This is a genomic window from Rosenbergiella metrosideri, assembly GCF_022602565.1.
Classification (GTDB): Bacteria; Pseudomonadota; Gammaproteobacteria; order Enterobacterales; family Enterobacteriaceae; genus Rosenbergiella; species Rosenbergiella metrosideri.
This window is the reverse complement of sequence record NZ_JALBCV010000015.1, coordinates 1-57671: the sequence shown is the minus strand read 5'-3', so window position 1 is coordinate 57671 and position 57671 is coordinate 1. Positions and strand designations below refer to the sequence as shown.

The following is a 57671-nucleotide window of genomic DNA, read 5'->3' as shown; positions in this document are numbered from 1 at the left end:
GTAAAACAGATACAGGGCAAAAAAGACCTCGGCTTTGCAGGCTTCCGTGTGTTTAAAGCACCTGAACTGGCACGTCGCGATATTGTTGCGTTTTTAGGTGCTAGCTATTTCCGTGCCGTGGATGACACTTTCCAATATGGTCTATCGGCACGTGGGGTTGCAATCAATACCTTAACGCAGCATGAAGAATTCCCCGATTTCACTGCATTCTGGTTCGAAACGCCAAAAGCCGATGCCACCACTTTCGTCGTCTATGCGTTACTGGAGGGTGCAAGCCTAACCGGTGCATACAAGTTCACCATCGCCTGCGAAGATCAACGCACCGTGATGAAGATCGAAAACAGCCTTTATGCCCGGAAGGACATTGAACAACTGGGTATCGCGCCAATGACCAGTATGTTCAGCTGCGGTACCAACGAACGCAGAATGTGTAACACCTATCACCCGCAAATTCACGATTCTGATCGCCTCGCGATGTGGACAGGTAAAGGCGAATGGATCTGCCGCCCACTGAATAATCCGCGCCAGCTGTCCTTTAATGACTTCACTGATGAGAACCCAAAAGGTTTCGGTTTATTACAACTCAACCACAACTTCAACGATTACCAAGATGTTATCGGCTGGTACGATAAGCGCCCAAGTCTATGGGTAGAGCCCGTAGGAAGCTGGGGTAAAGGCACGATTAATTTGATGGAAATTCCGACCACAGGTGAAACACTCGATAACGTTGTCTGCTTCTGGCAGCCCGCAACCGCGATTAAAGCAGGTAGCGAAGTTGATTTCGCCTACAACCTTTACTGGAGTGCCTTACCGCCGGTAGAGAGCAACTTATCTCGTGTCGTCTCTACCCGTACTGGTATGGGTGGATTCCCAGAAGGTTGGGCACCTGGCGAACACTTCCCTGAGACTTGGTGTCGTCGTTTTGCTGTCGACTTTACCGGTGCTGAATTGAAAGATGCTGCACCAAAAGGTATTGAACCGGTGATCACCGTCTCGTCAGGCACGTTTAAGCAAGTTGAAATTCTTTATGTCGAACCTACCAATACTTATCGTATCCTCTTTGATTGGTATCCGAACAACGACAGTACAACGCCGGTCAATATGCGGATGTTCCTACGCACCAAGGATCAGACGCTATCGGAAACTTGGTTATATCAATACTTCCCCCCTGCGGCTGACCAACGTAAATACGTTGATGACCGTAAGATGACGGCAGGTAATTAATCCCCCACCCCACCCCCCGAATCTCTGGCTCGGTGATTCGGGGTATCTTGCAAACCATTTCTGGCCCGCTACGTGTCCTTTGCTATCCACAAGAATTTGCTATAGTAAAAACAGGCAAGCTTTGAAATCGTCACCTATCATTACTCTATGATCGCTTAATTCTTAACATGAAAAAGGAAATCGCTATGCGTAAAGCTAGTTTATTAGTTATTGGGATGTTAGTGAGTGGTACCGCGATGGCGAATATGGCGGCTGGACAATCAGAAGGAACACAAATTAATGGCGTATGCTCTCATATCAAATTAAATAGCCACGCTATTTCGGAAACCGAAGCCAAAACTATGTTCGTCGGCAATGAAGTTCGTTTAGCCTATAACCATGTATTAAAGAAAAATCCGCAATTAGCACAAAATCCAACTAATGCAAATGTTGAGCAGTGCAAAAAATTAGTCGGCCAATCGCTCCATCATTTGAAAAGCACATCTCTGTAGGTGTATTAAAGATAACAGTCCGAATTTAGGGCTGTTATTTTTTATGTTTGAGCGCTATCACGATTATCGGTTATCTACCCGCACATCAAGGCACATGGATGTCCAACCCTGCTCGAGGGCCACTCTGCTGTAATATGTATCTCCCCTTCTCTCTATCAAAAACCCGCTCCTGCACTGGATGCCTTGCAGTAGGCGTTATTGAAAAGTCAGAAACTTCGCTTCGAATGGCGTGCTCAAGCGCATGACAGCGCTCATTTTTAATGCGCGATCCACGGCGGTCCAATTCTGCATGAATTTTCAACACCGAGCTACCATCGCTGTGGTAAGTACCTAAACCACGGCACAATTCATCATCTGTCCAAGTCGACAATTTTTCCTCAGCAATAGTGGAAGGTTCTGCACAAGCAGTGACCGCTATAATCCCCAGTGGTAAGAGTAATTTTATAAATTCCATCATTCATCCTTGAAAAAGCTGTTATGGGCATAACGGTAAGATAGGTTTTTGAACGCTTTGACGGCGAAAAACTTCAATGATGACTAGCAATATGCAGGGTGGGAGCTTGCACCTACTCAGCGTGACAGCTTTTCGGTGCAAAAGTGATTCTTTAAAACCTTACAACAGCGGTTGTGCCATCTGTACTAACGCAATCAGCGGTTGTGGGTAGAAGCCCGCCACAATAATCACTACGGCTGACAGGAGTACGACAATACCGCCAGCGGTGTAAGCCCAATTATTGTTGGTATCGCGACTGCGCTGCTCAGGCCCTTTTAAGAACAGGCTGACTGTTACCCGTAAGTAGTAATAGAGGCCGATAGCACTGCCCACAACGACCGCTGCCGTTAACCACCAGAGCTGAGCCTGCACACCGTTCGCTAACAGATAAAACTTACCGATAAAACCAAAGGTTGATGGGATCCCAGCTAAAGAGAGCATCGAGACCGCCATCACACTGGCCAGCACTGGGCGCTGCCAGAATAATCCGCGGTAAGAGTAGAGCGAGTCAGTATCGCTGCCGTTCGCCGGTGAAGACATTAAGCTGATCACCCCAAAAGCAATAAGGCTACTGAATAGATACCCGATCAGGTAAATTCCTGTCGCTTCTAAAGAAAGTTGATGAGAAGGCGTTGCAATCAAGGCAATTAATAGATAGCCGAGGTGGGCAATCGACGAGTAGCCCATCAACCGTTTGATATTGCTTTGCGAGATCGCCATCAAGTTACCCACCAGCATGGAGGCTAAGGCGATAACGATCAGCACCACTCGGATCGATTCATTATCAGCCACCGGAATGGATACAAATAAGCGAATCAATACCGCGAAAATCCCAATTTTACTGGCTGTCGCCAAGAATGCCGAGACCGGAGCGGGTGCACCTTGATACACATCCGGCGTCCACAAGTGGAAAGGGACTAAGGATAATTTGAAGCCAAGACCGATGATTAACAGACCAAAACCCGTGATCAAGAGTGATTGCTCGACCACCCCATCCGTCAGTGCCTTGGCTAAGGCTGGAAAACCAAGGCTGCCGCTTGCCGCGTAAATCAGTGCAATACCGAATAGCATAAATGACGAGGCTGCCGCAGACAGGATCATGTATTTTAGCGCCGCTTCCAACGACCGTTTTTGTTGGAAGGCATAACCGACCAAGCCGAACAGTGGCAGCGATAGCAGTTCTACGCCAATAAACAGAGAAGCAAAGTGATCCGCATAAGCCAAGACTATCCCACCGAGGCCTGCTATCAGGACTAATAGATAGAATTCATCTTTATGGTCCGTGTAGCGCTCTAACCAACGATAGGCAAAGGTACAGGTAGCCAAACTCGCTAAGATCACTAACCCACTGTAGAAGAAGGCATAATGGTCGGCTCTTAATAAGTCCGTTACCGTCGTAACAGGTTGACGCGCCGGGAACCAGATGGAAAATAGCGCAAGGTTAAGCCCAATCACCGTTAGCGTTGCGTTGAGAAAATGATTGCGACGCCAAGCAATGGATAGCATCACCACTACCACAGTTAATCCAACGATTAACATCGGTAGCAGTGAGATCAATTGTTGAGAAGTTATTGTCATGGCGGATTACTGCCTTGTCATTGTAAGTGAAGCGTTAAACCAGTGCTGAATGGCACCCATGGTTGACGAAGAGGTATCGAGGATTGGTTGAGGGAAGATCCCCAACAACACAACCAATACGACTAAGATCAGAATCATGGTGAATTCGCGTGCATTCATCGCCGCCAGCGGCGTCTCGGACTTAGGCGCGCCGTAATAGGCTCGCTGCATCATGATTAACGAATAAACCGAGGCGAAAACTAAGCCGAAGGTCGCAATCACAATAATCACTGGCACCACTTGGAAACTTCCGGTCAACATCATAAATTCACCGGCGAAGTTACCCGTTCCTGGCATCCCGAGATTTGCCACGGCAAAGAATAGTGACATCGCAGGGATCCATTTAATGCGTGCCCATAATCCCCCCATCTGACGCATATCACGGGTGTGCAAACGCTCATACAACTGGCCACAAAGAATGAACAGTGCCGCCGACGAAAGGCCGTGTGCAATCATCTGCACCACTGCACCTTGGTAGGCAAGCTGGCTACCGGTGAAGATGGCGATCACCACAAAGCCCATATGCGAAATTGAGCTATATGCAATCAGGCGCTTGATATCGGTCTGAGTGAAAGCCATCCACGCACCATAAAAGATGCCGATTAATCCGAGTCCCATCGCAATCGGCGCAAACTCTGCTGACGCTTGCGGGAACAGTGGCAGGCTAAAACGCAGTAACCCATAGGCAGCAGTTTTTAACAAAATACCCGCGAGGTCGACGGAACCGGCCGTCGGTGCTTGGCTGTGTGCATCCGGTAACCAGCCATGCAGCGGAACAATCGGCATTTTTACCGCAAAAGCAATAAAGAAGCCGAGCATCAGTAAATACTGGACGTTGTGCGACATCGGCGTATTCAGCAGTTGCTCATAGGCAAAGGTCCAAACGCCGGTGGCCGAGTAATGCGTGAACACTAACCCAAGGATCGCAATCAGCATCACAAGGCCCGATGCCTGGGTATAGATGAAGAATTTGGTCGCAGCCGAAATCCGTGTCTTACCGTCAGACGCTTTATGTCCCCATAACGCAATCAGGAAGTACATCGGCACCAGCATCAGTTCCCAGAAGAAGAAGAAGAGGAACATATCCAGAGAGAGGAATACGCCCATCACGCCGCCCAAAATCCACATCAGGTTGAGGTAGAAAAAGCCTTGGCGTTTTTGGATCTCTTGCCATGAACAGAGTACGGCCATCAAACCGAGTAGCGCGGTAAGCACCACCATCAACAGCGATAAACCATCAATCGCGAGGTGGAAAGTAATGCCAAAACGCGGGATCCACGTTGCGGTAAATGAAGACTGCCAGTGATCGACACCAGTAGTCTGAGTAAATGAAAACCCGCCTTGCGACCAAAGTTGCAAAGCAAGTGCTAGCGTTAGCCCCATTGTGACGAGCGCAATCCAGCGCGGTACTTTAACGCCTAAGCGTTCAGCCAACCAGCAGAGTAAGCCGCCAACGAAGGGGAGGATAATTAGCCAAGGTAGTAACACGGCGTAGAGTTCCCTTTTTTAGTGATTCTGAGTCATATTGCTCAAAAAATTTACGCTTGGAGGTCAAGGCGATACAGTATTCGCCCTTACCTACGCACCCTAGATCACCAGCAGTAACGCTAGCACAACCACAGCACCGATACCCATTGACGCCAAGTACCAACGCACATAACCATTCTCACCGACCACTAATCCACGATTAAATAAGCGGGAGAACACAGCAAACAGATTCATTAACGCGTTGAGAGGGTCGGATTTCAGTAACCAACCCACTGCTTTAAAGGTCTTCACAAACAGCAGGTCATAGAGCCAATCGAATCCCCATGCAGCAAACCACCAGGTTGAGAGGAAACGTCCTGGTCCACTGGCTGCCACAGCATTTACCAGACGGCGCTTGCCTAACCATAACGCTGCCGCAATCAGAATACCGATAATCGCAATACTACCCGACACCATTTCCAGCATTTCTTTGCCTTCAGAAGAGAAATGATTCTCTGGCAGAACGCCCGCTAAAGGTGGCGTAATCATTGCGCCGACGAAAGTGGATAAGATCAATAGCACCAAGAGCGGTAGGTGATGAGTAATCCCTTTACCCGCATGTGCCTTGATCTTCTCTTCGCCATGGAAAACGATAAAAATCATCCGGAAGGTGTAGATAGAGGTTAAGAAAGCTCCAACCAGACCGGCAATCAGTAATCCTTGATGGCCATTCGCCATGGCACCAAACAGGATTTCATCTTTACTGTAGAAACCTGCGGTAATAATCGGTAATGCTGACAGCGCCGCACCGCCCACCAAGAAGCAGATATAGACCAAGGGTATGGATTTACGTAAGCCACCCATTTTGAAAATATTCTGTTCATGATGGCAGGCCAAAATGACTGAGCCTGAGGAGAGGAAGAGCAATGCCTTAAAGAAGGCGTGTGTCATCAGGTGGAAAATGGCTGCATCCCACGCTTGCACACCCAGAGCCAGAAACATATAGCCGATCTGACTCATTGTTGAATAAGCTAATACCCGCTTGATATCGGTTTGCACCAGTGCCGCGAAACCTGCCAAGACGAGGGTGACTGCACCAACGATCCCGACTAAGTGCAGCACTTCCGGCGTTAGCAGGAATAGACCATGAGTACGGGCGATAAGATAAACCCCTGCCGTAACCATGGTTGCTGCATGGATTAACGCGGAAACAGGCGTTGGACCAGCCATGGCATCCGCTAACCAAGTTTGTAGCGGAAGTTGCGCCGATTTACCTACCGCTCCGCCTAATAACATTAAGGTTGCCCACTGCAACATATGATTGTCTGAAGCGAAATGTTGCGGTGCGAGCTCTACCACTTCACGGAAGTTCAGGGTTCCTAATTCGTTGTAAAGAATGAATAAGGCAAAGGCTAAGAACACATCCCCGACTCGCGTAATGATAAAGGCTTTCATCGCCGCTTTACCATTATCAGGATTGGTATAGTAGAAACCAATTAATAGATAGGAACATAGCCCTACCCCTTCCCAACCCAAGTACATCAGCATCAAGTTATCGGCGAGCACCAACACCACCATACTGGCGATAAACAGGTTGGTGTAAGCGAAGAAACGCGAATAGCCCTCTTCACCACGCATATACCACGAAGCAAACATATGGATGAAAAAGCCCACTCCGGTCACCACCGATAGCATGGTCATTGAGAGACCATCCAACGTAAAGCGCACAGGAATAGTAAAAGGTGGCACGCTCATCCAAGTCCACAGTGTTTGTTCAAACACTGCGCGTCCGTGAGCGAAGAAGTCCATTCCCACATACAGCGTGGTTAACGCTGCCAGACCAATTGAGCCGATTCCTACTGTCGCAGAGAGATTTTCACTCCAACGCCCGCGGGAGAACGCCAATAATACGAAGCCAATTAAGGGAAAAAGGACGGTTAAATAGAGTAAGTTCATCCGCGCATCTCGCTCACTGAGTCAATGTTGAGTGTCTGACGACGACGATGGAGTTGGAGTAATAAGGCTAGGCCAATACTTGCTTCCGCCGCAGCTAAACTGATGGCCAAGATATACATCACTTGCCCATCTGCTTGTCCCCAATAACTTCCTGCCACAACCAATGCTAAAGCTGCTGCATTAATCATGATCTCAAGTCCAATCAGCATAAACAGCAAATTGCGACGTAGGATAATGGAGGTAAACCCCATGACGAATAAAATCGCCGCAAGAATTAATCCATGTTGTAATGGGATCATGAACGGTTCTCCTTCTCATTATCTGCCCGATCATCTTCGCGGTTGGCGAGGACTTCACCCCGGCGCTCTTCGCGCCCCACGTGATACGCCACCACGACACCGGCCAGTAATAACATTGACGCTAATTCAACAGCTAAGACATACGGCCCGAATAGACTAATTCCCACTTCTTTCGCCGCAATGACTGTCCCATCGATGCCTTGATCGTTAATGGTCAGAATTGACCGAACGATAACGACTAATAGCAACAAGGCAATAGCGCCCGGCCCTATCCATAGAGAGGGTTTTAACCACTCACGCTCTTGTTGCACCGTACTCTTCCCTAAGTTGAGCATCATCACAACGAAGACAAACAGCACCATGATCGCCCCCGCATAGACAATGATTTCTAATGCACCGGCAAAGTAAGCCCCAAGGGAGAAGAACACACCAGCAATGGCTAACAGCGACACAATAAGGTAGAGCAACGCATGAATCGGGTTGCTATGTGTAATGACGCGTAGCGTTGCCAGAATGGCAATAATGCCGCAAAGATAAAACGCAAATTCCATGCCCGACTCCTTAGGGTAATAAGCCTTTAACATCGATAGGTTTGGCTTCGTTTTCTGCAGAGCCCTTCTCTTTCCCGTCAATCGCCATGCCTGCCATACGATAGAAGTTATATTCAGGATATTTACCGGGTCCTGAGATTAATAAATCTTCTTTTTCGTAAACAAGGTCTTGGCGTTTAAACTCTCCTAGCTCGAAATCAGGCGTCAATTGGATCGCTGTCGTAGGACAGGCTTCTTCGCAAAGGCCGCAGAAAATACAACGAGAAAAGTTAATCCGGAAAAACTCAGGATACCAACGACCATCATCCATCTCTGCTTTCTGTAGCGAAATGCAACCTACTGGACAGGCCACGGCGCATAAGTTACAGGCGACACAACGTTCTTCACCATCCGGATCACGCGTTAACACAATCCGTCCACGATAGCGTGGCGGTAAATAAACCGGCTCTTCCGGGTACATCTGTGTCTCACGCTTGGCGAAGGCATGCATCCCAATCATCCAAATGCTTCGGACTTGGGTTCCAAAACCCACCACTATATCTTTTATTTTCATGGTGTTATTCCTTACTGCGCGCTATAGAGAATGACGGCTGCGGTCGCCAGTAAATTCAATAACGTCAGTGGCAAACAAACTGTCCAACCAAAAGTCATTACCTGGTCATAACGTGGACGAGGCAGCGCCGCACGGATCAAGATAAACATCATCATAAAAAACGCTGTTTTCACGGCGAACCAGATAAACGGCGGTAACCAAGGCCCATGCCAGCCGCCGAAGAACAGGGTAACGATCAGCGCAGAAACGGTGGTGATCGCCACATACTCGCCGACGAAGAACAGGCCGAATTTCATTCCGGCATATTCGATGTGATAACCATCCGCCAGCTCTTGCTCGGCTTCGGGTTGGTCAAAAGGATGTCGGTGACAGACCGCCACGCCAGCAATACAGAAAGTCACGAACCCGAAGAATTGCGGGATGATATTCCATAAATGCGTCTGGCTGTTGACGATCTCCGTCATATTGAAAGAGCCAGCTTGTGCCACCACCCCCATCAGGGATAAGCCAAGGAACACTTCGTAACTCAGTGTCTGAGCTGACGCACGCATCGCACCCAGTAGCGAGTATTTGTTGTTACTTGACCAGCCCGCAAAGAGCACGGCATAGACGGCTAAACCTGCCATCATCAGGAAAAATAGCAGACCGATATTGAGATCCGTTACTTTCCAGGTTGGCGAGACAGGGACAATGACAAATGCCAGGAGTAAGGAAACGAAGGCTATCACTGGTGCCATAGTGAAAATTGCACGGTCAGTAAAAGGAGGAATCCAGTCTTCCTTAAAGAACATCTTGATCATATCTGCCGCGAGTTGGAGTGAGCCTCCCCAGCCGACACGGTTAGGCCCGTAACGGTTTTGGAATAAGCCGAGCAAACGACGCTCTGCAAAGCTCATAAATGCGCCACACGCCACCACGACCAGTAAAATCACCACAGATTTTACCACTTGCAGAATGACATCGATCACTTCAGGTGTGAACCAGCTCATGCTTGTGCCTCCTGCAACATCTCCACCTCTGCCCCACTTAAGTAAGGAGGGATACCCGGCATGCCCACCGGCAGTCCCACTAAACCTTGCGTTAAGGTGTCAGAGAGACGTAAAGGTAAGGTCAACCCAACCCCTGATGCTTGTAAAGTAACGAATTGACCCGCTTGCAGCCCAAGCTTCTGAGCATCTTCTGGATGTAATACGACTTCCACAGGTGCGGCACGTTGTGCAAAGACTTCGGAGCGCTGAGAAAGCTCTTCGCTACCGAATAGACGCCACAACGGTACAACACGCCAGTGCGCTTGCGGATGATAAGCCGCAGGGATCGTTGTAAACCACTCGCCACCGGTACCTTGGCCATCGAAGAGACGCACACCGGGATCACCGTGGCGCAGATGCCCACCCACTTCGTCTTGGAATTTATTCCAAGCTTGCGGCGAGTTCCAACCTGGCGACCAAGCAAACGGTATTTGTGAGCGCGGCGCTTGCGGCTGGTTGTTACCTTCCATTGAGAAGGCAAACATAGTGTCCTTATCTTGTGGCTGACGCGGTTCGTGCACACTGATGTTGGCACGCATCGCGGTACGACCACTCGAGCGGTGCGGCGAACGGGCGAGTTTCTGACCACGGATACGGAATGACGCATCCGGCGCGGCATCCTTGATGGCATTGAGGAAAGGTTTTTCCGCAATCACGGCATCAATGACATGGTCGAGCTGAGACCAATCGGTTTCCCGACGATTCACGGCACGCTCTAAGGCATGAAGCCAGCGCCAGCTCTCAAGTTGAGTCACCGTGGTGTCGTAATAGGCTGGGTCATAAACTTGGAAGAAGCGCTGCGCACGACCCTCTTGGTTGATCAAGGTACCATCCGCTTCGGCAAAGCTGGCCGCAGAGAGAATCACTGAAGCCTTAGCTAAGGTTGACGTGGCTTGGTGGTCAAGCACCACCACCTGATCAGCGCGACCTAAAGCTGCATCAACGACATCAGCCGGAAGGTGACGGTAGAGATCATTTTCCATCACGACCACCGCATCGGCTTCACCCTCGGTAAGCTTAGCCAATACCGACTCCAACGGTTGTCCGCCCAGCAATCCCAGTCCGATACTGTTGGCCTGCGGAGCCAGAAGCGTGATACCGACTTCGCAACCTTGCGCCTTCAGGGCTTGGGCGACATTTGCTGCGGCATGCAGCAGATCGTCACTTCCGGCATGAGTACCCGCGATAATCAGCGGTTTTTTAGCGCCACTGAGTGCTTGAACGATCACATCGACCTTAGCGGTGAGGCGGGTATCAAAATCGTTTACCGCAGGGGCAGAACCGTCAATCGCATGCGCAATGGCAAAGCCCAGTCGGGCTTGATCTTCGACGGGTGCACAGTAATTCCATGCCGCGATATCATCCAGACGTGTCGGCTGTGCCGTGGTCATAAAGAGAGGATGCTTTGCATGTTGTCCGATGTTAAGAATTGCAGCAATCTGCCAATCGGCGACTTTCTGCGCCGCGGCTAATTCGCGAGCTTTGCCTTTAACGGCTTGACGGACAGAGAGTGAGACACGGGCACCGACCTGTGTTAAATCTTCGCCTAATACCAACACCGCATCATAATTTTCAATTTCACGCAGCGACGGTGTATACAGGCCACGGTTCTGCAGGATATCGATGATTAATTCAACCCGACGCTGCTCGGTAGCGGGCATCCCGGTAGAAAAATTCTCCGCTCCCACCAGCTGTTGCAGTGCGAAATTACTCTCTACGCTTGCGCGACCCGAGCCGATTCCGACCACACGTTTTGCCTGACGAAGCAGATCGGCAGTCGCGGTGATCGCTTGTTCCGCATTCATCGTCACCCAATTATCGCCATGGCGAAGTTGTGGGTGACGAGGGCGATCTTCACGGTTGACATAACCATAACCAAAGCGGCCTCGGTCACAGAGGAAGTAGTGGTTTACGCTGCCATTGAAACGGTTTTCAATACGGCGCAGTTCACCATAACGCTCACCGGGGCTGGTATTACAACCGATACTGCATTGATGACAGATGCTTGGCGCATACTGCATATCCCATTTACGGTTATAGCGTTCAGAGTGCGTTTTATCGGTAAAGACTCCAGTCGGACAGACCTCAACGAGGTTACCAGAGAATTCACTCTCTAAGGTGCCTGATTCAGTACGACCAAAGTAGACATTATCATGTGCACCATAAACCCCAAGGTCAGTACCGCCAGCGTAATCTTTGTAGTAACGCACACAGCGATAGCATGCAATACAGCGGTTCATCTCATGAGAGATAAAAGGCCCTAAATCTTGGTTTTGGTGGGTTCGTTTGGTAAAACGGTAGCGACGGAAGTTATGGCCGGTCATGACGGTCATATCTTGGAGATGACAGTTTCCGCCTTCTTCACATACTGGGCAGTCATGCGGGTGATTGGTCATCAACCACTCCACCACACTTTCTCGGAACTCACGCGCTTCAGCATCATCAATCGAGATAAAGGTACCGTCGGCTGCAGGTGTCATACATGACATCACCAGACGCCCACGGGTATCTTCGGCATTTTGATACTGCTTTACCGCGCATTGACGACATGCACCGACGCTACCCAGTGCTGGGTGCCAGCAAAAATAGGGAATATCGAGGCCCATGGAGAGACAAGCTTGCAGCAAGTTCTCTGCACCGTCTACCTGATACTCTTTTCCGTCTACATGAATTGTAGCCATAGTCAACATGCTCAAGTAAGGCTCGGTTTGACGCGAGCGTTAAACATTAATACTTATTTTTGTGTGATCGCTAGCTTTAACGGGCGAGCGTTCTACCAACGGCTTTTTAATAAGTTCGGTTGAATCCCGCTGATACTGCGTGTGTTGCCAAAAACTTGCGGCGCTATGCCTGCTTCAAACTCTTCGCGGAAGTATTTAATTGCGCTCTGTAACGGTTCAACCGCACCCGGCGCATGGGCACAGAATGTTTTCCCCGGCCCCAGTTGGCGACAGAGTTGCTCTAAGGTTTCAATATCGCCCGGTTGACCTTTGCGCTGTTCCAACGCACGCAGTATCTTGACGCTCCAAGGTAAGCCGTCACGGCAAGGTGTACACCATCCACAAGATTCGCGGGCGAAGAACTCTTCCAGATTACGCACCAAGGAAACCATGTTAATTTCATGGTCGACGGCCATGGCTAGGGCGGTACCTAAGCGGCTCCCTGCTTTACCGATACTGGCGAATTCCATGGGCAAATCTAAGTGAGAGTCAGTTAAGAAGTCGGTCCCCGCTCCGCCAGGCTGCCAAGCTTTAAAGCGTAAACCGTCACGCATCCCGCCCGCATAGTCCTCTAAAATTTCCCGTGCGGTGATCCCAAAAGGCAGTTCCCACACCCCCGGGTTCTTAACTCGGCCAGAAAAGCCCATCATTTTGGTACCCGCATCGTCGCTTTGGGAGAGACCTTTGTACCACTCAACACCGTTCGCTAGGATGGCCGGAACATTCGATAGCGTTTCAACGTTGTTCACGCAGGTCGGTTTTCCCCATACACCTGCACTAGCAGGGAATGGTGGTTTCGACCGAGGGTTGGCGCGACGTCCTTCTAAAGAGTTAATTAAGGCTGTCTCTTCCCCGCAGATGTAACGTCCTGCACCGGTATGGACAAAAAGTTCAAAATTGAAGCCAGTCCCCAGAATATTCTCGCCGAGTAGGCCTGCTTGCTTCGCCTCTTCAATCGCACGACGTAAATTCTCAGCCGCCTCGACGTATTCTCCTCGTAAGAAGATATAGCCACGATACGCCTTGAGGGCGAAGGCGCTGATCAGCATACCTTCCACCAATTGATGGGGCATTTGCTCCATCAATAAACGGTCTTTGTAGGTGCCGGGTTCCATCTCATCTGCATTGCATAAGAGATAGCGGATGTTCATCGACTCATCTTTCGGCATCAGACTCCATTTCAAACCGGTGGAGAAGCCTGCACCGCCACGCCCTTTCAGGCCTGACTCTTTTACCTGTGCCACGATCTCATCGGGTGACATCCCGCCTAACGCTTTGCGCGCGCCAGCGTAACCATTTTTGGCGCAATACTCGTCGAACCAGACCGGTTGTTTATCGTCGCGCAGGCGCCAAGTCAGTGGATGCGTTTCCGCAGTGCGAACAATAGTTTTGAAAGTCATGAGTATTGCTCCAGCAGCTCGGCGATGGACTCAGGTGTTAGATGCACATGAGTGTGTTCGCCAACCATCATCGTCGGCCCCTTATCACAATTCCCTAAGCAGCATGTCGGTAACAAGGTGAAACGACCATCAGCCGTCGTTTGTCCCGGTTTGATCTGAAGAGTTTCCTCTAGTGCTGCTTGAATACCTTGATAACCCGTAATATGGCAAACCACGCTGTCGCAATAGCGAATCACATGGCGACCCACAGGCTGACGGTAAATCTGGCTATAAAAAGTGGCCACGCCTTCCACGTCACTGGCCGGAATACCCAGTACTTCAGCAATGGCGTCAATCGCACCATCAGGCACCCAGCCCCGTTGTTTTTGAACAATTTTTAGCGCTTCAATCGAGGCAGCACGCGGGTCTTCATAATGGTGCTTCTCATGCTCAATCGCCTGCTGTTCGACATCACTCAGCATAAAACTGGCTTGCGTGTTGATCGTTTTAATGGAAATAGTTTGATCGTGCATAATTAGCGGTCCACATCTGACATAACAAAATCAATACTGCCTAGATAGACGATAAGGTCTGATACCAAACTGCCATTGATCACTGAAGGGATCTGCTGCAGGTGAGGGAAACTAGGAGTACGAACCCGGGTGCGATAACTCATGGTCGAGCCATCACTGGTTAAGTAATAACTATTGATACCTTTTGTGGCTTCAATCATCTGAAATGATTCATTCGCAGGCATTACCGGCCCCCACGACACTTGCAAGAAGTGCGTAATTAAGGTCTCAATATGCTGTAATGTGCGCTCTTTCGGCGGTGGTGTAGTCAGTGGATGATCGGCTTTGAATGGCCCTTCTGGCATATTCTTCAAGCACTGTTCTAAAATACGCAGCGATTGCCACATCTCCTGCATCTTTAATTGCACGCGACTATAAGCATCACTGATACCATCCCCGACCGGGATCTCGAAGTCAAAGTTTTGGTAACCAGAATAAGGACGCCATTTACGCACATCAAAGTCTAGTCCCGTTGCACGCAGGCCTGCACCAGTGGTTCCCCACCGTAATGCTTCTTCTTGATTATAGGCCGCAACGCCTTTCGAACGGCCAACTAACACGGAGTTACGTAGCGCGGCTTTGTCATATTCTTTCAGACGCTTAGGCATCCAATCTAAGAAATCGCGCAGCAGACGTTCCCAGCCTTTCGGTAAATCATGGGCTACACCACCAATACGGAACCATGCGGGATGCATCCTAAAACCGGTAATCGCTTCGACCAAGTCGTAAATTTTCTGACGGTCAGTAAAGGCGAAAAAGACGGGCGTCATCGCACCGACGTCTTGAATAAAGGTAGAGATATAAAGCAAGTGGCTATTGATACGGAAGAGTTCAGAAAGCATCACGCGGATCACGTCGACTTTCTCAGGTACCGTAATACCCGCTAATTTTTCCACCGCGAGAACATAAGGCATCTCGTTAACACAACCACCTAAATACTCAATCCGGTCAGTATAGGGGATGTAACTGTGCCAAGATTGACGCTCACCCATCTTCTCGGCCCCACGGTGGTGGTAACCAATATCCGGTACACAATCGATGATTTCTTCGCCGTCGAGTTGTAGGATGATACGAAATGCACCGTGCGCGGAGGGGTGGTTCGGTCCCAAGTTAAGGAACATGAAGTCCTCATTGGCGGTGCCGCGTTTCATTCCCCATTTCTCAGGGTCGAAGGTTAACGCTTCCATTTCCATATCCTCTTTTGCTTTTGTCAGCGTAAAAGGATCGAATTCAGTCGCACGCGCCGGATAGTCTTTACGTAATGGGTGTCCGGTCCATGTATCGGGCATCATGATACGCGTCAAATGCGGATGCCCTTCGAAGGTAATACCGAACATTTCCCAGGTTTCGCGCTCGTACCAATTAGCGTTTGGGAAAATATTGGTCAAAGTCGGTAAGTTGAGATCACGCTCAAGCAATGCCACTTTCAGCATGATATCGCGATTACGATCGATCGAAATAAAATGATAAAACACTGAAAAGTCTGCTTCAGGCAACCCTTGACGATGTGTTCTTAACCGCTCATCAACGCCATGCAGATCATACAGCATGACATAAGGTTTCGGCAGTTGACGCAGGAAACTGATAATTTCGAGCAGTTGCTCGCGGCGTACCCAGACCACAGGGATCCCAGTTCGCGTGGGTTGGACCGTAAAAGCATCAGGTCCAAAACGATTACGCAGCTCACCGACCACTGGATCATCAAGGTGATCTTGTGTCTGCCAAGCAGCGGGGTTTTGCTGTTGCGTGTTGATATGTGTCATACGTTGTTCACCATTCCGGCCAGTAGTGGCACGACAAAGAAGGCTCCCCTTAGGCGAGAGAATTATTGTTTTCGTTCCTAACGCCGCCTAATGGTTTTCGGGTCAAATTTCGTCTGGGGTACGTAGCGTTGTAACGGCGATACGCTCACCGCGTTTACGCTCACGTTCCGATTGCATATTGGCGCGATAAACGCCCTGATCCCCAACCACCCAAGAAAGTGGGCGACGCTCTTTGCCAATCGATTCTTGCAATAGCAATAAGGCCTGCATGTAAGCTTCAGGACGAGGAGGACAACCTGGAATATAAACATCGACGGGGAGGAATTTATCGACGCCCTGCACGACCGAATAGATATCGTACATGCCGCCAGAGTTCGCACAGGCCCCCATCGAGATAACCCATTTCGGCTCTAACATTTGGTCGTAGAGACGTTGGATAACCGGTGCCATTTTGGTGAAAGGTGTACCCGCGATAACCATGAAGTCAGCCTGACGGGGTGACGCACGCATAACTTCGGCACCGAAACGGGCGACGTCGTGGACCGCAGTGAACGAGGTGGTCATTTCAACATAGCAACAAGAGAGGCCGAAGTTATAGGGCCATAAGGAGTTCTTACGTCCCCAGTTCACCATATCATGCAGCGCATGCTCCAATTTGCCCATGTAAACGCTTCTATGGACATGCTGTTCAAGAGGATCGCTAACAATTTCCTGTTTTTGTAAAGGATAGCGATCGTTCTCACCATTGCTATTGGGATCGACGCGGGTGAGTGTGTAATCCATCTTAATGCCTCTCTATGACTTTTGAGGAGAATTGCCGCGTCCGTTCTCTGATTTGACGACAATACGACGACGTGCTGGCGCCCAATCAAGCGCACCCGTTCTGACGAGATAAACGAGTCCAGCTAACAAAATAAGAATAAAGATTGTTGCCTCAGCAAAGCCAATCCACCCACTTTCGCGGACAGAGGTAGCCCAGGCGTAGAGGAATAGTGCTTCCACGTCGAAGATGACGAAGAACATCGCGACAAGATAAAATTTGGCAGAGAGGCGAAGATGTGTGGAGCCGACAGGCTCAATACCTGATTCGAATGGGGTGTCTTTATGCCGGCCTTTAGCGCGTCCACCCAGTAACCATCCGCCGGTTAACATGAATGCACAAAGTCCGAAAGCGACGACGACAAAAACGACAAAAGCCCAATGATGAGCGATTACTTCAGTAGTGGTTGACATACTCATGCTTACTCTTCAAGTGTGGGTGACAGTTTGCAAAACTGCGCAAGGAGTGACCACAAAAGTTTACGGAAGGTGTAACACCTTTTAGTAATGTCTGTTAAATAAAAAATTAACAGTATTTTTATTGGTTTTTTTTACTCCTTTTAATAACCTTTTGTCAACCTGGGAGAATAAATATAAATATTTTTTAACAATTGACAAACACGAAATGTAAAGTCTTAACATTAGATCTCTGTCACAAATTCCCGAGAAATCTCAAATAAGTGTGGCAGGTTTATAAGAATTTTGACGCACAATAAGTAAGGTTTTTTTGATCTGACTCATAAATTCGCTGAGTTATGGCTAAAACGGCGATTTACTCTCAATTCAGTCTGTGGAGTAAAACGCCGATGAAGCTCGGAATCCTTGTGGGTAAAGCCTCTTCTTAGCGAACGCCTTTATGCATAAGAGACGTGAAACACCGAGGTTATTCCTAGGTCTTCAGTTAACGGCTTCCACCTCTTCACACATATCGGTCTCTGCGATAGCGACTTCTGCTAAGCGATGAACCGTATCGGGTGTTGGGGCTAAAACGTTGAAAAGTGATTGTACGAACGCCTTTTCTGTTTTAGGTAGGCGGCACAAAAGATACCGAGTATCGGGTAATAAAGGTAAGCCTTCAGCCGTGCCCAATACGCGTAGCTCTGGCTTTAGCATTTCAGCGGGTCTAGCAGTAGCCCCTAAACCAGACTTCACCGCGACATCGATAGCCGCTTTGGAATTTGCAACATAAGCTATACGCCAAGGAACTTGGTGCTCGTCGAGTGCATTAATGGCGATCTCTCTAAATAACTCCCCTTCATTCTGGATAACTAAGGGAATCGCTTCGCCTGAAGTGATTGCGAAATCGGCTGCACAAAACCATAACGTCGGTGACGTACGTAATAATTGTTGTTCGAAACGGGGATCGCCCTGTGTGGTTAACGCGACATCAATTTCTTGCTGATCCAGCAATGACAGTATGGTTTCTGTTTTATTTACGCGAACTTCAACTTCCAGAGACGGATAGAGTGCAGTGATACGGTTAAGCATAAAAGGGAGTAAACTCTCTGACGTATCTTCAGTCGCCCCGACAATGAGTTTTTCCTGCTCATCGCTGTATTTTAATGAGGCACAGGCTTCATCGTTAAAGCGAAGGATCTTCCTGGCATAACCTAGTAATTGAATGCCATGCTCTGTCAGCAGTTTATTACGACCATGACGGGCGAAAAGCTCTCGGCCGACGATTTGCTCTAATCGCTGCATCTGTTGGCTCACGGCAGATTGCGTACGACATACCGCAGCAGCGGCCGCGGCGAAAGTATTTAAATCGGCTACCGCAACAAAAGTGCGCAGCAGATCCAGATCGAGATTGACCGATATATTGTTATGGGTTGTCATAATTATTCACTTTTAATTTTATTTTTAATACTTACTGGTGTTGTTTATTACTGGTCAAGAGAGACGATATTTTAAAATGACTCAATAACCTCAATGCGCTTTAACAGCCCAAAGCTTATCCTTGCTGTTTTTGAGTCGCGCTAATTACTCATTGTTATTGGCCATTAGGAATAATAAATTATCTATAGTGGACAAAAAAATTAAGTTAATACCCCTTCTACGATAAGTTTTAATTTGTTAATTCGACTTAATCATTTCTAGGCATAAATTGGAATTATTTTTCGACAAAACTGAACATTCTTTGACTTAGTTCATATTATCTAGCCCCAACCCCTAGCTCTCACTACTCGTAACGATAGTTATAAGAAATCATCTAACGATTAATTTTTTTACCCTAAATTATTAATAATTAATAAAACAAAAACCTTTAAGACAAATTAATAATTAACCCTACAAATCTGAGCCATTTCTTTTGATCACTCAATTAAAAACATAATTAATAGTCACGCCAAAAATTCTTATAAAGATTTACCTCTTGTTTACGCTACGTAAGAAAGTGTTCTGAAACTGAAGATCCTCGAAAATAGAGATAATGCTGCAAGGTGGCTTTCCTGGCATAAAGGTACGGTTATAACAGCATATTATGTTAATATTTTCAAATATTAAGCATAAAACACCAGATTAGTAGATTTCCCGTCTGTAATCAACGCTGACTTCATTGAGACGCTTCATTTAACTGTCTGACCAGAGTACATTTACAAGAAATAGTAGTGTCATTTCCTATTCCTAAAGCCGAGATGAAGCGCATGAGCATAAAAATAGAAAAATCCGCAAAATTAGAGAATGTTTGTTACGATATTCGTGGTCCAGTACTAAAAGAAGCAAAACGGCTTGAAGAAGAAGGTAATAAAGTACTTAAGTTAAACATTGGTAACCCCGCGCCATTTGGTTTTGAGGCACCGGATGAAATTTTAGTCGATGTCATCAAACACCTCCCCACTTCGCAAGGATATTCTGACTCAAAAGGCCTCTACTCGGCTCGTAAAGCAATTATGCAACACTACCAAGCATTGGGTATGCGTGATATTACGGTCGAAGATATTTATATCGGTAATGGGGTTTCCGAGCTTATCGTACAGTCTATGCAGGCGCTCCTGAATACGGGCGATGAAATGCTGGTTCCTGCACCAGACTACCCGCTGTGGACGGCGGCCGTTTCACTGTCCAGTGGTAAAGCGGTGCACTATCTTTGTGATGAGAGCAGTGATTGGTTCCCCGATCTTGACGATATTCGGGCAAAAATTACCCCCCGCACTCGCGGTATTGTTATCATTAACCCAAATAACCCAACTGGTGCGGTCTATAGCAAAGAATTGCTAATTGAAGTGGTGAAGATCGCACGCGAGCACAATCTCATCATTTTTGCTGACGAAATCTACGATAAGATTCTTTATGATGCTGCTCAACACCATTCGATCGCCGCTTTAGCGCCAGATCTATTAACCGTTACCTTCAATGGTCTTTCTAAAACCTATCGGGTCGCCGGTTTTCGCCAAGGTTGGATGGTACTCAATGGACCGAAGAAACATGCGAAAGGTTATATCGAAGGCTTGGAGATGCTTGCCTCAATGCGACTCTGCGCGAACGTGCCAGCACAGCATGCCATCCAAACCGCTTTGGGGGGGTACCAGAGTATCAGTGAATTTATCGTTCCTGATGGTCGCCTCTATCAACAACGCGAGCGCGCGTGGGAATTAGTTAACCAAATCCCTGGGGTTAGCTGTGTGAAACCTCAGGGCGCCTTATACATGTTCCCGAAAATAGATATCAAGAAGTTCAATATCTACGATGACCAAAAAATGGTCCTCGATTTCCTTCTACAGGAAAAAGTGCTGCTGGTACAAGGCACTGCCTTTAACTGGCCATGGCCTGACCATGTACGTATCGTCACCTTACCAAGGGTAGATGATTTGGAAATGGCGATTAATAAATTTGGTCGCTTTCTCAGTCACTACCATCAATAATCAATATTCACCCAGGCGCCGCAAGGCGTCTTTTTATTCGGTTTGTAAAGAGGATAATATGGCGATCCAAAGTACGTTTATGGCATGGATAACTCGCATGCCACTGATCAAACGCTGGGCCTTGATGCACTGTGTACAGAAAGAGAACGTAGCAGAGCACAGCCACCAAGTCGCGGTCATTGCCCATTTACTCACGGTTATCGGCAATAAACGCTATGGGAATACGCTTAACCCCGACCGTGCAGCGGTTGTCGCCCTGTACCATGAAGTGTCAGAAACAAAACTTCAAGATATCAACTCCCGGACTAAATACCATAATCCAGAATTTACTCAAGCCTTTAAACATCTCGAAAAAATCGCCGAACAAGAGTGTTTAACTACCCTCCCCGATGACCTTCGTGACGCTTTCTCTGGGCTGATTATTCAAGATAACGTCGACAGCGAATATAAAAAAATCGTCAAAGCTGCCGATATATTAGCGGCCTATATCAAGACGTTAAATGAGCTACGCTTCAATAATGATGAATTTATCCACGTAAAAGAAGGGCTTGAGGAGAGACTCAACCATCTTCGCCGAACCATGCCAGAGGTGAATGACTTTATGGAGATTTTCGCGGAGAGTTGCACCACAACACTTGATCGTATCTCAGAGAACTATCAGTAGCGTTAGTAAGACATCGAGCCACTCGATGTCTTCGCTCAGTCCGCTATAGACTCAAAGTCTGAAACCTTGAGTCGTTGGTGTAATAACAAGATCGGTTAAACTCTTCACCGGGTACGTCGCCTTTAAGTGAGCGGCCTCGACGGGAGCATTCACTGCGACGACAGCGCATTTTGCCGCCAAGCCAGCTTCGATTCCTGCCACAGCATCTTCCACCACCACACAGCGCTCTGGTGCCAACCCTAGCTGTTCAGCCCCTAACAAGTAGGGATCCGGATGCGGTTTGCCTTTCGCAACCTGTTCAGCAGTAATAAACACTGCCGGACGGGGGAGCGCCAAAACCTCGAAACGCACTGTCGCGACAGGCAGGCTGCCGGAGGTGACAATTGCCCAAGGAATTTTCTGCTCAGTCAAATAAGTCAGTAACGCTTTCGCACCCGGCAGCGGGACAATCCCGTCCACCGTCGTCGACTCAAGATGTTCCAGCCACAAAAACTCTTCACGCAGAGTCGCTTCGTCCGCTTGCGGGAGAAAATGACGTAAAGAGGTCATAGCTTGCTTACCGTGAATAAACGCTAGAATTTCTGAGGCAGGAATGGCATGGCGTTCTCCCCATTTCGACCATACCGTTTCCACCACGGTTAAGGAGTCAACTAACGTGCCATCCAAGTCAAAAAGGAATCCTTGATACATAATTACTTCCCTTGTCGCTACAGTTCATCCAAAAAGGCTTTATCCAACTGTTTGAAAGCCTTCATTAATAATTCTGCAAGATGCTGATAGGTCACCTCGCCTTGAGGTAGGTTGATGGCTTGACCAGAGGTTTGTAGCTTTTCACGAATAGTGTGGAACCACTCTAACGTTCCGCCAGCTAACGGTTTACGCGCCCTTTTGCCCAGCCACCAAAGACCTTGCACAGGTAAACTACAGGCAAACACCGCCGTCGCAATGGCGGGGCCAATTTGTGCATGGAACGCGAGTTGCCAGCATAGAATGAAGACTGCTATAGGTGGCATAAAACGAATACCAAACTGTGTGGCTCGACACACTCTATTTTCAGGAAAAATGGCAGAGAGACTCTTCTCCTGTGGCCAACTTTTCATATACTTTTTGCCAAGACGCAGCGTAGCAAACAGCCCTGGTCGATGCGTATCGTTCATTATTTTTGCCTCAAAAGCCGAAGAGTTTAAAAAGTTTTAAATCCCGATTAATTGGGAGTACCATTCACACCACACTCTCTGCGTGCATAAATGGGTCAAGGATACCACCCCGATCGTCAATCGATGAGAAAGATGACACAAACTTACACTGATTACTCTGAACAATCCTATAAATCGCTAGAGTGTTGCCTCAGAACATAGTTATTCCTATTGACCAGTGTATATTAGCATAACGATAGCGCCCCCTTTTCAGAGGATTTTTGGGGGCTTACATATAACATTTTCAGGTGCGTTTATGTCGAATAACTTAGTTCTGGTTCTAAATTGTGGCAGTTCTTCTCTGAAGTTTGCCATTCTTGATCCCGCTACTGGCGCAGAATACCTTTCCGGTTTAGCCGAATGTTTTTCGTTGCCAGAAGCCCGTATAAAATGGAAATATGCGGGAGCGAAACAAGAGTCGTCACTGGGTGCAGGTGCCGCCCACAGTGAGGCATTGGGCTTTATCGTTAATCGTATTCTCGTCGACGCACCTGAGCTTTCTGAAAAAATTCGTGCTATCGGTCACCGCATTGTCCATGGTGGCGAGCATCTGACTCAATCGGTAATAATTACCGATCAAATCATCAGCGCCATTGAACAAGCGACCTGTTTCGCGCCGCTGCATAATCCTGCCCATCTAATTGGAATTCACGAGGCGTTTAAAAACTTCCCTCATCTAACGACCAAAAACGTGGCCGTTTTTGACACCGCTTTTCACCAGACTATGCCGGAGGAAGCCTATCTTTATGCGCTGCCTTATGCGCTCTATGAGCAACACGGTATTCGTCGATACGGTGCCCACGGTACAAGCCATTTCTATGTCTCTCGTCAAGCGGCTAAGCTCCTCGAAAAATCAGTAGACGATCTGAATGTTATCACTTGCCACCTCGGTAACGGTGGGTCGGTCGCCGCTATCCGCCAAGGTAAATGTGTTGATACCTCAATGGGTCTCACGCCGTTGGAAGGATTAGTAATGGGTACCCGCAGTGGCGATATTGATCCTGCTATCATTTTCTATCTTCACGATAATTTAGGAATGGACGTCGCACAGATTAATCAGATGCTGACCAAAGAGTCAGGATTACTGGGGCTGACGGGTGTGACGAGTGATTGCCGCTTTGTCGAGGATAATTTCGCCGACAAACCTGAGGCCAAACGTGCTTTAGATGTCTTCTGCCATCGTCTAGCAAAATATATCGGCGCCTACTCCTCGCTGATGGACGGTAGACTCGATGCGGTAATTTTCACGGGAGGAATTGGCGAAAACTCAGCTAAAATTCGTGAACAAACGGTGCAGAAGCTTGCACTCTTAAATCTCGCTATCGATGAGACAAAAAACTTAGCTGCTCGCTTTGGCGAGACTGGAGCGATTCAACGTGACGGTAGCTGCCCAATCTTAGTGATTCCAACTAATGAAGAATGGGTCATTGCACAAGACGCAGCAACACTTACGGCTTAACAGATTTACTATTAGTTTCAAGAATTGTAGAGGGGGGTTAATTTGTCTCGTACTATTATGCTAGTGCCACTGAGCACAGGTGTGGGTCTGACTAGCGTGAGCTTAGGGGTGATCCGTGCGATGGAACGCAAAGGCATGCGTATTAGCGTGTTCAAGCCCATCGCCCAAGCGCGTGATTCCGATAAGTCGCTGGACCATACTACGGAAATTATCAACGCAACATCCTCGATTCCAGCCGTGGCACCTTTAGCCTTAAGCTATGTTGAGAATTTACTGAGTAATAATCAGCAAGATATCCTAATGGAAGAGATTATTGCTCACTACCATAATAATACCGCGAATGCGGAAGTGGTATTAGTTGAGGGATTAGTCCCAACGCGCAAGCGTCAATTTGCGCAAACCCTTAACTATAAAATTGCCAAAACCCTCAATGCTGAAATTATCTTTGTCGTTTCGCCTGGCACCGACACGCCCACTCAGTTGAAAGAGAGAGTTGAGCTACAACTCAATAGCTTCGGTGGTCGTAAGAATAAAAATATCGCTGGGCTGATCATTAATAAGATCAATGCCCCAACTGATGAAGAAGGCCGTACCAGACCCGACCTGTCGGAAATGTTCGATGATACCAATGAAGCCACCGTGGCCAATTTCACCTTCGAACAGTTTAGTCAACCCTCCCCTCTTCCGGTACTTGGGGCGATCCCTTGGAATTTCGATCTGATTGCTACGCGTGCCATTGATATGTGTCGACATCTTAAGGCTGAGATTATTAACGAGGGTGATATCACCACTCGCCGGATTCAATCAGTGACCTTTTGCGCACGTAGCCTACCGAATATGCTTAAATTATTCCGTCCAGGCTCTTTGTTGGTGACCTCAGCTGACCGCCCCGATGTACTCGTGGCAGCGTGTCTAGCAGCAATGAACGGCGTTGAAATCGGTGCGATTTTATTAACAGGCGGTTACCAGATTGATCCAGCGGTACAGGAACTCTGTTCGCGGGCATTCCAAACTGGCCTTCCCGTTTTCTTGGTGAAAACCAATACGTGGCAAACCTCACTAACGCTACAAAGTTTCAACTCAGAAATTCCGGTAGATGATACTCAGCGTATTGAGAAGGTGCAGGAGTTTATTGCCGGTTATATTGATAAACCGTGGATTGACTCCCTTGGATCGGTCGCCGAACGTAGCCGTCTCCTCTCGCCACCTGCATTCCGTTATCAATTAACCGAGCTGGCCCGTCAAGCTGCTAAACGTATTGTGTTACCGGAAGGCGACGAACCCCGAACCTTACGTGCCGCCGCAATTTGTGCAGAACGTAAAATTGCCCAATGCGTATTACTCGGGGATCCCGCAGAAATTCGACGCGTTGCCTCCGTACAAGGGATCGTACTAGGGAATGGTGTCAGCATTGTGGATCCGCAGGCAGTCAGAGAAGACTATGTCTCTCGACTGGTCGAGCTACGTAAAAACAAAGGTATGACGGAAGTTGTGGCCCGTGAACAGCTGGAAGATAACGTTGTACTCGGTACCCTGATGTTGGAAAAAGGTGAAGTAGATGGATTGGTCTCTGGCGCAGTCCATACTACTGCCAATACTATTCGCCCACCGCTACAGTTAATCAAAACCGCGCCTAACAGCAGCATCGTCTCTTCCGTGTTCTTTATGTTATTACCTGAACAAGTGCTGGTATATGGAGACTGTGCGATCAATCCGGACCCGAACGCTGAACAATTAGCGGAAATTGCTATTCAGTCGGCAGACTCCGCTGCAGCGTTCGGTATTGAACCACGTGTCGCGATGATCTCTTACTCAACGGGAAATTCTGGCAGCGGTAGCGATGTTGATAAAGTGCGAGAAGCGACGCGTCTTGCGCAAGAGAAGCGCCCTGACCTGTTCATTGATGGGCCATTGCAATACGATGCCGCAATTATGGAAGATGTGGCGAAGTCTAAAGCACCGAATTCACGGGTGGCGGGCCGCGCGACAGTGTTTATCTTCCCTGACCTCAATACCGGTAACACGACTTATAAAGCCGTACAGCGTTCGGCGGAATTGATTTCCATTGGACCCATGCTGCAAGGTATGCGCAAGCCAGTGAATGACCTGTCGCGGGGGGCATTGGTCGACGATATCGTCTATACCATTGCACTCACTGCAATTCAGTCTCAGCAAGCTGAAAACAGAGGCTAACCGATAAGCCACCTGCGACCTTGGTAACAGGTGGCGATTCAGTGTGTATGCCTTAACGGTTTTCGCCGTTACGGGCTAACCACAACGCTAAGGCTTTTAGCGAATCATCGGTAAATTCATCGCAACGAGCGGTGATCTCTTCGGGTGTCATCCAAAACACTTCTGTCACTTCACCATCTTGTAACGCAAAAGGGCCATGGCAGACGCAGCTAAACAAGCTTCCCCACACCCGACATCCCTCATCTTCAAAATAAAACTTCCCATGTTCCGCGAGAGGCACATCCGCGATACCTAACTCTTCCTCTGCTTCGCGGCGCGCTGAAGCAAGAAGCTCTTCCCCCGATTGCACCACCCCACCGGCTGTCGCATCGAGCTTCCCCGGGGCAAAATCCTTATTTTCTGCGCGACGTTGGACCAAAATACGGCCAGTGCCTTGTGTCACAACGATATAGGTTGCGCGATGACGTAGAGATTCCGCGCGCATTTGTTGACGAGCAGCCGTCGCGACAACTTCATCATTCTCATCAACAATATCAACCCATTCAATCTGACCTACAGGCATTTGTTCAACCATGGTTAACCCTTTTTAACGCGAGTCGCTACTCGACGCTATGTGCTTTGATTTACCCTAAGAGTAATAAGTAAAATTTAATTTCGCAATCTCTAGCATTATGAAGAAATGCTTTTCATTTTATTTTAAGTTATTACTGAGAAATTGTTGCAAACGTGGCGACTGAGGACAGTTAAAAATTTCCTCAGGGGAACCCTGCTCTTCAATCTTGCCTTGATGGAGGAAAATTACCTGCGAGGAAACCTCTTTGGCAAACGCCATCTCGTGGGTCACCATAATCATGGTTTTGCCTTCTTTAGCCAGCTGCAGCATAATCCGCAACACTTCTCCCACTAACTCAGGATCTAAGGCCGAGGTCGGTTCATCGAACAATAGAATCTCAGGATCCATGGCTAATGCCCGAGCAATAGCTACCCGCTGTTGCTGTCCCCCCGATAAGTGGACGGGATATTTTTTCCAATTCACCGGATCGATCCCTACTTTACGTAACGTATATTCCGCCTTCTCTTGCGCCTCGGCTTTGGCTATACCAAGGACTTTGCACGGGGCTTCCATGACATTCTGCAGCACGGTCATATGGCTCCACAGATTGAAGTGTTGGAATACCATGCATAATTTGCTACGTAATAACTTCAGTTGTTGTTTATCCGAAACCTGTAACTGTTGTGTACGATCAGCGGCGAGCGCGATCTGCCGTTGATTGAGCCAAATATCGCCCTTATTCGGCGACTCAAGGAAGTTTAGGCAACGTAGAAAGGTGCTTTTCCCTGATCCAGACGCGCCGATAATCGCAATGACATCACCCTCATTGGCGGTAAGGCTGATGCCTTTTAATACTTCATGCTGACCATAAGATTTATGTAGCTGTTCAATTCTTAATTTTTCGGTGGACACCATACGTAAACCCTTAGCGTGAACTGATATGCGGTAACCAGCGCTTCTCTAGCTGGCGAAATGCCATAATCAAAACGCAGGAGATAAAAAGATAAAGGACTGCGGCAATACCGAAGGCCGTAAAAGGTTGGTAGGTGTCAGCGTTAATATCCCGAGCCACTTTTAAGATATCCGGAACTGTCGCGGTGAATGCCAACGAGGTCGAGTGTAATAATAAAATGACTTCATTACTGTATGCCGGTAATGCAGTGCGAAATGCTGAGGGAAGAATAATTGAACGCCATAAGGTCAAGCCACGAAAACCGTAAGCTTGGGCGGCCTCAATCTCCCCAGCGGGAACGGCCCTTATCGCTCCTGCAAGGATTTCAGTGGTATAGGCTGCAGTGTTCAGCGTTAACGCCAGCAGCGTACAATGTAACCCGCTACGGAAAAATTCATTCAGCAAGTGATGATCTTTAACCACCTGTAAGGTATAGATCCCAGTGTAGATAATTAATAGTTGGACATACAAAGGTGTGCCCCGAAACACAAAGGTAAACAGCGCAATCGGCAGCGACAGCCAGCGACGGGATGAGATGCGGCCAATCGATAAGAATAAAGCGAGTATCCCCCCCACTACCATCGAAAAGACCAGTAGCCACAGTGTCATAGCTAACCCACTGAGTTGGTAACCATTGGTCCAAAGCAGCGACTGCCAATATTGTTGAAGGATTGCATTCATAATGTCACCTTCTTCACGCCAACAGCATAGAATCGCATCAATCCAGCTAGGATAAGTTGTGAAACTAAGGTGAAAAGTAGATATATCGCCCCCGCCACCAATGCGAAAAAGAGAGGTTGCCAGGTACTTTTTCCGGCAAGTTGCGTCGCTTTGACCAACTCTTCTAAGCCTAAAATCGACACCAACGCCGTGGCTTTTAAGATCACTTGCCAGTTATTCCCGATTGCCGGCAATGCAAAGCGCATCATCAAGGGAAAGGTAATGCGGGCAAAACATTGCCAAGGTGTCATCCCATAGGCAACCGCGGCCTCACGTTGTCCGTGGGGGACTGATAATGCTGCACCACGGAAAGTTTCCGTAAAATATGCCCCATAAATAAACCCCAAGGTCAGAATTCCGGCTGGCAGTGGGGCTATATCGATATGGGCGATACCCAAACCATGAGTCACTTGGTTCAGCGCAATTTGTAAACCATAAAAGATCAGTAACATTAGTACTAAATCAGGAATACCCCGCACGATCGTGGTATAGGTGGCACCGATAGCCTGTAACCAAGGATAACGGGAGAGACGCGCCGCGGCGCCAGCCAACCCAATAATCACTGCTAAAATTAGAGCACTGAGCGCAAGCTCGATTGTCATCCACGTTCCTTGTAGAATCACCTGTCCGTAACCTTCTAACATCTACGACTCCTCTTAACTTACGAATACAGAGCGCCGCGCCAGATGACGCTCTGTCACTGTCGGACTTACTCGTCGTAAATATTGAAATCGAAATACTTTTTCGCCAATTTGTCGTAGGTTCCATCTTTGTGCATTGAAGCGATGGCTTTATTGATGGCTTGGGTTACTTCCGTATCCCCTTTGCGTAGACCAATTCCTGTTCCAATCCCGAAAATAGCCTTATCTTTAACGGCAGGCCCCGCAAAACTATAACCTTTGCCTTCCGCCGATTTTAGGAAGCCTTCGCTAGCTTGGACTTCGTCCTGAAACGCTGCATCTAAGCGCCCTGAGGCTAAATCTTGATAAACTTGATCTTGTGCTTGGTAAGGTACGATGGTGACGCCTGCACCACGCCAGTATTTATCAGCATAGTTTTCTTGAGTGGTCCCCTGCTCGACTCCGATAGTTTTCCCTTTTAATGAGGCCACGGTCGGTTGTAAAGAAGAGCCTTTCACTGCGACTAAACGCGCATTGGATGCGTATAATTTATCAGAAAAATCAATCTGTTGTAGGCGTTTCTCAGTAATTGATAAGGCTGAGATTATCGCATCAATTTTTTCAGCTTTTAAGGAAGGAATGAGGCCATCGAAATCCCCTGGTACAAATTCGCATTGCGCCGCAATGCGTTTACAAATTTCATTGACTAAATCAATGTCGAAGCCAACAAGTTTGCCATCAGGGCTTTTCGACTCAAAAGGTGGATAGCTCGGGTCAGTACCAAAGCGAAGATGCGTAGGCAGTGCAGAGAAAGCATGGCTAGAAAGGGTTAATCCTAAAAACAGCGAAGCAAATACCGTCAACTTTTTCATGTCTATCACCAGTGAGAGAGAATTCTCACTGGAAATGCACAAAACATGCCAAAGTTTAGTGGGATTTTATCGCGATTCGCGCGAAAATTAGCACGAATGTGGTGCAAAAAAACATGTGTGCACCATTAGTGACCTTGCCAACGGGTAAAGAGGTCTTCGGGTAGCTCGATATCGAACTGATCGATGATACGGTTAACGGTCTGATCGACAATATCGTTGATAGCGTTAGGACGATGGTAAAACGCCGGGACGGGCGGCATGATAATCGCCCCAAGTTCAGCCGCAGTGGTCATCATCCGTAAGTGTCCAAGATGTAAGGGCGTTTCACGCACCCCGAGTACTAGTTTACGGCCCTCTTTTAATACCACATCAGCGGCGCGGGTAAGCAAGGTGTCGCTGTAGCTGTGGACGATAGCGGAGAGGGTTTTAATCGAACAAGGCAGGATCACCATACCCAGCGTTTTGAATGATCCCGATGAGATGGATGCACCAATATCACGCACGTCATAGACTTCGTCTGCCATCGCTTGGACATCTCGCCAGCTGTAGTCAGTTTCTAAAGAGAGGGTCTGACGGGCAGCCATGCTCGCAACAAGGTGGGTTTCAACCTCGGGGACTGATTTTAATACCTCGAGCAACCGTACACCATACTGTGCTCCGCTTGCCCCAGAAAGGCCAACGATTAATCTTTTGGTCATAATGACGAGTATCCCACACACTGAGCGCTATTTTGCGAAGGCTTAGTATAGCAGAAAGCAAAACAGGGCGATATTCGCCCTGTTTACAAGAAGAAAAAGCGCTTAACCTTCGTTATGAAGTTCCAGCCCTTCCACCTCATTTTGCCGTGCTACGGCTTTCACATCATCTTTACGCAGGGATTGCAGGTAATCCAGATATTCTTGGTTAACATCTTGAGTGACGTAGACACCATTAAAGACGGAACACTCGAAGTCTGTAATATCCGGGTTCTCTTCTTTCACCGCCTCAATCAGATCATTCAGATCTTGGAAAATAAGGGCATCAGCCTTGATTAATTGGCAAATTTCATCCACTTCACGACCATGCGCAATCAGCTCAGTGACGCTTGGCATATCGATGCCATACACGTTAGGGAAGCGGATTTCGGGTGCGGCAGAAGCGAGGTAAACGCGTTTGGCGCCTGCTTCACGAGCCATCTCGATAATCTGCTCGGAGGTGGTTCCGCGAACGATTGAATCGTCGACTAACAGTACATTCTTATCACGGAACTCAGCACGGTTGGCGTTCAGTTTACGGCGGACGGCACTGCGGCGCAGCTGCTGTCCAGGCATAATAAAGGTCCGTCCAACATAACGGTTTTTCACAAATCCCTGACGATAAGGCTTATCTAAGATGCGCGCAATTTCCAGTGCAACATCTGTCGAGGTTTCAGGGATAGGAATGACGACGTCGATATCCAAGTCACGCCATTCACGGGCAATTTTTTCACCTAGCTTGGTACCCATGCGAATTCTTGCGTTATAGACAGAGATCTTATCGATAAAGGAGTCGGGACGAGCGAAATAGACGTACTCAAATAAGCAAGGATTATTCTTCGGCGCATCCGCACATTGACGTGTAAAGAGTTCACCCTGTTCAGTAATATAAACGGCTTCACCGGCCACAACGTCACGGATAAATTCAAAACCGAGTGTGTCTAAGGCAACACTCTCTGAGGCGACCATATATTCGTTACGGCCATCTGGCAATTGGCGCTTACCTAAAACTAAAGGACGGATACCATTAGGATCGCGAAAGGCAATCATGCCGTGACCAATGAGCATCGCCACGACAGCGTAAGCACCACGGATTTGGCGGTGCACACACTCGATAGCGGTAAAGATATTATCCGCTGTCAGGGGGTAATCTTGGAAACGATCGAGTTCTTGAGCGAAGACATTGAGCAGAACTTCCGAGTCAGACGTCGTGTTGATATGGCGACGCCCTTGTTCGAACAGACGGGTTCTCAGCTCATGGGCATTGGTTAAATTGCCGTTATGTGCCAGCGTAATACCGTACGGAGAGTTCACATAGAATGGCTGTGCTTCCGAGGCGCTTGAGCTACCTGCAGTAGGGTAACGAACGTGGCCAATACCCATTGTTCCTTGAAGACGTTGCATATGGCGCGCTTCAAACACGTCACTAACGAGTCCATTCGCTTTACGTAAGCGAAAGCAATTAAGCTGATCAATCGTACAGATGCCTGCTGCATCTTGTCCACGGTGTTGTAGCACCGATAACGCATCATAAATTGCTTGGTTTACAGGTAAAAATCCGCTGATACCGACAATCCCACACATGGTGTCATTTCCTCATAGCCGCTTGTCCCGACTCACTATCGGGGTAGAAAACTCGATGTGCTCTGTAGATAGTCAAAAAACCATCTGATGACGATACTGAACTGTGGAATCAACTGTGATTGTGTCCAATCGATACTTTTAGAGAACCCCGTAAAAGTGTCGAGAAAAAAGAGGATAGCCGCGACGATTAATCCACCGCGTAGCGCGCCGAAACAGACCCCTAATACACGATCGGTTCCTGACAGGCCGGTCTTATCCACTAAACTACCAATCACATAATTGACCAGAGCGCCCACAATTAGCGTAGTGATAAAGAGCACCGCAATGGCGATACCATTTCGGACCATGGGTTGTTCAAAACCCGAAAACCAATCCGCCAATAAAGGGTAGTAATGGCTCGCGACAAAAAATGCACAACCCCAGGTAATTAATGAGAGGGCTTCCCTCACAAATCCACGGATGAGACTCACTAATGAAGAGAGTCCAATGATGCCTAATATGGCGTAATCAATCCAATTCATCCGCGTAACCTATACCACTTCATGACAGTGTTTCCTCTATCGCGGCGCATTCTAACAGAAAAAGAAAACGTTTGCGTATGGTTTTCCTGCGCCAAGTTAAAAAAGGGCAATTCCTTATTTTTAGGAATTGCCCTGCCCTGTTCTTCCCCCTGTAAGGGGGTTATCTTGGGATAATCAATGCACCCGGTAAGGCATGACTACCCCAAATAATCCTGTTTTCGCCTTCAATTCAGCAACCTGTGACTGAAGATGGCTCTTCGACGTATCCGGCCCCACCAAAATACGGTTAATTTGCCCTTGGACCGGTGTAGCAGGAATGGAATAGGCTTTAAAGCCCGCACCTCGTAGCTGTTCAACTACTTCAGAAACTCGTGAGGCATTACGCAGCGCACCTAGCTGAATCACATATGCCTGACCGGTAGGCGTTGAGGCGCTATTCTGTGCTGCGGTTTGTTGACGTTGCTGCGCCTCAGCCTGCTGTTGCTGTGCGGCCAACTGTTGTTGCTTCACTTGCGCCTGACGTTGAGCTTCTTGCTGTTGGCGTGCTTGATCTTTTAGCCGTTGCGCTTCACGCTGTGCCAGCTGCTCTTGGTCGCGTTGCATCTGTAACTGCGTGGCATTTTCCCCTGCTTCATGAGGTTGTGTCGCCACACTACCGCGAGAAGCCTCTTGTGAGCTAGCCTCGGCCGGGATGTGCTGGGCTGCCTGCTGACGGATCGTTTTTGACGGGATTGACTGAGTGACGGGGGGAACCATCTCATCATTCAGTTGATCACCCGGTTTAGGCACTAAAGGGATAGCCGCGAACTCTTCATGGTAATGCTTTTTTTTACCATCCAGTAAGCCGGGTAAAATAATCACGCCGAGAGCCACCAGAATGATCGTTCCCGCCATCCGATTTTGAAATTTACTGGCCACGTTACTACTCCTTATTGCTCAATGTCATAACCGCCGCAACGGTATGAAAAGATCCACAAACTAAGACGACATCATCTGCATCCGCTTGCGATAACGCTGCCTGCCAGGCCGGCTCAACTCGCTCATAACACTCTGCCTCGGGCAATGATTGCTGTAGCCGCTGTGCCGAGGCCCCTCGTGGTCCGTCTAGGCTTGCGCAATACCACTGATCCACGGCTTCAGATAATATCGTAATTGTTCCCTCGATATCTTTATCGTGAAGCATACCCAGTACGCCGTGGACCTTTCCTTTGGGGGCGAGCTGTTCGATTTTTTCCACCAAATAACGTGCCGCATGGGGATTATGCGCAACATCTAAAATCACTAATGGAGAATGTTGCACTATCTGGAACCGTCCAGGTAACGTTGCCGAAGCAATGGACTTTCTCAGTACAGCTTCACTTAGCGTGAGTCCAGAAACGCGCAATGCAGCCAGCGCGGTAGCGGCGTTTGCTAGGGGGACCTGTGGTAGCGGTAATTCTGCCAATTTTCCTTGAATATCTTGAAACTGCCAGCTGTGCGACGAAGCGCTATAGGACCACTCTTTACCCCGAGCTAAGAGAATCGCGCCTTTATCCTGCGCCACCTTACTGATGGTGACAGGCATATCCGGTTCACCGACCACCGCAGGTTTGCCTTGACGGAATATACCGGCCTTTTCTCGGCCAATACTTTCGCGATCAGGCCCTAGCCAATCAGTATGGTCGAGGGCGATCGATGTCAGCACCGCAACATCCGCATCGACAATGTTGGTCGCATCGAGTCGTCCACCTAATCCCACCTCAAGAATCACCACATCGAGATCAGATTGCTTAAACAGCTGTAACGCTGACAGAGTGCTAAATTCAAAAAAGGTTAACGAGGTTTCACCACGTCCTTGGTTAAGGCTGTCGAAGCTCGAGATATGCTGTTGGTCACTCAGTTCTTGACCGTTAATCCGTACGCGCTCAGCATAGCGAATAAAGTGCGGGGAGCTGTAAACGCCAACGCGATACCCTGCTGCCAATAATAAGACTTCTAAGGTACGGCACGTTGTCCCCTTACCATTCGTCCCCCCTACCGTGAACACAAATGGCGCTGGCTTGAGAAGATTCAGTTCGGTCGCAACATGACGGATACGATCTAAGCCAAGTTCAATGGCTTGACCATGTAACTGTTCAAGGTAAACCAGCCATTCCTCTAGTGAGGAAGACGAGTGTGGGTGATGAGGCTTAGACATGGTATGAATTTTTCGCTAAAACAATGATAAAAAAGACGCTACCAGAGCGTCTTTCAATGTGCAATATAGAATTAAGCGTCGCTAGGCGTTTGCTCAACCTTCTCAGGCTGTGGCGGCAGCTCTTCGGGAAGCGGAGCCGGAAGATTCATCATCTTCGCCAATAGGCTTGCCAGCTTAAAGCGTAATTCAGGACGACGAATAATCATATCAATCGCCCCTTTTTCGATAAGGAATTCACTGCGCTGGAAACCTGGCGGTAATTTTTCACGTACGGTCTGTTCGATTACGCGCGGACCCGCAAAACCAATGAGCGCCTTAGGTTCACCGATGTTCAGATCACCCAGCATCGCAAAGCTTGCGGAAACACCACCCATTGTAGGGTCAGTCAGTACCGAGATATAAGGTAAACCACGGTCACGCATTTTTGCTAACGCTGCACTGGTTTTGGCCATCTGCATTAATGATGTTAACGCTTCTTGCATACGTGCTCCGCCACTCGCGGAGAAACAGATAAGTGGGCAACCATCTTCTAATGCTTGTTCTGCAGCTCTTACAAAACGCGCTCCGACGACTGCACCCATCGATCCCCCCATAAAGGAGAATTCAAAGGCAACCGCCACGACAGGCATACCATGAAGCTGCCCTTTCATTGCAATCAGAGCGTCTTTTTCACCGGTCTCTTTTTGCGCCGCGATAATACGGTCTTTATACTTTTTGGAATCGCGGAATTTAAGTAAGTCACGCGGTTCTAATTCGCTTCCCAGCTCAAGAGTGGTTCCTTGATCAAGAAAAGTATTCAGACGGACACGTCCATGCATACGCATGTGGTGGTCGCATTTTGGACAGACTTCGAGATTACGTTCTAGCTCAGCACGATAGAGTACTTGGCCACAACTTGTACACTTTGTCCAAATCCCTTCAGGAATACTCGCCTTACGGGCAGGGGCAACATTTGTTTTGTTAAGAATGCGTTCAATCCAGCTCATTGGTCGCTCTATATCTGTTATTTCGTTTGAAAACAACCACTTAAGCTTGTTTTCTGCTTAGTTAATATACGATATTACACCATAAAATACCACATTATGCTACATATAGATCAATCAGTTACGCTACCATTTCGAATGGCTATTTCTGGAAATCCTCACCCTCACCTCTCGGCAATTCCTTCACCATAAATGTCACTACTCCTAACACTTTGGCATCATCAAGAGCGTCACCCTCGATAATGCCATCGTTACTTTTAAATCTCCCATACCCCACTTCGGCAAACATCAATTTACCGTTTACGTCGAGCAACACCGTTCTACCTTTCGTCACCTTATAGCCCGGTTCAGCCACAGCCCATCCTTCATCGGTCGAAATGACGATTGACGATTGGTTAATGTGCATGAGTGAATTAGGAGTGAGTCGTGCTTCAACGTAATCTAGTGCAGGGGATGGGAAGGCCATAGCTACCTCTTAGGATTTTCTGCATATCCTTTAGTTGTAGCAGTAGTTTTTTAGGTTGTCGATTCATCGTCTGGCGAGGTTGGCCATGTGATGTTAGGTGCGGTAGATGTATCAATAGCATTTACTTTGTCGCTATAGTCAAGCCATGCGTTCAAATCTGATTTCTCTTCGCCAGTGAGTGTTCTGCCTATCAATAGTTTAGTTTGGTAAACTGTGATATTGGAGGCTATACCATCAAGGATTATCTGTTTCTTTTTCTCAGCTATAGCAACGTAATCAGGTGGGGGTAATTTCTCTATTCTCGGCCCCTTATCATCAAAAACAGAATAGTAACCATCAGGAGGATTGATGTAGTTATTATAATCTTCATCACTTATTGGCTGAAGGTCGTCAGGCAAACTACCTGCGTCAATATACGCTTGCTGTCCATCTTTATCACTTGGATAAATCCCCTTCGTTTTAAGGCTATACATATTACCCATCTTTTCTACTCCTAATATCCAATTGCGATATAATTCAACCTAAATCCACCAGATGATTGACCGAATACGTGCACATCAAAGCTTGTCGTTCTCGATGTCGAGAAGTTAATGATAGCCAGACTGGTTCCACCGGTATTATCAGCTGGTATAGCAACAACTGATACTAATGCTGTTGGGAATGTCTTGTCATAGCCAACTGTTGCCTCGCCTGATGAATTTAATGTTATTACAGAAGTACTGAATACAATTCTGTATGCCCTACCTCCTGTCTGTACACTAAGCGCAGAATTTCCAAGGTCAGTAATCCCAACGTTCTGCAAAAAGTTTTTACTAAGGTCAAGTGTTGAAAAATTGGCCGCCCCTGTAAATGTTCCTCCCGTCTTAGGCATCGCGCCAGTTATGCGACTGTCATTACCAGCCGCAACAGTATTTGCAGCCGTTCCGACATCCTTTGTTGCAGAATTTCCCAAATCCGCAGAGTTAGCTTTGCTTGCTAGAGAGTTCGCCAATGATAACCAAGATGGCCCCGTGTATTGGCTCCCATCAGGAACATTGACGGTCACATTTCCAGAACCAGTTAAAATCTGCTGCCAATTCGCCTTATCGTAATTTAATCCACGAATGGCCTGCGCTGTTCTAGCGCCTAACTCAGCTGTAATAGCAGTGTATGCACTGCGGTCTATTAATGAGAATGACTGCCCTGATACGTTAGTTCCCTGATAATTAGCGGTGAGGGCAATAGATGTATCGCTGTTAATTGCGCCGACAACGAAGGTGTAGGGTACATTACCGATATAGGTTACAAGCGCCCCGCCCACCTGTGCTTCTGTGGTGAATTTAGTTCCTGAGCCTGTGACTGTAAGTGAGTTTGCATTAAGCGCTATAGTTCCAGTTGCTGCCATGATTCGCTCCTGAATTTGGGTAATAAAAAACCCGCCGAAGCGGGTTTATTGAAGTTGTTAGTAGCCAATTGCTGACTTTCTGTATTTATCATATAAGGCGCGGTCTATATATTGAACTGGATAGTTCCCCTCTCCCATGCTTGCTGAAGATGATGGATCAACGCTATATGTCACACACACGGAGCTAGATATTCCGCTTTGAGTAGCTGTATTAGCAAACCCCACATAAATGGCGTCCTTTTCATTTATGACATTCACAGCATCTCCTGCTGGACCAGACGCTACCGCAAACTTCCCGGATGGCCCGTTTGAGTTGGTAGGTATCGTCGCTGTTTTTATCACAAGAGGAATACAATTTGCCGTATAAATTAGAGACCCGCTCCTATAAATAAAAATCCCATAATCTGTAGAGTATCTAACTTTGTTATCAAAAATGTAGAGCACTAAATTCATCGAGTCTTCATTTAGACAATTAATAGCGAGCATACCATCTTGGTTAACAGTAAAGAACTGTGCGGATTTATTAGAGTTAGTACAGTAATAGAATATCAACGCCGTGCTTGAATATTTAATATTAGTTTTAACTACTTTCCGCGTTAATGCCCCGGGAACGGTTATATTTTCTATTGCATATAGAACAGATGGGGTAAAGTCGGGGCTGGCGAAAAGTTTCCCATCGTCTCGCCTTATTTGAAATCCGTAGTCTGACATATCAATACTCGCAGTAGAAAATAAGCCTGGCTGACACAGAAGTACCTTCCCAAGTAGCTGTCCCGCCATTTATCGTAATACTTGGCAATCCAATTGATTGAGTGTCTGGGAGGTATTTTAGAGTTGCCCCCGAAGGCAAGTCATAGCTCACTCTTCCTGAGGATGTGGATATGTTAACGACACCAAGAACGTAAGAGGCTGATAGAGAATTAACTACATCCACCTCGGCATTGCCTAGGAATATTTGAACTCCGTAATTAGACACTATATTTTCCTCCCCAAAACAACTGCAATATTTCCACTATCATCGTAAACTGTTATACGCTGATTGTTTATTTCTGTTCGCCCCCCGCTTGAACTGGAACCATTTATCTGGAATGAACCATCTTTACCGATTCTCCAACCAACACTGCCCGCAACATAGTTATTTGACTGAATATAATCGCCTATCTTTGCCGATGTAATCGTGCCGTCAGCAATAAAAGCCTGATTGATGAAGACTTGGCCGTTTTGCACAGCGAAGGGTGAGTAGGTTTTCCCCCCTGCTTGGCTCATCATCGCAAACCTGTCCGCGAGGAATAACACTTGAGAGCTAACACCTCCGTCACCTGCAACCTGAACGCCGATTGACATACCCGCAGAATAGTAAGTGCCTTTATAGGTCACGCCAGCATTGACGCTAAACACCGCTGATCCCGTACCATCAGTTGAGAATTGAGTAGTAGCTTTTTCAGAAATTGCCGCGGTATTCTCACCAACAGTTGCCTGTATCTGGTCAAACTTCTGCGCATAAGCGTGATCGTTATCGGCGATAGTGGTTTTCACCGAGATAATGTCAGCGCGGTTCTGCCCGTTGACCGCCATTTGATGATCGACAATCGCATTGTTGTCCAGTGCGTTTTGCAGAATACCTTCAATGCTCGTGTCAATCTTGGCAGTTAACTGTTTGCCAGCCTCGCTTTGCAGCACTTGATTAGTAATATCACTGAGTATTTCAGAGGTATCGATGCTCGATTGACCTTCAACGAACGTAGTCCAGTCTCCCTTGTTGCCAATTTTGTCGATTATCCTTGCCCGGTACCAGCGACGCACGCCTGCTGGCATAGGCCCGTGCTGATAATTACTGCCTGGATAAGGAACCAGCGTGAGCAGCTGGGGATTTTGCCCGTCAGCAGTCGTCGCAACCTGTAACTCTGTGTAGGCGGTATCACCAGATCCATCAGGAAACGCCCATGTTAGGTTGATATTCCACACCACATCATCGGTGGCGAGTAGGTTAACAGGTGTGCCAGGCTTGCCGACTTTACCGGATAGTGCGACACCCTGCGCATAACCCCATGGCGAGGAAACGTCGGCGGCGTTGATAGCTCTGACACGGACATCATAAGCGCCAGCATAGATACCTTGCACAGAGAATCCCTGCGCGCTGGTCAATCCGACATTCACCCAATCGCCGTTATCTTTTCGCCATTGCGCGGAGTAGTTGATAGCCCCATCTACCTTATCCCATGACGCTTGCAACGTGGCCACAGTTACGCCCTGCGCTATATGGTCAGTTTCAGTGACCACGATATTTTGTGGCGCGCTCATCACGCTGGTCGGTGTAACAGTGACGGGGGCTGGTTGGATTTTCACCCCGTCGTCAATATAGCGAAACTTGTTCGGGTCATACTGGACAGCGGCAACGGTAAAGGTACCGTCGTCATTGTCGGTAATCGAGGTAACCCGAAATTGTTGAGCCGCTAGGTTGTCACTATCGATAATCCACACTGCCCCGGGAACAGGGTCAGTTTTATAGGCTGTGTTAACAGTGATGGTTTTCTTATCTGCAGCGATACTGGCAATGGTGCGAGTCTGCGAGGTGCCGTCAGGTAAGTTAAGGATAAGCCTGTCACCGGCCGCAAAATCGACCTCTCTATCGAGTGTGATGGCAAGGCCATTAACCGCTGAGATTCGACCGCCGTTTTGTTTTCCGGCCCGATACGGGTCAGCAACGCCGATAATTGAAGTCGGCAACGGGATATGACCGTCTAACCCGACACTAAATGACACGGTGGCATCTTTCGAGTTGGAGAGTAGCGCCCAACGACCGCGCCGATGTGCCTCGCTTTGAGAGGTACAGCCGATAGCCGTTAAGCTCATTTGCTGCACGCCGTACCGCTCTACTAAATCGGAGTCGTAGACTGCCTCGATAGTGTCGGAGTAATGGTTAGCTGGGTCAGAATAGCTCACCTGACAGGAGGTATTGCGGTTCTTATAGGAGCCTCCTGCATAGCTAAACATCCCATCAACGACATTCGCTGCGGTATAAGTCCATTCCAAATCATCAACCGGTACGTCTGCATTAACGATAACTTGTGAGTTGCCCCAGAAGGTAATACCGCGAAAGATAGCTGCAAAATCTTGCATCACAGTAAAAGCTTCTTCCTGTGATTGCACATAGGCATTGCAGGTAAATCGAGGCTCAGTCCCGCCAGCGCCGTTCGATACCATTTCATCACAGTACACCGCAATTTGATACAAGCCCCACTTATCAATCATCGAAGCATCAACACGGGTTCCCATGCCGTAAATCTTGTCCAGAATTAGGTCGTAGAATACCCACGCAGGGTTATTGCTATAAGCCAGCTTGAAGTTACCGGACCAGCTACCAGAGTAAGTCCGTGTAGCCGGGTCGTAGTTATCCGGCACGCGGATTAACTTCCCTTTCATCTTCACCGTGACTTTCGGTGCACCGTTGGTAAATTGCTCTGAATTGACCTCGATGAAAAGTAGTGAGGTATTCGGATAGCGCAGTTTGCTGTCTATCACTTCTGCAAAGGAGAAAATCTTAAAAGCATTGACCAGTTTAGTGTCGGTAGAGTCAGCAGTGATGCGCCTAACACGAATAGTCGAAGAGCTTGCGCCACTTGCTAAATCAATGCGGTGGTCACGCTGATACTCGGAAGTCGTCTTGCCGTCGAACTTACCCTGCACCACCGTTTGATAGCTGCCACCATCAGTGGAAAGGTCGATAGCATACTCGGTGACGGTTCCCACCATGTCACCATTATCTTTATACTGGTATTGCGCCGGAACACTGAGTTTAATGCGGATAGCATCCAGTGAGGTGTCGGTAAATTGGCGCGTCCATGGATTCGTGGTGGTGATGGTCTGCCCAACTGATAGCTCGTTATCAATCTCCGGCATGCCTTGAATGTATTCTTGGTCCTGCGTACCGCGCCTAAACTCCCACCTAACCCCGGTGAAATTATAAGAGCCATCATCGTTAGCCAACGGGGTGTCGTTGAGATAGATTTGCTGCGCGGTGACCGTTCCTTCCACTTCACCCTCACACACTGCAAGAAGCATTTTAAGCTTAGCTTCGGAAAGTAAGTTATCGGCTTGCTCAACAGGCGTATGGGCTTTTGCCGCGCCACCCTTGCGGCCGTGTATCGGGTAATCTTGAATAAATGCCATGTTTCACCCATAAAAAAAGGCCACCGAAGTGACCTGATTAAATTCGTTAAGTTATTGCTGGTCGCTTGAGAAGATACCGGCACTAATGACCGCCCCACCGACCTCTCGCTCACCGTAAAGTACTGGGACGGGATAACCCATTGCCACAGTGTTAACCGGTGCGCCAAAGGCATAATTAGGTTTATTGTCAGCGCTTGAAGATGACCCTACGCTCATTTTTGGCTGAGGAGTAAGCATCTGGACGACACCGCCTAGCGCCATCGATATTCCAATTCCTGTTAGGGCGGTTGTAACTGCTGTAGCTGCTGTAACGCTTAGTCCGTAAGCCGCTAAGGCTGCTCCGCCAGTAAAAAATGCCGCGGTAAGAACAGCCGCTCCGATAATAATTTGAGTAAGACCTCCATTCTTCGCCCCGCGAGGAACAGGTTGCATGGTAAATGTCTTGGTTGTTGTCGTCAGCTCAAAGCCCTCAATGCCTATGTTTTCTTTCTCAGAGAAAAAGGCAAAGTGAACACCGTCATGGTGTGCGGTAGCCAGATACTTTTTAAATCCTTTCACCTGTGAGCACATCGCTCGGATCATCTCGTTTAAATCAGCAACGTTGAATTGATGAGTCTTACCGAAGCGCTTAGCTGCCTGGCCTTTAAGGATGAGTGTTTTTAGCATCAGGAATATCCTTGTGTCGAACAATGCGCACTGTCCTGTCACGGAAGTATTGACCATAGGGAACGCGCGTTGAGAGATTACCGTAGTTGTGATGGAGGATAAGGTTATCGCCAAGGTAAATGGCGGCATGGTTGGTCACTGGTGCGCCGATTTGCATCATTATCATGTCGCCGGGCTGCGGTGTCTGTACCTCGATAAATCCCTCTGCTCGCCAGTTATCCTCGTAGCGGTTTTCTTTACCACTGGCCCACCATTCATAAGGAACAGACCAGTTACGCAGCTCTATTCCATACTCTCGCTTGTGGTAGTCCATAATCAGCGACCAGCAATCAGCGTGACCGAGCACCCAAGGGCGACCAACGTAATCTCGGTCAGTGCGTGGCGAGAATGTGCAGAAATCCCCATCAGGCCACGACATGATCCCCCACTCAAGGCCAGAGTAATCACACTGAATTCTGTCCATTTCTGAGGGGATAAGCACCGGCACATCAGGGTGTGAATGGATAATCATAATTACCTCGCCCTCTTGTTCGGCTGACCGGTAATCACTATCACGCATCACAAAGGTGTTTAGCGGGTCGTCGGCATCATTGTGGCAAGGCATGTAAGTTTGCTTATTACTCTTCTGGATAATCACGCCACAGGCTTCTTTCGGGTATTCAGCGATAACGTGCTGGCGTATTGCCTCGAGCAATTTCTCACGCATGATTACTTTCCTTGTAAGTTGGCCCCCGGGAAGCCACCAAATGAAAGAGGCGAGCTTTCGCCAAACCTGAGTTTGCAGTCATCCAATCGGCCCCCGCATACATCCTTTGACGGGTCATCAGTTGCCACGCCATCCTTAGTGAAGTAATTACTCCCCGCATAATCACAACCGGTTCCTGAGCGGTACCAGCCGCGCATACACCAGGTACAAACGGGCGTTATTTGCCGAGTAGGCAGTTGCAGGGATTGCAAATTAAAAGGTGAGCATAGCTCGAAGTCTAATTGGCTCCGGGTTTCCGAGGTTTTAGCGTTGATATAGAAAAGCTGCTCGCGCTCTTCATTGGGGTTAGCGTCTGGATTGCCCTGCTTCCAGTTAGCTGCATCAAGATACTTTTTTAAGGTGTAATGAATTTTGACCTTGGCCTTCACCATATCATCGTATTGCAGACAGAGCGCCGTCACGTAGTTCATCACGTTGCCGACCGATAATGTAGGTGTAGGCTGCGAACCCTCACTAGACACCGCAACACCCTGTAGCTCATAGGGATGCGGGTCATACTCATTGCCCTGCCAGATTATCGAAGGCAGGTTTTCGGCTGCGAATGACTGCCAGCCCTCTTCGGATATGTTGTAGGCATGGAATCGAAGTATCTTATCCATGCCAAACTCGGTGCCGTCCACTTCAATGAGCTGAACAAGTGACCCGGGTTCTAATTGCTGTAAGTCTGCTGTGAATGACATATTTCACCCATAAAAAAACCGCCCGGAGGCGGCACTGATCAAATATCAGGATTCTTTAAGTTAGCCAGAAGGATTACTCTTATTCCTTGTATCGTGGAAAATAACTCTTTTAGGTAAATATGAGTCATCTGTGCCAAAGAAATAGTTTAGTTTTCCATCGCTGTTATACGCAGCATATTGACCTTGATGATTTATCGATACGCCATCTTCGTTAAGATAAATCATCATTGGACTTTTAATTTCATCTCTCATTAATTACTCCGAGGTTTCGTATGGATGCTAGGATTTTTATGGATAGCCTTCAAAATAAGGACATAAGCAAACCACTCATCAAAGCAGTAGACACTGATGACATAGTTGGTGCGGTTCTTCGAATTCACTTGATTGCAGAGCTTTTAATAGACTCGTGGATAAGCGCTCGCACTTCTTGCCCGAATATTTTTGGCAGCAATAAGAAAGACAGAATATTGATTGAATGTTCAAAAAAAATATCCATAGCTGAACGATTAGGTCTACCCGGAAATGTTTGTAAGGTAATCAGTAAAATAAATACTATACGTAACGATTTTGCGCATAAAATTAACCCAGATGATATAAAAGAAGATGATATGGTTGGCCTAATTCAGTCTGCCACAAATATGGTTAATGAAACCTCAGAAGCACCGATAGAAGATCACACCCTGAGAATAAACGACGAAAATGAGGTATTGAAGTATGAAATAACCATAAAATCCCCACCAGAACTTAACAAATACAAGCTATTAATGATATTACTCTTAGCTATGAAAATAATAACTAATCATGTTGCTAAAAATCATAAAGGAAAATGGGACAGCAACTATAGCCAATTTGATTACAGTGTTAAATTAAGCAATTAAAATAATCTACAGGACACTTGAGTGTTAATGAAAAGTTTCGTTATAAATTTTTCAATAGCTCAGTCGGCATTAAAGCTGCAATAAATTTTAGCTTAGCGTCCACATCATAAGCTTTAAGCTCTTTAATTTTTTCTGATAATTCATGGTCAGATGGTCTCTCCATTCTGCATGTCATCTGGCCTTTACCATCCACAATTTGGAAATCAACTGAGGTTGTTTTTACACTACATCTGCCATTACTTTTCAATTCATCAGCGATATCGATAATGATTGAAGCGGCTTTCTCAATAGCGGCCTTTTCGTAGGCACGTAAACAATCGTCAGGATTACGATCGACTGATACGTTAATCCTGAAGCCTGCATACATGGGTAGCTTTGCGTCACTAACATCGACAACTGCCTCAACTTTGTCACCCGTAATTTCTAAGCCACGAAATAGCAATTCATACTTCTTACCCTCTCCATTAATAGCATTCCACAATGGAGAACCTTTGAACTGAGCTTGCTGGTTGATAGTTTCACAAACTGCCTTCTGGAGTTCTTTAGCTAGTGATTCGCGAGAGCATGAAATTTCACCATAAATATTCGCCGGAGAGATAAATACCTCACCTTGATTAATTTTGAAATTAGCATCGGACATATTGCTGTTATTGTTGGTGTTAGTCAGAATTAAGCTGTTAACAAGCTTAGTTAAATTTTCAACTTTTCCGCGCAATTCATCTATCTCTTGGCTTTGTGAGTGTGAAGGCATCGCATTATCAATAATGCCTTTAATCTCTTGCTCGATATTCATACCTACCCCTAAGGCGCAAAGGCCTGTTCAAATGTGAATGATAGTTCTACGTACTGTCCGGTAACGAAATTAGGCGTAACAGAATCCGCTTTAACTCGATACATCTTGTTTTCGCCCCAAGGGTTCTTCCAGTAGAAGGATGATGCACAGTGTGAGGTGAGAAAATCCCTCACCTTCTGCATATCTGCCAGCGGGCCCTTGCTCGTAAGGTTCCACGTTTCGGCGACTGAGTTAATGCCAACTCCGCTCACCTGTTTGTAACCATCGTCGAACTGTGCCGAATTAACCTTCACCGGCACCGTTCCTGTCGCGCCTATTTGGACGCAATAACTGAATGTATCCATTACCGCCCCTTAATGGCTCGCCAGAGTGGAGTCCCCTGCTTGGTTGCCTGTTCGTTTATCGTGTTGATTACGGCAGACTGGATTTGCTTGCCGATTCCTTGTCCGTCGGTAGATGACCCGTTGGATGCTTTGCCGCTGCTATCGACGTTAACCACAATGCCACCGAGATTAATATCTCCACCGGTAGAGGATTGAGCACCTATTGCCCTTACACCAAGGGAGCCATTCTTACCTCGAGTCAGTGGCATAATTGCCTCTGGTCCCGCCTCACCAAACACGCCTGCACCCTTAGCAAAGGCAAATAACTTTGGTGAGGTGTAAACCTGATTGCTGTAAGAGCTGAGGGATGGGGAGTCGTAAACGCCACCTTTGGCATTAAATTTTATATTGCTTGCGGCATTGGATAGAGCTGATCCTGAATTGCTTGAAGTTGTAGCCGTTGCTCCGCCACTAAAATAGCTACTAACCCCACCAATAACACTACTGGCAAGGCCAGATATAGCCAATCGAGCGGCGATTCTTGCAATATCACTAATTACGGAGTTAGCGAACCCCTTGAACGATAGCTTTCCAGAGGTTGAGAAGGAAACGATAGCGTCCTCCATACTGGAGAAAGTATCGCTAAACAGCGTCTGAGTCATGCCCGAAGCATTAGATGCGCTGTCTGCGTATTCTTGCCACGCTTTCTCTGCGCCGTTTGACCATGAGCCACGCATAGCTGTCATGCGCTGAGTATGGGAATCATAATCCGCTAGCATCTTGTCATTCGCTGACTGCTGCATAGCAATTTCTTGGTCTATGGTCTGCCGGTCAATATCAGTAGTTGCCGAGGTCCTTTGTTGGCGTAGCTGGATTATCTTGTCGTTTAACTGCTGCTCAAGCGTAATTCTTTGCGTTAGAATTCCTTGCTGGTATGCGCTACGAGCTCCTGACGCCGCTGATTCGTCGTTAGAATATTGAGAGTTTCGGCTGCTAATGTCACGGTTTAGGCTACTTTGATAGCCTGATAATGCTGCCGTTTGCTTAACTAACTGCTGCTGCCTTTCTAGCGCTGCATTTTGCTGGTATAGCGCTGTAATTTTGTCCTGATTAGCCAGTAGCGATTTCTGGTCGGCGGTCAGAGTAGACTTACCCTTGATGTCAGCTAGTTGTTGCTCCCATTTCACTAATGCTTGCTGGGCAGTAGATAGCTTGTCAGTCGTATCAACCTGAGCCGCAAGAGCCGCATGTTGCTGGTTAAGTTGGTCGATTAGTTTTGTGCCAGCATCTTCGGAATACGCCTTAGTTGCGGGCGCTCTATCCTTCTTGGCTGCGGCGCTCTGTGCGTCAGCAAGATTCTGTGAGTACTTTGCCCTCAGAGCTAAATAATCGCTTCGTCCTTCTTCTTGGATGTTCTTTGGTTGCTGCTTAAATTGACTGTCTAACTTCGCTAATGCTTCCCGAGCCTTGGTGGTCGCGTCTGCGTTGTTGCTCAGGTCTGTATTAAGTTGTTTGAGATAGCTTTGCTCTTGCAGCTTCTTCTGAGCATCACCTAAATTACTTAGCTGACTGACATAGGCTTTAATTATTGGCGTGTCATTGAGCATTTGATAGTGCTGCTCATTATCACTAGTCCATGTGCCGCTACTCATGGCGTTACTGCGCTGCTGTGTTCTCTGCTGGTATTTTCTAATATCAGCATTTTCTAAGTAGTCGCCGCCTGCTATCTCCTTGAATACTTCCCACGAGTTTGACGCCCCAGCGCCTAGTGAGTGCCAAAAATTATTCCACCCAGTAGCGCCTTGGTTGAGTTTTGTAGTTAGCTCGCCTAACTTATCGGATAGAGCGCCAAAGGCTTGGCGCTGAGCATCGGCAGTATTTCCACCTTCCAAGGCCGCATCAATCTGTTTTCTTTGGGCTGCGGTTAAGAACCCTAACTTATCGTCCAACTGGTCAATAGATTTACCGCTTGAATCGGAAAGCTGGCTGAACATTCCCACAACTGAATTTAGGTCTTGACCACTGGCGTTTGCATAATCACTCGATGCTTTGATTATTTGCGGGTACATATCAGCGTTTGTGCTCAGCGATTGTGTCAAACTCCCAACTGCTGATATTGCGTCACCGTATGAAACGCCTAGCGCTGAGGCACTGTGCGCGAGTGCGGTTATCTGTGTTAGGTTTAATCCACTGACATTGTTTAATGTGTTAGCGCTTTTGTTAAGCGCGTCCATTTCTTCCTGTGCTTGATGAAATGCCAATCCATAGGCAGCTACTGCTCCCGCCGCAATGGTGAACGGACTAGCCAGCCCCAACACATATCCACCTACACCTCTAATCGCTGGCCCAATACCGCCGAACATATCCTTTAACTGACCGCCTTGTTGCATAAGCACCATGAACGGCGATTGTCCTGTGGATAGACCGACGACAATATCCGTCATCTGTGCGGGGATCATGCGCATTGCGAAAGCTGTCTGTTTTGCTGATTGACCAGTTTTTAGCAACTGCTGCTGAGTTTTTTCTAGCTCGCCTCTGGCAGTAGATACAGAAGAAGATAGAGAGGTATAAGCCTCTGGCGAAAGTAATCCAGACGACTTGGCATCATCCAATTGCTTCTGTTGCTGTGATAAACGCCTGAATGCGTCACCCACTGGGTCTAATTGCGCCACTAAGCGCTGTAGAGATGCCGCTTGAGCATCATGTGCCTTGATAGCATCACGCTCAGCCTGCGCCTCTCCGTTAATTTCCCGGCGAGTTTCATTTAGCTTCTGTGTATAGGCGTCATATTGAGTAGTATTAATTTTCCCAGATGATAGAGCTTTAGATAACTCGCTCTGCTGCTGGTCTAGATTTCTTAATGCAGAGGAAAGTGGGTCAATTTTATCAAGCATCCGCTGAAATGCCTGAGCCTGTGCTTGCTGTTGCGCTTCAGCCGCTTCCCCTGCTTTCTCCGCATCCCTTTGAGCTTGAGCAACTCCGCTAAGTTCTTCGGTGGTCTGATTTATTTTTTGAGATAGAAAGGTGAATTCTTCTTGGTCAATTAGCCCTTTACCATAAAAACTTTTCAGTTGAGTAAAGCGCTTACCAAGCGTATCTATAGCAGAGCCTACAGGGTCTATTGCCTTTTTGAGGTCAGATATAGCCTTAGCTTCACCCTCAGTGGACTTTGTTACCTTGCCTGCGCCGTCAGCCGCTTTCTGCCCGGCTTGCGTTAATTTAACCAAAGAGCTTGCCAGTGTTTCGGTATTTTTCTGTGCGCCAGAACTATCAATAATAACCGCCAGGCGTGAGGTTTGTTCTGCCATTTGATTTTCCTCGGGCATAAAAAAACCCGCTAAAGCGGGCTATCATTCTTTCATTTAGATTCGTACTATAAACATGTTTTGGTTAAATCAACCCAACCATTCCTAAGGTTTAGCAGGTACAACTTGACTTGTGTATTCCCTTCATTCTTCTTAGTAACATCTGCTACGAATAAATTACCATCGACGTAAACAGTACTCCCTCCAGGTAAGGGCTGTATTGTCGCCCCAAAAGGACTGCCAATAATGTCTTTTTTGTTTTGCCATTTATAAAGAATGCACTGAGATACCTCATCAGCACTCCTTTTTGACTCCAGTGTCACTTGTTCGCCATTTTTGCGGGCATCATCAATTGATCTTGTGGCGCATCCCGTTAAAAAAAACGCCATTAAAGCAATACCGAATAACTGTCTCACATCCCAATCCCCATTAGTAAAGTTAAGGGCAATCCTAATGTTAATTAAGTGCAAAGGGAAGCAAGAAACCCGGAGTTAAGCGTCTACTCTTCCTCATCCTCTACCTCTTCACTTACCAGCCCTGAGCGATATGAGTCGTCGAGTGCAAATATCGCTTGCTCAAATAGCTCTCGGTTGATTTGAATAGGCCTGCTGCGAAGATATTTATCAATGTCACCTAACGACAGGGGCAGTGGCGTGGCCTCCATTCCGACATACTGCCTGCCGCGGCTAATTACTGCATAGGCAGAGAGAATAAGGCCGGTTAACTCGTCAATTTCCGGCTCATCGGCTGGCTTAAATCCCAACCGTTCCTCCCGCCATCGGTTTCGCTCGCCTTCTGGGCCGAGGTATCGGCTTAGCCACTTCTGCGCGGCTAGGGCTTTCCCATTGCTTCTTCTTTCTTCTCTTTGATGCCTAGAGCGATGTCAGAGCCGGTCTTGAGGATTGACCAGTATAGCTCTGGTTTTTGTTTCAGCAGGGCTAGTCCACTCTCCGGAGAGTATTCAATGGCTACTTCTTTGCCACCCACAATCTCACCAACGCCCTGCCAATCTAACAATAAGTATTTCGAACAGGTATCGAGCAGTAAGTCGTCGAGTGAATCCACATCACCAATAGCCGATAGGTTAAATTCCTTGGTGCCAACATTTAGCGCAGCGTCCAATCGGTCAATATGGCGGCGGACGATGGCCTGACGTGACTTATAATCGTGAGACTCAACACTCCCGACCTTTAACTTTAGACCTTTAATTGGCTCAATCCAGCGGGTTTCATCTGCGTCTAAACGTTTATTGATAATTAACATAGTGCCTCTGCATAAAAAGGCCCGATCCGCTATGCAGCGCGTAACGGGCAAATTGTTTGAAATTATTCGCCGGATGGGGTCGGCGCAGGAGTTGGTGATGCTACTGGCTTACGAGTAATAGTTGGCGGCGTATCTGAGCCAGTGATATTCAACTGAACCTGAATGATGTCGGTATTACCACCGTCAGGCCAATCACCGTCAACCTGAACCGATGGGAAGTTGAAGGTATAAGAGCCTTCTGCATTCTCGAGGGTAAAGCTGAAAGGCATAGCCTCGCCGGTCAGTGTTTTCTTCCATGCTTCATAAGCGCTCTTCGACCATGACAGAGTAATCTGACCTGATGGCGTGAAGGTGGTCGGGATATTTGCCCCCGCGAAACCTGAGCCAGAACCGATACAACGCTGCGTCTGCATGTTGTTATCAAACTGGATATTGAAGGTATCGACACAGAAACCATCACCGCCCGTTACCCCATTTAGGCTAATGGCAGTAACGTTTTTGAATGAGTAGCGAAGTTTACCGTCAATATCTGTTGGCGTGCCGAAGTAGCTCGTTCCATCATCCTTATCCTGCCAACCTAGTCCAGCAAAGGTGACTGTGGTTTGCACGTCGCCATCGTTCGGAATTTGGATTTGTAAAGTAGAAACCTGACAGCCGGTAGCGATTGAAGATACGCCAATATCAGAGGCGAATGTCGCCAATGAGAAGGTAATGCGGTCGTTACCCATATTCAGGGTATCGTTAACCCAATCAGCACCGAAGCAGGAAGCCAAAAAGGCATCGTGCTGTCCGTATCGGGTTTTACATACAACGTCACCGCCTACATCGGTTGTTCCGGGGGTTCGCCCCTGAGCCATCCGAGTGCCGCCGATTTCGTTATTATCGTTCATGTTTTGCGTTGGCTTAACACCGAAAGACGTGCGACGGAAAATATCCCATGTCGCGCTTGCGGGGGTTGTGCCGGGGGTTGTCTCACGGGTGTAAGCAACCGTTACTTTAGCGCCAGATGACATTTATTTGTCTCCTTAAATTATAACGCGCGGTAAGGTATTTGAAGATTTAACTGTGACCAACCATCTGTTTCACCAACTTCAACCGCTGACACGGCGAAATAATCCAGAGCGCCGTCAGTTTTCCACTCGAACAACTCTCGTAACTTGTCGGCTGTTTCGGTGATAAGCAGTGAGCGAGAGCCGACCGGAACAAATAGCTGAATGATGATAATTCCAGTGCGATGCGTTACCGGACCGTCTCCAATCTCGACAGCCGCAGCCATGCCGGGCAAGTTAGATAACCTTGCCCATATAGCCTTTCCAGTTGGGTCAAATGTCGGGTCGTTTGGGTAAGTCACAGAACTTGCAGGCATAGCAGCCTGTGCCGTCATACGTTTAATGACAGCGTTGCGTATCTCTGTGAGTGTCATTTGTAGGCCTGCGATACTCCGTGGAATGAAACGGCATAAATCCCCTCTGGAGCCTGTTTAGAGTGGTCGCCAGACTCAAGTCTTTCGGCATAAGGCCTATTGTTCTGAATGTAAATGATTGAGTAAGGATTAGCTCTTGCGAGTGCCGCCTGACCTTTGGCTATAGTCGATTGACCATCGTTATCTATTTCATCTGTGTAGGTGTAAATAGGCTCGCCAATACTGACTTGGTTATTCGCACGAAAAGCACCGCCGACGTACCCGGGTGGCGCCTTACCTTTCCATAGGTCAGGGTTGCCAACTGGCGACCTAATGACAATCTCACGAAGCATTGCCATTCCGAGGATTCGCGTGTACTTAACGAGGTCTTTCTCAACCAATCCGACAAACGATGACGGGTCAAAATCCCAACCTTGCGCCATGCTATGCCCTCCGAAGTTGAACTGAGTAAGTCGCCTCGGCAGGGTCACTGCCAACGTTAATCACCTTGTATGATTGGCTGGCGTGCGTAACAAGGTCTGTGGTCGTGATGACATGGTCAACCTTGGGAGACTCACTTACCTCGCTTTGTAGCGCTGTAAGCTTGATGTCACCACTCAGGATATTAATGCCATCAATGCGCTTAATGTCGTATTGACCTAGGACGCCTCGCCCAGTATAGGTATGAGTGACTTTATCGGACTGCTCGGTCACAGGGTCGTAATCACCCTCTGTCACATATCTACCAGTGAATGGGTAAACCGCGTCAGATAGCTTACTGTTGAACGCCTTGGCAACTTTCGATTGAACCTTGTCACGAATACCCATCAGCGATACACCCTAAATTTGAGTGGATTCGACCGCCAAGGAGCGAGCAGTGCCAATGCGTGTTGCAAGTCAGGGTCCAGTAATGAATCAGCATTAATCGTGCCGCCAGTGTAGTAGGTTTCAGTCACCTCTACCGTGTCAGCCTTAACTGATTCACTCGCCAGAACGCCGCTTGATTCCTTCTGAGTGTACAGGTTGCCAGCAGCCGCGACAGATGCGACATAAGCGCCAGCCTGCTTCACTTCATCGGGAATGTCTTCAAGATTAATCCCCTGAAGGTTCAGCGCCGACAGCCAAGCATTCGCCATTAGAACTGCTTTCGGCTTTGCGCTGTCGCTTGCCCACTCGCTCCCTAACAACGTGTCCACTTCGGTTACTGTTATGTACTGTGCCATCAGTAGCCCCTGAGATAACCGGCTCTATATGAACCGGTGATTTTTTAACTGTACGAGACATTAACTTGCGGCCAATTGACCAGATGCGCGCAGTGCTGCCAGTAAAGCGTTAACTTTGGCGGCGATTGTTGCAGCATCGGCATCCGCAGCAAGGTCAGCAATAGCTGCTGCTTGCTTAACCGTGCCGGATTCAGTAGCGCTGGCTGATGGAATGGCACTAGCAATCTTCGCTAAGTCGGCATCCGCAAGGCTGTAAGGTAGACCTTTCGCCATAATTAAATCTCCTTTAATGGCGGGTTGCCCCGCCTATCAAATTAAGCGACCTTGGTTTCCAAGAACGCGATCGGGATTTGCTTGCGGTCAAGCACACGAGTCCAGTTAGCAGCTAAAGCCAAGTCAGACCACGAGGCTGAACGCTTACCAGTGTCAGCGTCACCGTTACCAGTGATGGTGTTGCTAGTGAAGCTGTAACCCAGCGGGTGCAGCAGGACAGTCTTACGCGACCATAAGACCTCTACGCCGCCACCGTTACCGCGTGACTCTTGACGCTCGGTAGCAACAGGAACTCTAGGCGATCCGTTTCCGTAACCGACTGCGCCTGACCCGAAGATGATCGAGGTGAATACACGGTCTGCACCTGTACCGCTTACGGTCATGGAGTCATCAACCACGATTCGAGCGCCTTGATAGGTGGCAAATAGCAGGTTGTTGTCGTTGTCACGGATGAAGTCGATTAGACCTTCTTTACGCATCTGCCCGTACACATAGCTGTGCACTGCGATAACTGACAGTGTGCCAGTACCTAGCGCATCACCCAGAGTTTGAGTTGCGTCAATGAAGCCAGTTGCGTTGAATCCGCCGGTGGTACTCACGATCATGTCTGAGCCACCGTTAGCAACGTTCTCGGCTTTGATACCTGCGCAGGTTGCCAGTAAGCGGCGTTGCATTTGACGCTGCCAGAAGTTATCCAACCGAGCGGCTACAGATTGAAGCGGGTTTTGGCTCGTCAGCTCGACAGTCAAGTCGGCTTGACCGAATCCTTCGTTGAGGTAAGCGACACGGACGTCCATTTCACCAGTTTCGATAGCACGAGGCTCAGCTACGTCAGCGTAGATATCGTTGCTGTAGTTAGGCTCAATGCTTGCGTCAATTGGCTTCCAGAACGGGAGAGATGCCTTATTTGATGGGCCGTTAGCGATGTCGGCAGCGTATGGCACTGGAGTTAATACGCCAGATTCAAAGAAAGCAGTTTTTTCGGTTGGGTCCACGGTTAGGTAGGACTCAAGTACAGGTACGTTACCGGTGATAATGTCACCGATTGTGGTAATAGCCATTATTGACCTCGTTGTAATTTAACTTGCCGTTCAAATTCGGCGGGGTTTGTTTGTAGTAGAGCTTTCCGCTCTGATTCACTCATGTCCTTGAACTCCTTCGCGGCCCCGCCACGAGGATTAGCGGCACCGCCGCCAGACGATTGCGACCCACGGACCAATGAAGACCAGCGCGAATCGTTTTTGAATTCTTCTTTAAGTTGCTCAATGGTGCTGACGGTTAGGTTTCCTGACGCATCGGTCACTTTGACTTGCCCATCAACCATTTTTAATCGTCGAGTAATGAACTCTGCGATGATTTCAGCGTTAGCGCCGTCAGCGATATCGGTAGCTGCCTTAATTGCCGCTTGGCTAATGCTGCCTTGTTCGATTTTTTGCTCTAAATCTTTATAGCGCTGCTCCCAATCTGCTGACTGCTGCTGACTGGATTCGAACAACTGCTTGTAATTACCTTCTGCGGCTAGCCGCTCAGATTCTTCACGCGCTTTTTCCTGCTCGGCTTGTCGGCGTTTGGCTTGCTCTGCTTTCTTTTCGCTTAACAATGCTTCGACTTGCGTTTTCAGCCCGGTTACATCCTCACCTTGAGGAAGGCCTTCAACTGCTAATTGATAAACATCGCCGTTCTGCGTGTAGAAACCTTGCTGGCTTTCTTCGAGCTGTGCGAATTCCTCAGAGGTGATCTGATATTTGATCATTACATTCTCCTGAATGAATGGTTACTGGCCCCGCCAGTGATTGATATGGGATTAATTCAGGCCTGCAAGCTCGAAAGCGTGCGGCTCTAATTCTTTGAGTTGGTCTAGGCTGTATTGCTTGCCGGTTTCGCCGTCTACGAATCTATCCAGAGTTAAATCACCCTTGCTGAATAGTTGGTAGCGTTTATCGCCTAATACTTCGCGCTGGAAGCTAACAGGCTGACGAGCAAGCCAATCACCGTAAGTTGTTTTACTGCTGACCTGCTGCGCTCCATCTGGCCCGACTGCCGGACGAATGGAGCCTGGTATCTCTCGGCGATATTCTGCCTTGAGTACGGGCACCTGAGTCGTTCGACAGCGCCAGTGATACGGCGGCGATGGTCCATCTAACGGGATGATTCGATGGTCGATAGAGCGACAGAAAGCCGTAGTGCGTCCGTCAAGCGTGGCAATGTCCTGCTTACCTTCCAGTATGTCGTCATTCTCGCTGAAAGTCTGATTGCGAGCCGATGCCGATACATGGTTGGTGAGCGTGCTGACAAGCGACCTTGCACTCTCTTCGTGCGACACACCGAGAGAAGTTAGCCGAGAGACAATATCACGAGCATCTTGCCCCATAGCAGCACCCAATCCGATTTCACTGATTATGTCAGCCGTCTTTTTGGTGCCGAACTGTGACAGAGCGCCAGCAATATTTATGGATTGACGACCTTTGCCGACCATTAACTCTAGCGGGTCACTCAGCACCGCCGCTGCAATCATTTCTACCGATGGCTCTGCGAGTTTCACCGAGGCCTTAACGACCTGACCGAGCAGTTTGGTATTGAAAGTAAACTCGTATTTCGCGAAATCACCGTAATCAATGCGCTGCTGCTCTGCCATGTCGCCGTAGATAGCTCTCAAATCGTTGCTGAGCGTCTCTATCTGCCTTTGGTATCTCGCAGTAGCATATTGACTTAAGCCGCCCTGTACGGTCTTTTTAGCGCGGTTAATGGCCTTGCGCACAAACTTAACCGCCTTGGTAGTTAACCCTGAACCGAATCGCTGAACATAAACCTGATGCCGGACGGCACTATCAGTAAGATGACCGTCTGCACTCATGGTTAATTACTCCCTTCTGGCGCTAATGGTAGAGCAGCAACTGAAGATGAGCAGTCAAAATACGCTAGGGCCTCTACAATCGAGGTGAATTCCGCCGTGACCTTGCACTCTCCACCTTCAACTTCTGGGAATATTCCTCTCGGATAACCTTTGGCTTCAGATGAAACCACCTCGAAATGGTCTACTCTGCCCTGTTTAGATACTTCAACTAATTCCACTCGATAGCCATCATCGTGAGTAAACGCTTTAAGCAACCTTTCAGATTCCAACACCACAGGTTTACTGTTCATGGTTATTCATCCTCTTCGGTTACGTCAGTAGTTACGCCTGTAACTGGCGGCTCTGCTTCTCGCTCTGTGTCGATATCATCATCGGTACGGTCGGCATCAATAATCGCTGCCTGCCGTAAGTTGGTTCGAATATCAGACTTGGCAATGATGCCCTGCTGCCAGAGTTGGACCTGTGCGAGAATCATCTGCGCATCCATAGCTTCATCAAAGAACTCTTGATTTAGCCAGAACACAATGACGTCAGGTGTTGGTGCGCCTGACATGTAGAGCTGAACATCGAGCAACGCAGACTTAATCGCCTCAGACACATTGCCAGCAATCGTACCTAGCACGCTGTTGTCGCTGCTGTATCGAATCCTCGCCGCTTCTGCTGTCTCGTTCTGGCCTGACTGCTGCACAATACGAGCACCAATCATCAGCATCTGGTTTTCTTTGTCCTGCATCAGCGTGCGCGACAAGTTACCTTCGCTGGCTTGAACCATTGTGGCCGCACCAGTTTTACCGAGGCTGTAACCGCTTGTCGCACCAATCTGCACGCCGTTAGGGTTCCACTTAACGAACTCGTCTTGCGAGATGTCAGTCGTGAAGAACAATGTCGGCTGGCTGCTAATAAATCCAGACTCTTCTACCGTGGCGCTGTTGCCATAGTGAAGAATGTTTACCTCTGCCAAGTCCTCAAGCGGTGACTTATCAATGCAAGCATCGTTATCTTCGGAACCGTAGAAATAAAACGGGATGTGGTCGAATGTCTTGCCGTTGTAATCAGTAGGGTATGTATCAAGAATCGGTAAATCTTCGCTTTCACGCCAGACGCGGTGACGATAAACGCCGTTATCTAACGTCAATGCGCGATATTGCATCTTAGTTTCGAATGTGAACTCGTCACCATCATCAACGTGATAAAGCTCAGCAAAGA

At 47.9% G+C, this 57671-nt stretch carries 60 protein-coding genes and 1 pseudogene (1 of these 61 running past the window's edge); 7 read left to right on the top strand and 54 right to left on the bottom strand.

Annotation, left to right across the window (positions count from 1 at the left end; translation table 11 throughout):
* On the top strand, nt 1-1224 hold the 3' portion of the coding sequence (locus MKR94_RS13305) for a glucan biosynthesis protein D (protein ID WP_241647340.1). 435 nt of this gene lie to the left of the window's left edge; 1224 of the gene's 1659 nt are visible here — the last part of the coding sequence; its start codon lies beyond the left edge, outside the window; it ends in the stop codon at nt 1222-1224.
* Between the two features lie 185 nt (nt 1225-1409).
* On the top strand, nt 1410-1715 hold the full coding sequence (locus MKR94_RS13300) for a hypothetical protein (protein WP_241647338.1): 306 nt from the start codon (nt 1410-1412) through the stop codon (nt 1713-1715).
* Nucleotides 1716-1800: 85 nt separating this feature from the next.
* Here MKR94_RS13300 and MKR94_RS13295 read toward each other — a convergent pair whose 3' ends face one another.
* From MKR94_RS13295 to MKR94_RS13225, 15 genes and pseudogenes are all read right to left on the bottom strand, one after another.
* Nucleotides 1801-2169, bottom strand: coding sequence for a hypothetical protein (locus MKR94_RS13295; protein ID WP_241647336.1), 369 nt, complete (start codon nt 2167-2169; stop codon nt 1801-1803).
* A 159-nt stretch (nt 2170-2328) separates the two neighbouring features.
* Nucleotides 2329-3786, bottom strand: a complete 1458-nt coding sequence (gene nuoN, locus MKR94_RS13290) for an NADH-quinone oxidoreductase subunit NuoN (RefSeq protein ID WP_241647334.1) — start codon at nt 3784-3786, stop codon at nt 2329-2331.
* A 6-nt stretch (nt 3787-3792) separates the two neighbouring features.
* On the bottom strand, nt 3793-5313 hold the full coding sequence (gene nuoM, locus MKR94_RS13285; RefSeq protein WP_241647332.1) for an NADH-quinone oxidoreductase subunit M: 1521 nt from the start codon (nt 5311-5313) through the stop codon (nt 3793-3795).
* Between the two features lie 99 nt (nt 5314-5412).
* Nucleotides 5413-7248, bottom strand: a complete 1836-nt coding sequence (gene nuoL, locus MKR94_RS13280) for an NADH-quinone oxidoreductase subunit L (protein WP_241647330.1) — start codon at nt 7246-7248, stop codon at nt 5413-5415.
* The gene (nuoK, locus tag MKR94_RS13275) at nt 7245-7547 is read right to left on the bottom strand and encodes an NADH-quinone oxidoreductase subunit NuoK (RefSeq protein WP_048912308.1); all 303 of its coding nucleotides are present in this window, start codon (nt 7545-7547) and stop codon (nt 7245-7247) included. The genes nuoL and nuoK overlap by 4 nt, the downstream gene beginning before the upstream one ends.
* The gene (nuoJ, locus tag MKR94_RS13270; RefSeq protein ID WP_241647329.1) at nt 7544-8098 is read right to left on the bottom strand and encodes an NADH-quinone oxidoreductase subunit J; all 555 of its coding nucleotides are present in this window, start codon (nt 8096-8098) and stop codon (nt 7544-7546) included. Before nuoJ ends, nuoK begins: the two co-directional genes overlap by 4 nt.
* Nucleotides 8099-8108: 10 nt before the next feature.
* Complete coding sequence (nuoI, locus tag MKR94_RS13265; protein WP_048912310.1) at nt 8109-8651, bottom strand: NADH-quinone oxidoreductase subunit NuoI; 543 nt, start codon at nt 8649-8651, stop codon at nt 8109-8111.
* Nucleotides 8652-8662: 11 nt separating this feature from the next.
* Complete coding sequence (gene nuoH / locus MKR94_RS13260) at nt 8663-9640, bottom strand: NADH-quinone oxidoreductase subunit NuoH (protein ID WP_241647328.1); 978 nt, start codon at nt 9638-9640, stop codon at nt 8663-8665.
* Nucleotides 9637-12360, bottom strand: coding sequence for an NADH-quinone oxidoreductase subunit NuoG (gene nuoG, locus MKR94_RS13255; RefSeq protein ID WP_241647327.1), 2724 nt, complete (start codon nt 12358-12360; stop codon nt 9637-9639). The genes nuoH and nuoG overlap by 4 nt, the downstream gene beginning before the upstream one ends.
* Nucleotides 12361-12452: 92 nt before the next feature.
* Nucleotides 12453-13799: an NADH-quinone oxidoreductase subunit NuoF gene (gene nuoF, locus MKR94_RS13250; RefSeq protein ID WP_241647326.1), complete on the bottom strand. Its 1347-nt coding sequence runs from the start codon at nt 13797-13799 to the stop codon at nt 12453-12455.
* Nucleotides 13796-14311, bottom strand: coding sequence for an NADH-quinone oxidoreductase subunit NuoE (nuoE, locus tag MKR94_RS13245; RefSeq protein ID WP_241647325.1), 516 nt, complete (start codon nt 14309-14311; stop codon nt 13796-13798). Before nuoE ends, nuoF begins: the two co-directional genes overlap by 4 nt.
* A 2-nt stretch (nt 14312-14313) precedes the next feature.
* A pseudogene (gene nuoC, locus MKR94_RS13240) lies at nt 14314-16127 on the bottom strand (NADH-quinone oxidoreductase subunit C/D).
* A gap of 88 nt (nt 16128-16215) precedes the next feature.
* Nucleotides 16216-16896, bottom strand: a complete 681-nt coding sequence (locus MKR94_RS13235; RefSeq protein ID WP_099824239.1) for a NuoB/complex I 20 kDa subunit family protein — start codon at nt 16894-16896, stop codon at nt 16216-16218.
* A gap of 12 nt (nt 16897-16908) precedes the next feature.
* Nucleotides 16909-17352 (bottom strand): NADH-quinone oxidoreductase subunit A, encoded by a 444-nt coding sequence (locus MKR94_RS13230; protein WP_241647323.1) that lies wholly within the window; start codon nt 17350-17352, stop codon nt 16909-16911.
* Between the two features lie 477 nt (nt 17353-17829).
* The gene (locus tag MKR94_RS13225; protein WP_241647322.1) at nt 17830-18768 is read right to left on the bottom strand and encodes a LysR substrate-binding domain-containing protein; all 939 of its coding nucleotides are present in this window, start codon (nt 18766-18768) and stop codon (nt 17830-17832) included.
* An 806-nt stretch (nt 18769-19574) separates the two neighbouring features.
* Between MKR94_RS13225 and MKR94_RS13220 the strand changes: the two genes are divergently transcribed.
* A complete protein-coding gene (locus MKR94_RS13220; RefSeq protein ID WP_062812440.1) occupies nt 19575-20792 on the top strand; it encodes a pyridoxal phosphate-dependent aminotransferase in 1218 nt (405 codons plus the stop codon).
* A gap of 58 nt (nt 20793-20850) precedes the next feature.
* Complete coding sequence (gene yfbR, locus MKR94_RS13215; protein WP_099824235.1) at nt 20851-21456, top strand: 5'-deoxynucleotidase; 606 nt, start codon at nt 20851-20853, stop codon at nt 21454-21456.
* 51 nt (nt 21457-21507) lie between these two features.
* Here yfbR and MKR94_RS13210 read toward each other — a convergent pair whose 3' ends face one another.
* Together MKR94_RS13210 and yfbV are read right to left on the bottom strand one after the other, a co-directional pair.
* Nucleotides 21508-22149 (bottom strand): sugar phosphatase, encoded by a 642-nt coding sequence (locus MKR94_RS13210; RefSeq protein ID WP_241647370.1) that lies wholly within the window; start codon nt 22147-22149, stop codon nt 21508-21510.
* Nucleotides 22150-22163: 14 nt separating this feature from the next.
* A complete protein-coding gene (gene yfbV, locus MKR94_RS13205) occupies nt 22164-22613 on the bottom strand; it encodes a terminus macrodomain insulation protein YfbV (protein ID WP_241647321.1) in 450 nt (149 codons plus the stop codon).
* A 295-nt stretch (nt 22614-22908) separates the two neighbouring features.
* On the opposite strand from yfbV, the gene MKR94_RS13200 reads away from it, so the two are divergent.
* Nucleotides 22909-24111: an acetate kinase gene (locus MKR94_RS13200; protein WP_241647320.1), complete on the top strand. Its 1203-nt coding sequence runs from the start codon at nt 22909-22911 to the stop codon at nt 24109-24111.
* A gap of 42 nt (nt 24112-24153) precedes the next feature.
* Entirely contained in the window at nt 24154-26304 is a 2151-nt protein-coding gene (gene pta, locus MKR94_RS13195) for a phosphate acetyltransferase (RefSeq protein ID WP_479681380.1), read from the top strand.
* A gap of 52 nt (nt 26305-26356) precedes the next feature.
* Here pta and yfcD read toward each other — a convergent pair whose 3' ends face one another.
* The 20 genes from yfcD to MKR94_RS13095 form a co-directional block, all read right to left on the bottom strand.
* The gene (yfcD, locus tag MKR94_RS13190) at nt 26357-26878 is read right to left on the bottom strand and encodes an NUDIX hydrolase YfcD (RefSeq protein ID WP_241647319.1); all 522 of its coding nucleotides are present in this window, start codon (nt 26876-26878) and stop codon (nt 26357-26359) included.
* Nucleotides 26879-26995: 117 nt separating this feature from the next.
* On the bottom strand, nt 26996-27769 hold the full coding sequence (locus tag MKR94_RS13185) for an ABC transporter ATP-binding protein (RefSeq protein ID WP_241647366.1): 774 nt from the start codon (nt 27767-27769) through the stop codon (nt 26996-26998).
* Between the two features lie 13 nt (nt 27770-27782).
* Nucleotides 27783-28490, bottom strand: a complete 708-nt coding sequence (locus MKR94_RS13180) for an ABC transporter permease (protein ID WP_241647318.1) — start codon at nt 28488-28490, stop codon at nt 27783-27785.
* Entirely contained in the window at nt 28487-29173 is a 687-nt protein-coding gene (locus tag MKR94_RS13175; RefSeq protein WP_241647317.1) for an ABC transporter permease, read from the bottom strand. Before MKR94_RS13175 ends, MKR94_RS13180 begins: the two co-directional genes overlap by 4 nt.
* A 65-nt stretch (nt 29174-29238) precedes the next feature.
* Entirely contained in the window at nt 29239-30021 is a 783-nt protein-coding gene (locus MKR94_RS13170) for a lysine/arginine/ornithine ABC transporter substrate-binding protein (protein WP_241647316.1), read from the bottom strand.
* Between the two features lie 125 nt (nt 30022-30146).
* The gene (locus MKR94_RS13165; RefSeq protein ID WP_241647315.1) at nt 30147-30719 is read right to left on the bottom strand and encodes a UbiX family flavin prenyltransferase; all 573 of its coding nucleotides are present in this window, start codon (nt 30717-30719) and stop codon (nt 30147-30149) included.
* 102 nt (nt 30720-30821) lie between these two features.
* Nucleotides 30822-32339 carry an amidophosphoribosyltransferase gene (purF, locus tag MKR94_RS13160; protein WP_241647314.1) on the bottom strand — a complete coding sequence of 506 codons (1518 nt, stop codon included), beginning with the start codon at nt 32337-32339 and terminating at the stop codon, nt 30822-30824.
* A gap of 35 nt (nt 32340-32374) precedes the next feature.
* Nucleotides 32375-32860: a colicin V production protein gene (cvpA, locus tag MKR94_RS13155; protein ID WP_241647313.1), complete on the bottom strand. Its 486-nt coding sequence runs from the start codon at nt 32858-32860 to the stop codon at nt 32375-32377.
* A 174-nt stretch (nt 32861-33034) separates the two neighbouring features.
* On the bottom strand, nt 33035-33778 hold the full coding sequence (gene dedD, locus MKR94_RS13150) for a cell division protein DedD (protein ID WP_241647312.1): 744 nt from the start codon (nt 33776-33778) through the stop codon (nt 33035-33037).
* Between the two features lie 4 nt (nt 33779-33782).
* Entirely contained in the window at nt 33783-35036 is a 1254-nt protein-coding gene (gene folC / locus MKR94_RS13145) for a bifunctional tetrahydrofolate synthase/dihydrofolate synthase (RefSeq protein WP_241647311.1), read from the bottom strand.
* A 71-nt stretch (nt 35037-35107) separates the two neighbouring features.
* Complete coding sequence (accD, locus tag MKR94_RS13140; RefSeq protein ID WP_241647310.1) at nt 35108-36022, bottom strand: acetyl-CoA carboxylase, carboxyltransferase subunit beta; 915 nt, start codon at nt 36020-36022, stop codon at nt 35108-35110.
* A 139-nt stretch (nt 36023-36161) separates the two neighbouring features.
* Nucleotides 36162-36485, bottom strand: coding sequence for a hypothetical protein (locus MKR94_RS13135; RefSeq protein WP_241647309.1), 324 nt, complete (start codon nt 36483-36485; stop codon nt 36162-36164).
* A 50-nt stretch (nt 36486-36535) separates the two neighbouring features.
* Nucleotides 36536-36967 carry a tail fiber assembly protein gene (locus MKR94_RS13130; protein WP_241647308.1) on the bottom strand — a complete coding sequence of 144 codons (432 nt, stop codon included), beginning with the start codon at nt 36965-36967 and terminating at the stop codon, nt 36536-36538.
* A gap of 11 nt (nt 36968-36978) precedes the next feature.
* Nucleotides 36979-37869, bottom strand: a complete 891-nt coding sequence (locus tag MKR94_RS13125) for a gp53-like domain-containing protein (RefSeq protein WP_241647307.1) — start codon at nt 37867-37869, stop codon at nt 36979-36981.
* A gap of 57 nt (nt 37870-37926) precedes the next feature.
* On the bottom strand, nt 37927-38580 hold the full coding sequence (locus MKR94_RS13120; RefSeq protein WP_241647306.1) for a hypothetical protein: 654 nt from the start codon (nt 38578-38580) through the stop codon (nt 37927-37929).
* A gap of 264 nt (nt 38581-38844) precedes the next feature.
* Nucleotides 38845-42039, bottom strand: coding sequence for a TipJ family phage tail tip protein (locus MKR94_RS13115; RefSeq protein WP_241647305.1), 3195 nt, complete (start codon nt 42037-42039; stop codon nt 38845-38847).
* 51 nt (nt 42040-42090) lie between these two features.
* Complete coding sequence (locus MKR94_RS13110; RefSeq protein ID WP_241647304.1) at nt 42091-42705, bottom strand: tail assembly protein; 615 nt, start codon at nt 42703-42705, stop codon at nt 42091-42093.
* Nucleotides 42683-43411: a C40 family peptidase gene (locus MKR94_RS13105; RefSeq protein WP_241647303.1), complete on the bottom strand. Its 729-nt coding sequence runs from the start codon at nt 43409-43411 to the stop codon at nt 42683-42685. The genes MKR94_RS13110 and MKR94_RS13105 overlap by 23 nt, the downstream gene beginning before the upstream one ends.
* Before the next feature lie 2 nt (nt 43412-43413).
* Nucleotides 43414-44151 carry a phage minor tail protein L gene (locus MKR94_RS13100; RefSeq protein WP_241647302.1) on the bottom strand — a complete coding sequence of 246 codons (738 nt, stop codon included), beginning with the start codon at nt 44149-44151 and terminating at the stop codon, nt 43414-43416.
* A gap of 60 nt (nt 44152-44211) precedes the next feature.
* Nucleotides 44212-44403 carry a hypothetical protein gene (locus tag MKR94_RS13095; RefSeq protein ID WP_241647301.1) on the bottom strand — a complete coding sequence of 64 codons (192 nt, stop codon included), beginning with the start codon at nt 44401-44403 and terminating at the stop codon, nt 44212-44214.
* A gap of 38 nt (nt 44404-44441) precedes the next feature.
* On the opposite strand from MKR94_RS13095, the gene MKR94_RS13090 reads away from it, so the two are divergent.
* Nucleotides 44442-45029 carry a hypothetical protein gene (locus tag MKR94_RS13090; protein ID WP_241647300.1) on the top strand — a complete coding sequence of 196 codons (588 nt, stop codon included), beginning with the start codon at nt 44442-44444 and terminating at the stop codon, nt 45027-45029.
* 40 nt (nt 45030-45069) lie between these two features.
* On the opposite strand, the gene MKR94_RS13085 is transcribed toward MKR94_RS13090, so the two are convergent.
* The 17 genes from MKR94_RS13085 to MKR94_RS13005 form a co-directional block, all read right to left on the bottom strand.
* Nucleotides 45070-45822: a DUF1327 domain-containing protein gene (locus MKR94_RS13085; RefSeq protein ID WP_241647299.1), complete on the bottom strand. Its 753-nt coding sequence runs from the start codon at nt 45820-45822 to the stop codon at nt 45070-45072.
* An 8-nt stretch (nt 45823-45830) separates the two neighbouring features.
* Entirely contained in the window at nt 45831-46166 is a 336-nt protein-coding gene (locus MKR94_RS13080; RefSeq protein ID WP_241647298.1) for a phage tail protein, read from the bottom strand.
* Nucleotides 46166-49453, bottom strand: a complete 3288-nt coding sequence (locus tag MKR94_RS13075; protein WP_241647297.1) for a phage tail tape measure protein — start codon at nt 49451-49453, stop codon at nt 46166-46168. Before MKR94_RS13075 ends, MKR94_RS13080 begins: the two co-directional genes overlap by 1 nt.
* Before the next feature lie 65 nt (nt 49454-49518).
* Nucleotides 49519-49866: a putative periplasmic lipoprotein gene (locus MKR94_RS13070; RefSeq protein ID WP_241647296.1), complete on the bottom strand. Its 348-nt coding sequence runs from the start codon at nt 49864-49866 to the stop codon at nt 49519-49521.
* Between the two features lie 83 nt (nt 49867-49949).
* On the bottom strand, nt 49950-50213 hold the full coding sequence (locus MKR94_RS13065) for a hypothetical protein (protein WP_241647295.1): 264 nt from the start codon (nt 50211-50213) through the stop codon (nt 49950-49952).
* Between the two features lie 68 nt (nt 50214-50281).
* Nucleotides 50282-50713 (bottom strand): hypothetical protein, encoded by a 432-nt coding sequence (locus MKR94_RS13060; RefSeq protein WP_241647294.1) that lies wholly within the window; start codon nt 50711-50713, stop codon nt 50282-50284.
* A 62-nt stretch (nt 50714-50775) separates the two neighbouring features.
* A complete protein-coding gene (locus MKR94_RS13055) occupies nt 50776-51726 on the bottom strand; it encodes a phage tail tube protein (protein WP_241647293.1) in 951 nt (316 codons plus the stop codon).
* Between the two features lie 17 nt (nt 51727-51743).
* On the bottom strand, nt 51744-52136 hold the full coding sequence (locus MKR94_RS13050) for a phage tail terminator-like protein (RefSeq protein WP_241647292.1): 393 nt from the start codon (nt 52134-52136) through the stop codon (nt 51744-51746).
* Nucleotides 52133-52558: an HK97 gp10 family phage protein gene (locus tag MKR94_RS13045; protein WP_241647291.1), complete on the bottom strand. Its 426-nt coding sequence runs from the start codon at nt 52556-52558 to the stop codon at nt 52133-52135. The genes MKR94_RS13050 and MKR94_RS13045 overlap by 4 nt, the downstream gene beginning before the upstream one ends.
* A gap of 1 nt (nt 52559) precedes the next feature.
* Nucleotides 52560-52943 carry a glutamate 5-kinase gene (locus MKR94_RS13040; RefSeq protein WP_241647290.1) on the bottom strand — a complete coding sequence of 128 codons (384 nt, stop codon included), beginning with the start codon at nt 52941-52943 and terminating at the stop codon, nt 52560-52562.
* Nucleotides 52943-53338, bottom strand: coding sequence for a protein singed (locus MKR94_RS13035; RefSeq protein WP_241647289.1), 396 nt, complete (start codon nt 53336-53338; stop codon nt 52943-52945). Before MKR94_RS13035 ends, MKR94_RS13040 begins: the two co-directional genes overlap by 1 nt.
* Nucleotides 53339-53398: 60 nt before the next feature.
* Complete coding sequence (locus MKR94_RS13030; protein ID WP_241647288.1) at nt 53399-53611, bottom strand: hypothetical protein; 213 nt, start codon at nt 53609-53611, stop codon at nt 53399-53401.
* A gap of 41 nt (nt 53612-53652) precedes the next feature.
* Complete coding sequence (locus MKR94_RS13025; protein ID WP_241647287.1) at nt 53653-54672, bottom strand: hypothetical protein; 1020 nt, start codon at nt 54670-54672, stop codon at nt 53653-53655.
* Complete coding sequence (locus tag MKR94_RS13020; RefSeq protein ID WP_241647286.1) at nt 54672-55364, bottom strand: hypothetical protein; 693 nt, start codon at nt 55362-55364, stop codon at nt 54672-54674. Before MKR94_RS13020 ends, MKR94_RS13025 begins: the two co-directional genes overlap by 1 nt.
* Nucleotides 55365-55415: 51 nt before the next feature.
* Complete coding sequence (locus MKR94_RS13015; protein ID WP_241647285.1) at nt 55416-56465, bottom strand: structural protein; 1050 nt, start codon at nt 56463-56465, stop codon at nt 55416-55418.
* Nucleotides 56466-56467: 2 nt separating this feature from the next.
* A complete protein-coding gene (locus MKR94_RS13010; RefSeq protein WP_241647284.1) occupies nt 56468-56755 on the bottom strand; it encodes a hypothetical protein in 288 nt (95 codons plus the stop codon).
* Between the two features lie 2 nt (nt 56756-56757).
* Nucleotides 56758-57671 (bottom strand): DUF4055 domain-containing protein (locus MKR94_RS13005; RefSeq protein WP_241647283.1); only part of this gene is annotated, 914 nt, incomplete at its 5' end.

Excerpts from the sequence above, each read along its gene's own strand:
- MKR94_RS13300 (WP_241647338.1), top strand. The coding sequence starts at position 1,410 with ATGCGTAAAGCTAGTTTATTAGTTATTGGGATGTTAGTGAGTGGTACC.
- MKR94_RS13295 (WP_241647336.1), bottom strand. The coding sequence starts at position 2,169 with ATGGAATTTATAAAATTACTCTTACCACTGGGGATTATAGCGGTCACT.
- nuoN (WP_241647334.1), bottom strand. The coding sequence starts at position 3,786 with ATGACAATAACTTCTCAACAATTGATCTCACTGCTACCGATGTTAATC.
- nuoL (WP_241647330.1), bottom strand. The coding sequence starts at position 7,248 with ATGAACTTACTCTATTTAACCGTCCTTTTTCCCTTAATTGGCTTCGTA.
- nuoK (WP_048912308.1), bottom strand. The coding sequence starts at position 7,547 with ATGATCCCATTACAACATGGATTAATTCTTGCGGCGATTTTATTCGTC.
- nuoJ (WP_241647329.1), bottom strand. The coding sequence starts at position 8,098 with ATGGAATTTGCGTTTTATCTTTGCGGCATTATTGCCATTCTGGCAACG.
- nuoI (WP_048912310.1), bottom strand. The coding sequence starts at position 8,651 with ATGAAAATAAAAGATATAGTGGTGGGTTTTGGAACCCAAGTCCGAAGC.
- nuoH (WP_241647328.1), bottom strand. The coding sequence starts at position 9,640 with ATGAGCTGGTTCACACCTGAAGTGATCGATGTCATTCTGCAAGTGGTA.
- nuoG (WP_241647327.1), bottom strand. The coding sequence starts at position 12,360 with ATGGCTACAATTCATGTAGACGGAAAAGAGTATCAGGTAGACGGTGCA.
- nuoF (WP_241647326.1), bottom strand. The coding sequence starts at position 13,799 with ATGACTTTCAAAACTATTGTTCGCACTGCGGAAACGCATCCACTGACT.
- nuoE (WP_241647325.1), bottom strand. The coding sequence starts at position 14,311 with ATGCACGATCAAACTATTTCCATTAAAACGATCAACACGCAAGCCAGT.
- MKR94_RS13235 (WP_099824239.1), bottom strand. The coding sequence starts at position 16,896 with ATGGATTACACACTCACCCGCGTCGATCCCAATAGCAATGGTGAGAAC.
- MKR94_RS13230 (WP_241647323.1), bottom strand. The coding sequence starts at position 17,352 with ATGAGTATGTCAACCACTACTGAAGTAATCGCTCATCATTGGGCTTTT.
- MKR94_RS13225 (WP_241647322.1), bottom strand. The coding sequence starts at position 18,768 with ATGACAACCCATAACAATATATCGGTCAATCTCGATCTGGATCTGCTG.
- MKR94_RS13220 (WP_062812440.1), top strand. The coding sequence starts at position 19,575 with ATGAGCATAAAAATAGAAAAATCCGCAAAATTAGAGAATGTTTGTTAC.
- yfbR (WP_099824235.1), top strand. The coding sequence starts at position 20,851 with ATGGCGATCCAAAGTACGTTTATGGCATGGATAACTCGCATGCCACTG.
- yfbV (WP_241647321.1), bottom strand. The coding sequence starts at position 22,613 with ATGAACGATACGCATCGACCAGGGCTGTTTGCTACGCTGCGTCTTGGC.
- MKR94_RS13200 (WP_241647320.1), top strand. The coding sequence starts at position 22,909 with ATGTCGAATAACTTAGTTCTGGTTCTAAATTGTGGCAGTTCTTCTCTG.
- yfcD (WP_241647319.1), bottom strand. The coding sequence starts at position 26,878 with ATGGTTGAACAAATGCCTGTAGGTCAGATTGAATGGGTTGATATTGTT.
- MKR94_RS13180 (WP_241647318.1), bottom strand. The coding sequence starts at position 28,490 with ATGAATGCAATCCTTCAACAATATTGGCAGTCGCTGCTTTGGACCAAT.
- MKR94_RS13175 (WP_241647317.1), bottom strand. The coding sequence starts at position 29,173 with ATGTTAGAAGGTTACGGACAGGTGATTCTACAAGGAACGTGGATGACA.
- MKR94_RS13170 (WP_241647316.1), bottom strand. The coding sequence starts at position 30,021 with ATGAAAAAGTTGACGGTATTTGCTTCGCTGTTTTTAGGATTAACCCTT.
- MKR94_RS13165 (WP_241647315.1), bottom strand. The coding sequence starts at position 30,719 with ATGACCAAAAGATTAATCGTTGGCCTTTCTGGGGCAAGCGGAGCACAG.
- purF (WP_241647314.1), bottom strand. The coding sequence starts at position 32,339 with ATGTGTGGGATTGTCGGTATCAGCGGATTTTTACCTGTAAACCAAGCA.
- cvpA (WP_241647313.1), bottom strand. The coding sequence starts at position 32,860 with ATGAATTGGATTGATTACGCCATATTAGGCATCATTGGACTCTCTTCA.
- folC (WP_241647311.1), bottom strand. The coding sequence starts at position 35,036 with ATGTCTAAGCCTCATCACCCACACTCGTCTTCCTCACTAGAGGAATGG.
- accD (WP_241647310.1), bottom strand. The coding sequence starts at position 36,022 with ATGAGCTGGATTGAACGCATTCTTAACAAAACAAATGTTGCCCCTGCC.
- MKR94_RS13135 (WP_241647309.1), bottom strand. The coding sequence starts at position 36,485 with ATGGCCTTCCCATCCCCTGCACTAGATTACGTTGAAGCACGACTCACT.
- MKR94_RS13130 (WP_241647308.1), bottom strand. The coding sequence starts at position 36,967 with ATGGGTAATATGTATAGCCTTAAAACGAAGGGGATTTATCCAAGTGAT.
- MKR94_RS13125 (WP_241647307.1), bottom strand. The coding sequence starts at position 37,869 with ATGGCAGCAACTGGAACTATAGCGCTTAATGCAAACTCACTTACAGTC.
- MKR94_RS13120 (WP_241647306.1), bottom strand. The coding sequence starts at position 38,580 with ATGTCAGACTACGGATTTCAAATAAGGCGAGACGATGGGAAACTTTTC.
- MKR94_RS13115 (WP_241647305.1), bottom strand. The coding sequence starts at position 42,039 with ATGGCATTTATTCAAGATTACCCGATACACGGCCGCAAGGGTGGCGCG.
- MKR94_RS13110 (WP_241647304.1), bottom strand. The coding sequence starts at position 42,705 with ATGCTAAAAACACTCATCCTTAAAGGCCAGGCAGCTAAGCGCTTCGGT.
- MKR94_RS13105 (WP_241647303.1), bottom strand. The coding sequence starts at position 43,411 with ATGCGTGAGAAATTGCTCGAGGCAATACGCCAGCACGTTATCGCTGAA.
- MKR94_RS13100 (WP_241647302.1), bottom strand. The coding sequence starts at position 44,151 with ATGTCATTCACAGCAGACTTACAGCAATTAGAACCCGGGTCACTTGTT.
- MKR94_RS13095 (WP_241647301.1), bottom strand. The coding sequence starts at position 44,403 with ATGAGAGATGAAATTAAAAGTCCAATGATGATTTATCTTAACGAAGAT.
- MKR94_RS13090 (WP_241647300.1), top strand. The coding sequence starts at position 44,442 with ATGGATAGCCTTCAAAATAAGGACATAAGCAAACCACTCATCAAAGCA.
- MKR94_RS13085 (WP_241647299.1), bottom strand. The coding sequence starts at position 45,822 with ATGAATATCGAGCAAGAGATTAAAGGCATTATTGATAATGCGATGCCT.
- MKR94_RS13080 (WP_241647298.1), bottom strand. The coding sequence starts at position 46,166 with ATGGATACATTCAGTTATTGCGTCCAAATAGGCGCGACAGGAACGGTG.
- MKR94_RS13075 (WP_241647297.1), bottom strand. The coding sequence starts at position 49,453 with ATGGCAGAACAAACCTCACGCCTGGCGGTTATTATTGATAGTTCTGGC.
- MKR94_RS13060 (WP_241647294.1), bottom strand. The coding sequence starts at position 50,713 with ATGTTAATTATCAATAAACGTTTAGACGCAGATGAAACCCGCTGGATT.
- MKR94_RS13055 (WP_241647293.1), bottom strand. The coding sequence starts at position 51,726 with ATGTCATCTGGCGCTAAAGTAACGGTTGCTTACACCCGTGAGACAACC.
- MKR94_RS13050 (WP_241647292.1), bottom strand. The coding sequence starts at position 52,136 with ATGACACTCACAGAGATACGCAACGCTGTCATTAAACGTATGACGGCA.
- MKR94_RS13045 (WP_241647291.1), bottom strand. The coding sequence starts at position 52,558 with ATGGCGCAAGGTTGGGATTTTGACCCGTCATCGTTTGTCGGATTGGTT.
- MKR94_RS13040 (WP_241647290.1), bottom strand. The coding sequence starts at position 52,943 with ATGGGTATTCGTGACAAGGTTCAATCGAAAGTTGCCAAGGCGTTCAAC.
- MKR94_RS13035 (WP_241647289.1), bottom strand. The coding sequence starts at position 53,338 with ATGGCACAGTACATAACAGTAACCGAAGTGGACACGTTGTTAGGGAGC.
- MKR94_RS13030 (WP_241647288.1), bottom strand. The coding sequence starts at position 53,611 with ATGGCGAAAGGTCTACCTTACAGCCTTGCGGATGCCGACTTAGCGAAG.
- MKR94_RS13025 (WP_241647287.1), bottom strand. The coding sequence starts at position 54,672 with ATGGCTATTACCACAATCGGTGACATTATCACCGGTAACGTACCTGTA.
- MKR94_RS13020 (WP_241647286.1), bottom strand. The coding sequence starts at position 55,364 with ATGATCAAATATCAGATCACCTCTGAGGAATTCGCACAGCTCGAAGAA.
- MKR94_RS13015 (WP_241647285.1), bottom strand. The coding sequence starts at position 56,465 with ATGAGTGCAGACGGTCATCTTACTGATAGTGCCGTCCGGCATCAGGTT.
- MKR94_RS13010 (WP_241647284.1), bottom strand. The coding sequence starts at position 56,755 with ATGAACAGTAAACCTGTGGTGTTGGAATCTGAAAGGTTGCTTAAAGCG.